The sequence below is a fragment of the Scytonema sp. PRP1 genome, assembly GCF_036697665.2.
Taxonomy (GTDB): Bacteria; Cyanobacteriota; Cyanobacteriia; order Cyanobacteriales; family Nostocaceae; genus Kalymmatonema; species Kalymmatonema gypsitolerans.
Genome location: NZ_JBAHYJ020000123.1, coordinates 57,672 through 115,342 on the forward strand (window position 1 = coordinate 57,672; position 57,671 = coordinate 115,342).

Sequence of the window (57,671 nt, forward strand, 5' to 3'; positions counted from 1 at the left end):
CCGTAAGGGTGGATTTATTAAGAACATAGATCAGTTTGATCCTCTATTTTTTGGCATCTCTCCTAGAGAAGCGGCTTTTATGGACCCTCAACAACGACTGTTGCTAGAGACAGCTTGGGAGGCATTAGAGGATGCAGGACAGTTACCAGAACATCTTGCTGGTAAAAATGTTGGTGTGTTTGTTGGTCAATATTTTCATGATTATCAAAAGATTCAATTAAACCCTGATTCTTACAGTCGTAATTCAATAGAAAGTGGTACTGGTATAGGTTCCGCTATGAGCATCTCAGCGAACCGAATATCGTACTTTTTCAACTTCACTGGACCAAGTTTGGCTCTTGATACTGCATGTTCTTCGGCACTAGTTGCAGTTCACCTTGCTTGTCGTAGTATTTGGAATGGAGAAAGTACGTTAGCTTTGGCAGCAGGTGTCAATATCATACTTGTGCCAGAAGTAACTATAACTATGTGTAAGGCATCTATGCTCTCGCCCGATGGTTATTGTAAGAGTTTCGATGCACGAGCTGACGGTTTTGCTAGAGCAGAGGGAGCCGGTATAGTCGTTTTGAAACCCTTATCTCAGGCAATAGCTGATAAAGATTCAATTTATGCTGTGATTCGAGGTAGTGCAGTCAATCAAGATGGCCGCACTAATGGTATTACAGTTCCTAACGGGTTAGCTCAAGAAGCAGTGATTTTAGATGCTTGTAGAGTTGGGGGAGTATCTCCAGAACAGATACAGTATGTGGAAGCTCATGGGACAGGTACACCTGTGGGGGATCCGATTGAAGCCAAAGCTTTAGGAAATGTATTAGGTAAAGGTCGTCCTGCTGGCAACTACTGCTTTGTTGGGTCAGTCAAAACCAATATGGGGCATTTGGAATCAGCAGCAGGAATTGTAAGTTTGATTAAAGTGGCTTTGGCTTTGAAGCATCAGCAAATTCCTCCAAACCTGCACTTTGAAACACCAAATCCTAATATTCCGTTTGAAGAATTGCAGTTGCGAGTACCACAAAACCTAGAGCCTTGGTCTAAGAGCAGTCAAGGAGGACGTTTTGCTGCTGTAAATTCTTTTGGTATTGGTGGTACTAATGCCCATGTCATTTTGGAAGGTGCAGAAACTTATGTTGTGGATGAGCAACCACAAAACCAAGCGCCATCGAATAGTCGGGCAATGTTATTGCCCCTATCGGCACGAACATCAGAAGCACTTAAATCAGTAGCAAAAGTTACTTATGATTTCTTGACTACAGAAAGTTCTCACTCAAATGCCTCACTATCAGACATTTGCTATAGTGCCAGTCTGCGTCGCTCTCATCATGACCATCGGTTGACATTGGTAGGTCACTCTCAAGCAGAAATGGCAGAGAACCTTCAAGCCTTTTTAGCGGGAGAAAAACGTTTGGGGATGTCTTATGGGCGTCAAGACATAAATAACTCCAAACTAGTTTTTGTCTTTGCTGGCATTGGACCACAATGGTGGGCAATGGGGCGACAGTTATTAGAAAAGGAAGCCGTATTTCGCCAGGTCATCGAACAGTGTGATGAGTTACTGCAACAGTATGCAGATTGGTCATTAATGGCTGAATTGACGGCATCGGCAGAAAATTCGCGGGTTAATACTATTGAAGTTGGTCAACCGTTAATTTTTGCTGTGCAAGTTGCTCTCGCTGCTTTGTGGCGTTCTTGGGGCGTTTTACCTGATGCGATTGTTGGTCACAGCCTTGGTGAAGTAGCCGCTGCCTATGTAGCAGGAGTTTTGAGTCTTCCTGATGCTATTCAGTTAATCTTTTATCGTAGTCGATTACTTGATCGTGCTACTGGTAAAGGGAAGATGTTAGCAGTTGGGCTATCCGCAGAACAAGTACAAGAATTTTTAGTGGGAAATGAACACCTTGTAGGGATTGCCGCAATCAACAGCCCCAAATCTGTCACTTTATCAGGTGTAACTACAGCCTTAGAAGAAATTGCCAAACTTCTGGAGCAAAAAGAGATTTTCCACCGCTTTGTACGTGTGGATGCACCTGGTCATAGTAAGTTGTTGGAATTTTTAAAATCAGATTTGATTGATTCCTTACAAGGAATTAACCCTCAAGTAGCTACTGTTCCTTTATATTCAACAGTAACAGGTCAAAGAGTCCAAGGAACAGAATTAGATCCAACATATTGGTTTCAAAATGTCAGACAAACAGTTTTGTTTGCAGATGCAATCAATGAAATTTCTAACGCTGGTTATCATCTTTTCCTTGAAATCAGTGCCCATCCAGTTCTAGCCCCTTCAATCTCCGAGTGTTTTGCTATACATGGCAAACAAGCAACAATACTTCCTTCCTTGCGGCGTCAAGAACTCGAACAAGTCGTCATGCTGGGGTCTTTTGGTCAGCTTCACACCTTGGGGTATTTAGTTGATTGGAACCGAATTTATCCGGAAGGCGGCAAATTTGTAAAATTGCCGTTTTATCCTTGGGAGAAAGAGCGTTATTGGCATGAGTCATTAGAATCACAGCAATCAAGGCTGGGACAAACTTCCTCACGTTCTCTTCTGGGACAACAAATCCATCCTCTTTTGGGATGCCAGCTAGAATCAGCCCAACCAGTGTGGGATGGATCAATTGACAAGCAACAGCTCAGTTATCTCAACGACCATCGCGTTCAAGGAACTGTGCTATTTCCTGCTTCAGGCTATATAGAAATGGGGCTGGCAGCAGCTAAAGAAACTTTCTCTGGGGAATCTTATGGTGTAGGAGAAGTTCAGTTTCAAAAGGCACTATTTCTACTGGATGACCAATCACCAACAGTGCAGTTGGTTATTAATCCCACTCAAGCTTCTTTTGAAATTTATAGCAAAGCCAAAGATACTGAAAAATCATGGGTATGCCATGCTATTGGCAAGCTAATTCGTAATCAAAATAGCCAGATTCCTCAACCATTGGCTTTGGATGAAATTCAACAGCGTTCCACAAAGACGATTTCTCAGAAAGATTGCTATCAGCTATTCCAGGCAATAGGACTAGAATATGGACCATGTTTTCAGGGAATTGAACAACTTTTCTGTGGTCAAGAAGAAGCGCTAGGTCAACTGCAAGTCAATCCTGTTTTAGAGAAAGATATTGAGGATTATCAACTGCATCCAGCTATCCTTGATGCTTGTTTTCAAGTTCTCTTAGGAACTGTATCTGCAAACAAAGTAGCAACTACCTACTTGCCTACTCAGATAGACCGAATTCAGTTCTACAATCGTCCTGGACTTCAACTTTGGAGCTATGCGCGTCTGGTAGAACACAGTGCAACCAGCATTAAAGGAGATATTCACATACTTGATGAGACAGGCAATGTATTAGTAAAAATTCAGGGATTATACTGCCGCGCTGTAGAAGAATCACGGGAAAGAGATTCTGAGACTTTGGAGGATGATTTTTATCAATACCAATGGCGCTTAAAAGCACGTCCAGATCAAGAGTTAGTTCACTCTAGTGCTAATCTGCCTTCTATGCAAAAAATTTGTTCACTCTTGCAACCCGAAGCTATTCGGTTGAGCGAACAGTTCAGAAGAAAGCATTACTATGAGGTAGTAGAGCCGCAGTTCGATCTTTTGTGTTTGGCTTATATCCTGCAAGCTTTAGATAAACTTGGTTGGCAGCCGCGATCGCATGAACGTGTTTCAGTAGCCTTTTTGGAAAATCTGTTAAATATAGAATCCCAACATCAACGTCTTTTGGTTCGGATGCTAGAAATTTTGCAGGACAATGGTGTGCTTGAAACAGCTGAAAACGGTTGGTGGCAAGTTAGCCAGATTCCAGAATTGAAAGAGGCAAAACAAATATGGAAAGAGTTGATAACCCAATACCCCAGTTACCAAGCAGAATTGACTCTTGTGGGGAGATGTGGAGATAATTTGGCAGATGTCCTGCGAGGTGAGGTTAATCCTTTAGAACTAATTTTTTCTGAAGGTACTTTGGCAACATCTGAGCATTTTTATCATGATGCACCTAATACTGGGATCTATAACTTCCTCGTACAAAAGGCAATTATGACATTGCTGGAACACATACCAAAAGAAAGAACAATACGCATTTTGGAAATTGGTGCAGGTACAGGTTCACTCACTTCTTATGTGTTACCAAAGCTGCCAGTTAATTGCACTGAGTATGTGTTTACTGATATTTCCCAAGTATTTCTGACTGAAGCCGCACAAAAGTTTGTTGATTATCCCTTCATTGAATACCAAGTTTTGGATATCGAGGCAGACCCCAGAGCACAAGGGTTTATTCCTCACTCTTTTGATGTGATTCTCGCTTCAAATGTCATACACGCAACCAGTAACCTCCGCCAGTCTTTGGAGAATGTCAAACAGCTTTTGGCATCAGAGGGATTGTTTATTTTCATAGAGTTGACTAAAGTCCAACCTATTAATGATCTGATATTTGGATTGCTCAAAGGGTGGTGGTTATATTCTGATCTGGACTTGCGACCAAAACACCCACTTCTAGTTTGGTCAAAGTGGCGGGATTTGTTGGCAGAAGTTGGGTTTGCAGAAGTAACTGGGATTGCAGATATTGATACAAATAAATCTTCGCAAACTGTAATCTTGGCTAAAGGTATTGAGCTTCAACAGAATGCTCTATCTGAAACAATTCCTGCACAACTTGAAACACAGGGAAGCTGGTTGATTTTTGCTGACAGTAGCGGCGTTGGCTTGCAATTGGCAGGGAAACTCCAAGAACGTTCTGAAACTGCTATTCTGATTTCCCCAGGGACAAGCTTCCAGAAACTGGATCCCAAGCACTATCAGATCCGTGTAGGTGATCTGGATGATATGCAGCAACTATTAGAAGCAGTAAGTGGGGAGCAGCCTCATCGTGGTATAGTCCATCTTTGGAGTCTAAATGCACCCCCCTCAGAGCAGACGACCATTGCTTCTTTAGAATCAATTCAACAGATAGCTTGTATCAGTGTACTAAATCTTGTTCAAGCATTAGCTAAGGCGAACCTAAAAGATTATCCTCACCTATTTCTAGTAACTGGTGGAAGCCAAACAGTAGGATCTGTAACATCCCCATCTATGACTCAATCGCTTTTGTGGGGCTTAGGTCGAACCATCAGCAATGAACAGGCTCATTTGAACTGTAAAAGGATCGATATTAGTCCTACTACCTCCCCAGAGGAAATTCAGTCTCTCTTTGAAGAGTTATGGTTAGACGAACCTGAAGATGAAATTGCCTTACGGGGACAAGTTCGTTATGTAAATAGGCTAAGACGGATACGACCAACAGAGGTGACAACAGCAGTTCAAAAAGAAGTGGCGATCGCCAATCAGTCCTTCCATTTGGAAAAACCAAAATCTGGAGTATTAGATGATCTAACTCTGCAACCCGCAACACGCCGCCAACCTAATTCTGGAGAAGTTGAAATTCAAGTCCATACCACAGGTCTTAACTTCAAAGATGTGCTCAGGGCAACAAGTTTATTCACAAAAGATAATTTAGATGGTGTTTATGGACAATCTTTGGGTTTGGAGTGTGCCGGAACAATTGTGAGTGTTGGCTCTGATGTAGAAGGATTTGAGATTGGAGATGAAGTTATTGCCTTCAGTTTTGCTAGTTTGAGTGCTTATACAACTACAAATGCCAAGTTGGTAGTGCATAAACCCAAACATCTTAGTTTAGAACAAGCTGCTACAGTTCCCCTTGCTTTTGTCACGGCTTATTATGCCTTGCACTATTTAGGCAAGATATCTAAAGGTGAGCGGGTACTCATTCATGCAGCATCTGGAGGTGTCGGTCTAGCTGCTATCCAAATTGCTCAGCTTGCTGGTGCAGAGGTGTTTGCTACGGCAAGTACTCCAGAAAAACGAGAGTTTTTAAGGAGTTTGGGGGTGAACTATGTGATGGATTCTCGCTCCTTAGACTTTGCTGATGAAATAGCAGCACTAACTCATGGTGAAGGTATAGATATTGTCCTTAACACTTTGCCAGAAGAGACCATTGCTAAGAGTTTGTCCACCTTAAGAATGTTCGGACGTTTCATAGACATTGCTAATGTCAACAACAATAGTAAGTTGCCGATACAAGCTTTTCAAAAATCACTGTCGTTCTTTGCTTTCGATTTAGAGCAGATTTTGCGAGAACGTCTTGATTTTGCCAAAACTCTATTTTGTGAAGTTATACAATACTTTGACGCACAAACCCTCCATCCACTTCCTCATAGAGTTTTCCCGTTGTCGAGGCTTGCCAGTGCCTTTAAGTACATAGCTCAGGCAAAGCATATCGGTAAGTTTTTGGTGTCTTGGAAAGAACCAGATGTAGTAGTACCTCGCTTGGTAGAGCAAATTAAATTCCGTGCCGATGGAACCTATATGATAACAGGAGGACTCAGCGGATTTGGTTTAGCAGTTGCTCAATGGTTAGTTGAACATGGTGCGCGACACTTGGTACTAATGGGACGTAGTGGTGCAACTTCTTTGATTGCCAACTCTGCTATAGAAGCGATGAGACACAAAGGTGCAGAAGTTGTTGTTGTTAAAGCAGACGTAACAGTAAAAGAGCAAGTGAAGAAAGTTTTGGATGACATTTGTCAGTCCATGCCACCCTTGCGAGGGATTTTCCATTCTGCAATGGTTCTAGAAGATGCTATTCTACTGCAACTGAATCAGGAACAATGGTATAAGGTAACTGCACCTAAAATAGTTGGAGCTTGGAACTTACATACTCTAACTTTAGATATACCGTTGGATTTATTTGTCCTCTTCTCATCTGCTTCTTCCGTTGTTGGTCAAACAGGTCAAGGAAATTACGTAGCTGCAAATATCTTCCTCGACACACTCGCTCACTATCGCCGTGCCCAGAATTTACCAGCACTGACTGTAAACTGGGGTAGTATATCTGATGTTGGTTATGTATCTCAGAATAAAGATTCAGCTCAACAATTAGAGCGTTTGGGGGCTAAACCATTGCCATTACAATTAGCTCTCAAGGCATTAGGAGAACTCATACAACAAGAAGCAATTCAGACGATGGTGACACCCATCAATTGGCAGAAGTGGTTTTTATTTAACCCATCAAGTGCATCACTACGATTAGCTCACTTAGGAAATAAAACACCACTTCCAGAAAATGCTGCTGACCTCAATAGTGAAGACTCCCATTACAAGATACCTTTAGAGCTTGAACCTGCTGAACTAAAAGATTGGTTCGTTTCTTACTTATGTGAACAAGTCGCTAAAGTATTGGGAACTTCTGCCTCCAAGCTAGATAGTAAGCAAGCATTAGTCAATATGGGAATTGATTCTTTAATGGCTCTTGAACTGAGGAACTTACTTAATAAGCATTTAGGTGTGGACGTGCCTACGATGAAGTTGATGCAAGGTCTAAACATTGACCAGCTAGCAATAGATTTAATTCCTCAAGTCCAGCCTTCTACAGAGAAAGTGATAACTTCCCCAATACCGTCTGATGCTAAAGTTATCGCACCAGCAAATGATTGGATCGTTTGTTTTAACCCCAAACCACAAGCCCGCTTACGTCTGTTCTGTTTCCCATATATGGGGGGAAGTGTATCCTTATTCCGTTCCTGGTCAAATCACTTACCATCAGATATTGAAGTTTATGCTGTTATGCTTCCTGGAAGTATAGACCTTTTAGACGAACAGCCCTTTGACGAATTAAGTTCGTTAGTAGAAAAGATGGCAGGCATTATACTTCCTTATCTGGATAAACCATTTGTATTTTATGGCCACAGCATAGGGTCACTCATTAGCTTTGAACTTACCCGTCAATTGCGCCGAGAACATGGTTTTCATCCGATTCACTTGTTGGTTGCCGCTTTTCTACCTCCTCATCTCGGGCATTTATTTCCTAATGTTGGTCAAGGCTCTGAAGCTGAGATTAATCAAGCATTATCTTTTCTTGATATCCCCAAAACCACTCAGGAAAATACTGCTCTGATGCAGTCTTTGTTACCAACCTTCAAAGCAGGATTTTTGACCTTAGACAGATATACTTACTCTGACGAAAAGCCATTTGATTGCCCCATTTCCATATTTGGAGGAACGCAGGATAGAATTGTTCCTCCTAGCGTTTTAGAGGATTGGAAGAAACATACTAGCAGCGATTTTAAACAGTATGTTTTTCCTGGAAATCATCTATTTTTACACAGTGATCAGGAACTGCTTTTGCCAATCATCGCAGATACTCTTACAGAGCATCTTAAGAAATTGCAAAAGTAGAGATTTTAGCAGAGCAACCTATAGGTGACTCAATTTTTGAAGTGTTCATACGACAAGGGTTTTAGCTATTTAGTATTTATGCTAATGAACTGGTGAAACCCTGTCCCTGAACCTCTCCATCTTTCCACTAAATTGTCATGTCCCAGAGGAATGAAAGCTAACCTCTATCTTTTGTAAGAAGTTTGTAGGTAAACACACTTTGTAATTAACCGTGTTTTAGGAGCAAAAAATCAATATGAATCCTAGAAATAGCCATTCAAATACTACAACTACAATCTCATCAAACTTGTCTAAGAATACTGACGAAATTGTAGTTGTAGGTGGCTACAAGCTGACAGTAGACGAAGTAGTTAATGTAGCACTCCATAAATCAAAGGTATGCATAACTAAAGATCCTCATGTTTTATCAACTATCCAAGCATCATGTGACTACATCCATCATTGTGTTGAATCAGGTGAGCCAATTTATGGTGTTACAAGTGGCTTTGGCGGCATGGCAAATGTCGTGATTTCCTCGGAAGATGCAGCAGAACTGCAAAACAACATGATGTGGTTTCTCAAGTCTGGCTCAGGGCAGAGATTACCGCTCGCTGATGTGCGCGCCGCCATGCTGTTGCGTATCAACTCACACTTGTATGGAGCCTCTGGCATCCGCCTCGAACTTATCCAGCGCATAGAAACCTTTTTGAATGCTGGTGTGACACCGTATGTTTATGAATTTGGCTCGATTGGTGCGAGTGGGGATTTGGTGCCGTTATCCTACATTACTGGAGCTCTAACTGGTCTTGAGTCTTGTTATAAGGTTGACTTCAACGGCACAGAAATGGACGCGCCAACAGCGCTCAGTAAGCTGGGTTTAGAGCCATTGCAACTCCTTCCCAAAGAAGGGTTAGCGATGATGAATGGCACTTCAGTCATGACAGGGATTGCTGCTAACTGCGTGTACAACACCAAAATTTTATTAGCACTTTCGGTGGGTGCGCACGCTTTAGCTATCCAAGGTTTGAATGGTACCAATCAATCATTCCACCCATTTATCCATCAGCTTAAACCTCATAGAGGGCAAAAATGGGCAGCAGCGCAAATGCTTAACCTGCTCGCAGGCTCACACTTAGTACGCGATGAGTTAGATGGTTCTCACGACTATCGCGACAATTTGATTCAAGACCGTTATTCCTTGCGTTGTCTGCCACAATACATGGGTCCCATTGTCGATGGCATTGAAGAAATTAAAAGACAAATTGAGGTGGAAATTAACTCTGCCACAGACAACCCACTAATTGATGTAGAAAATCAAGCGAGTTATCATGGCGGCAATTTCTTGGGACAGTATGTCGGTGTGGCAATGGATCGGCTGCGCTATTACATTGGGTTGTTGGCTAAACACTTGGATGTACAAATAGCCTCTCTGGTAGCGCCAGAATTTAACAACGGATTGTCACCCTCTTTAGTTGGAAACCGAGAGCGTACTGTCAACATGGGGTTGAAGGGTTTACAAATAGCTGGAAACTCCATCATGCCGCTATTGACCTTTTATGGAAATTCCATAGCCGACAGATTTCCTACCCACGCGGAACAGTTTAACCAAAATATTAATAGCCAAGGTTTTGCTTCTGCCAATTTAGCGCGGCATTCAGTTGAAATTTTTCAACAATATATGGCTATGACTTTAATGTTTGGAGTCCAAGCTGTTGATTTACGCACTTACTTAGTTGCTGGGCATTATGATGCTCGTGCCACCCTTTCACCAGGAACTAAAGAATTATATATGGCTGTACACGATGTAGTTGGAGTGCCATGTTCTGCTAAGCGTTCTTACATTTGGAATGATCATGAACAATCACTAGACTTACACATTGCCCAAATTACACAAGATATTGCATCTGGAGGGCAAATTGTCGCCGCAGTCAACCATGTTTTGTCTAGCTTAAATAAGGGTGTATGAGCTATGAATATTGCACATCATATAGAACGAGGTCATCTTCTATTTCCTGACAAAATCGCTTTGATATTTGAAGAGAAAACTTATACCTACAAACAGCTTAATCAGTTAGTCAACCGTGTAGCAAATGTTTTACGGGGGTTAGGAATTAAGAAAGGCGATCGCGTAGCCTTATTTTTACCTAACATTCCAGAATACATCATTTCTTATCTCAGTATTCTCAAAATTGGCGCAATTGCTGTCTCAGTGAACATAATGTTCAAAAGTAATGAAGTCAGCTACATTCTTAAAGATTGTGCTGTTAAGGTAGTCATTACAACAGAGCTTCACAGCGAATATGTGGAGGATGACTTACCTGATTTACAACACATTTTGATTGCAGAAGGTGCTGCAACGAAGGGAAGTAGCTTAACAGAAATGATGGCACAAGCTTCTCAAACAGCACATATTTTGGAGATGGATTGCAATGATCCCAGTAGCATCCTTTACACATCAGGCACAACAGGCTTTCCCAAAGGGGCTACGCTTTCTCATGGTAATGTAATCTCTAATAGTTACTCTGCCAATAATTGTTATTCCATTCAATCAACCGATCGCTTACTTCTTTATCTGCCATTATTTCATTGCTTTGGCCAGAACGCAATTCTCAACAGTGCTCTAAATGCGTGTGCTACTATTATTTTGCAACGCCGATTTGACATAGAGCAAACACTAAAATTAATTAGTGTTCATAAGGTAACAATGTTCTTTGGGGTACCGACAGTATTCATTAAACTGCTGAACTTGGATCTTCCTGTCTGTAACTTTAAAAGTATACGTTACTTTTTTTCTGCTGCGGCACCTATGCCAGTTAAAGTAGTGCAGAATTGGCTAGATAAATATGGATCGCTAATTTATGAAGGGTATGGTTTAACAGAAACATCCCCATTTGCAAGTTATAACCACAAGTTAAAATACAAAATGGGTTCAATTGGTTCTCCAATTGAGAATGTGGAAATGAAGGTTATTGATGATAACGGTCATCAGGTACAACCGGGTGAATTAGGAGAAATAGTTATTCGGGGACCAAACATCATGCTTGGTTATTGGAATCGCCCTGCCGAAACTGCTCAAGTCATTAAAAATGGATGGTTCCATACTGGCGATATTGGCCGGATAGAAGAAGATGGCTTTTTTTACATTGTTGATCGTTTGAAAGACATGATTAATGTATCTGGATTTAAGGTATATCCAACAGAGGTAGAAAACACCATATATCAGCATCAAGCAGTTGCTGAGGTAGCTGTTTATGGTATACCCGATCCAATTAAAGGAGAAATAGTTCAAGCAAGCATTATACTAAAGGCTAATCAAACAATAACACAAGAAGAAATCAGTCTCTTTTGTCATCAAAATTTAGCAAATTTCAAGGTTCCACAAGCTTTTAACTTTGTCGATTCAATTCCGAAAAGTCAAACAGGAAAAGTACTCAAGCGATTACTGCGTGAAGATAGCTTTTCACATTCTTCTCGAATTTAGCGATAAAGGTGGCATTGAGCCTTTGATGCGCAACGTGAAAGTTATCGGAGCAACGCGAAAAAAAAGTTAGATAGTCGTCAAGTGAAGTGGGGGTTGTAAATGGGCTATCGTGCGAGCGCCCTTTGGGCAGCTCCCTTTGGAGCATCGCCTAAGGCACTTCCAAATAAAAAAATATCCCAAATTTTCTTGTGGGATGGCTGTCCCCACCCGTCCTTTGTATTCAGGGCGGGCTTTCCTGCCCACCCCACAATTGAGGATAATTTATTTGTTGGAAATCCCTAAGGTGGGCAGGGAGTGTCATCGCTTGCGATCGCCCAAGGGCACTGGCACCTGTGCAATCGCACTCATTATTTCCAAAAAAATCGGTTCAAACTCTTATTCTTGCGTTCGCGGACAAAAGTTTTCGGTCTACTGACGTTATCTAAGTTTGGTTTGGATTGATTTTAGGCAGTTAATTCATAAGCTAATTTTATGATTCATGCCAAGCAAATAGATTTTGCAACTGCCATACAAGCTTAACTTGTTACCAATGGGCAAGAGTTGATGACATTAAGTCGGTTTAATTCGTGATCATAAAAATCTCTTGTCCCTCCTTGTTCTTTATTGAGATACTTGAGCGGGTTTCAAATTTTTAGCTTTGTAGAAAGTTTCTAAGCTATCGCGATCGCCCACAAAACGCCAGTGCCAAGGTTCATAACTCACCCCTTGAACATTGTCTTTGGGAAACGACATCTCAAACCCGAAACGGGCTGCGTTTGCCTCTAACCATTGATAAGCCTTAGTTTTCTCAAAGTTTGGATTCAGATCGGTTGCTCGTGCTGCTGCATCCCCAATATCCACAGCATAACCTGTATGATGTTCACTGTGACCGGGGGGAGCGCTAACAGCAGCCCGTTGCGCTGGTGTCTGATTCCGCTGGGCACCAACGGTAAAAAATAACTGTTCTTGGTCTTTTATAGAGCGAAAACCGGAAATAGGCACCAAAACGACTCCGGCACTCCGCGCTGCTGCTGCCATTTCTAGAAACTTCTGCGCTGCGGCTTTTCGCATTTTGATGCGCTTATCATTAGAAATTGGCTGTAGTTCTGACTCAGAGGCTTCTGTGTAGGAAAAATGCCCCAAAACTATATTTTCCTTTGATGTGGCTGAATTACCCGCTTTTGATGGAGTTACAGGAGTTGAACTAAGAGGCGAAGGCTGAGAATCTTTTGCTTTTTTGGGTGCGACTACGAAAAACAAAAAACCACTGACGACGGCTATCAAGACAACTCCCACCACTCCCCCAATCATCAAAAGCAACGGGCGAATGCTTACTTTGGGGGCTGTATCAGGAGTATCGCGTAAAGCTTCTGGAATATCTTCACCAGAAGTAGATGGTGTATCTTGCGGTTTTTCAGAAAACCCAGCATTATCCAAGAGTCAGCTCCTGCGTTTGTTCAATATCCATAACAGATTTTGACACTCCCCAGCCTAAAGGCGTGGGGATTCTTCGTTCATAGATCCAACTTGCTCTGACAAGATTGCTCCAGCCAAAGTAGAGGTCGAATCTCCCGAAGCGTTCGGATCATAGACCCAAGTTCCCACATGCCCTGTGGTACTCAAGGCTAACTTCAGAATAATAATGGCAGCATTCCAGTCTCTATCCAGCACAAACCCACACTGACAAGCATGAGTTCTCATAGACAGAGACTTTTTCACATGAGTGCCGCACTTAGAGCATTCTTGGGAGGTATAGGCAGGGTTTACTGCAACCGTTATCTTGCCAAACTTAATGCCAAAATACTCTAACCATTTTCTAAATTGATACCAACCAGCATCATTAATAGATTTGGCAAGACAATGATTTTTAACTAAGTTCTTAATCCTCAAGTCTTCGTAAGCAACCAAATCGTTAGATTGGATTACGCAACGCGCCAGTGTCTTGGCATGTTCTTGACGTTGCCTACTTATTTTGAGGTGTACTCGCGCTAAATTGTTAATGGCTTTTTTGCGGTTGGCAGAACCTTTGTTTTTGCGAGAAACCCGTCGTTGATGAAATTTCAACCGCTTCTCACCTGTGCGATAAAACTTCGGGTTAGGTTCGGTATGTCCATTACTATCGGTGTAAAATCATATGAAGTCCTACATCCAATCCAATGTTTTACCAGTTGGTTGATGTTCTATCTTGTTGTCAGTTCTAATTAGAAATTGAACATAGTACCCATCAGCTTTGTTGACTAACCTAACTCGTTTTATCTGGTCTAGTTGGTAGAAGTTTAAGTCCCACGTTCCTTTGAGTTTGAGCTTGCCAATACCTTTTTTGTCAGTGAATGTGATTTGTTTGCTAGTTTCAGAAAGAGACCATCCAGATGTTTTGTATTCTACTGAGCGACAATTTTTTTGAAAGGTTGGATAGCCCTTCTTTCCCGGAATGGATTTTTTACAATTGTTGTAGAACCGAGCAATCGAACTATAAGCTCTTTCGACTGCTGCTTGGCAAGCGCTAGAGTTTAGGGCTTTGACAAAGGGAAATTCTTCTCTCAACACTTTACTCTGACGATATAGATCTTTCTGTCCTACACCTTGGTTATCCATCCAAGGCAAACGGCTTTGTTGCGGACAAATTGAGTCGTCCTAATTGCCGAATCAATGGCAGTGTATTGAGTTGTTTTTCCCTTAGCCTTGAACTCCAGGACAATCATTTGCGTGGAAAAACCCTACGTAAATATTTTAGCATACAAGAGCCGCTCCTTTAGGACGGGGCTTTAAACTCAAATTTTCGGTAAAGTGGAGAAAAAGAAACGCTGCGGGGTAAAATTTTGCATCTACATACTTAGGTTTCATTTTGACAAACCTCCTAGAACTCTACGTCAAGTTAGTCTTCCTAGTCCTAGTAGGATACACTTTGGGACGCAAACTACCTGCTAGTGTTCCTACGCGTTTAGGGCAGTTCTTATTCTGGGTAGGAGTACCGATAAGCATTGTAGCTTTTTTACGGAAAGCCGACTTGTCAGGACAAATTTGGATGGCAGCAGCGATCGCCCACTTAGCCATTTTACTAGGCGCAGTTTTCGCTTGGGTAGGAATAAAAGCACAGGCTCATCTGACAAACACTGTACCCCACAAATCGACTCAAGGGAGTTTTATCTTAGCGGCAATGGTGGGCAACACAGGTTATATTGGTTATCCCGTTACCTTGTCAATAGTTGGTACACAATACTTTGCCTGGGCGCTGTTTTATGATTTACTCGGGACAACACTCGGGGCGTACGGACTAGGTGCTGCTCTAGCGGCTCGTTATGGCGGTGGGATTCATACTCAATTACAGGTTGTTAAGGCAATTATCATCAATCCTACTCTATGGAGTTTCGGGTTTGGGTTACTATTTCGACAGGTAAAAATCCCTGCACCCGTTGAATTTTGGCTAGAGCAAATTGCTTGGAGTGGCGTAGCCTTATCTCTGGTGTTGATTGGGATGCGACTAAGTAAACTTACTTCATGGCATAGCTTACCAAGGGCAAGCGTTAGCATAGGCATCAAAATGCTACTCGTCCCCGTGATTCTAGGCAGCATTCTACCACTTTTTGGTTTAACTGGGACAACAGCACGGGCGATCGTACTGCAAATGGCGATGCCTCCAGCATTTGCCACACTGGTTCTTGCGGAAACATTCAATCTTGATCGCGACCTTGCAGTGACTGCATTGGCTGTGGGATCGATGGTGTTGCTGGTGACTCTGCCGATTTGGTTGTGGCTGTTTTGAATTTTAGGGAATTCCTGCTTGTTGAAAAATTGACGCAGGTGTGAGTTGAAGCCCTTCAAAAAGCGGATCCGCTAGACTCGCCTCTCCTCTTTTTGTCTGCGGTGGAGCATCAGGATAAAAAATAGTGATAGTTTTGGCTTTACTATCAATTACCCAGACCCTCATTACACCTGCATTCAGGTAATCTGTAGCTTTTTCGCTCATTTCTCCAAAAGTTTGCTCTGGAGAAATTATTTCGATGGCTAATTCTGGAGGAATTGGGCAAGCTTCATCGAAGAGGCGATCGCTCGGCAGGCGAGAATAGGAAATATAGAGTAAATCTGGTACTGGCACCCAATCTCGACCATTGCGCTTAAGAGTCACCGCCCACTCAATGCCTACTTCACCGCGATTTTGGCACCACTGAGTCAACAGGATATAAAGTGCGCCTGTGAGTCTAGAATGGAATCTTTTAGGAGACATCTTTGGTTGAGCTTCTCCATCCACTAATTCATAGGTAACATCCTCTTGTGGCAGTGCAAGGAATTCTTGTAGCGTGAGTTGAGTTTTGACTGGAACCATTTGCCTTATTTTCCCATTGCTATTTAGTTTCCCTACCTCCTCATCTTGCCACTTCCCTTTAGCACAACTGACTCACCTTTGCCACAAGATCCTCGGGACTCATTAATTCGTAAGGTTCAAAAGGCTGATGTATCCAGGGATTGTCAAGCAAATAATCAACGTAGTAATCAGGTGCTATAACCGAACAAGCTTTGTACCAGATAACAGCAGTACGAATTTCCTCAATTGGAGAATCACTGTATTGTTTTAGCCAAGGGAGAGTTTCCTTGAGTGTAACCCCAGAGTCTACTAAGTCATCTACCAAAAGAATGTGCGAACCTAAATTTTCAGTGGTCATTGTCGGGTGACAAGAAAATGTTAAATTGCCTCGTTCTTGCTTACCAGAGCCACTGTATGATGATGTTGCCAAAATCGCCAAAGGCTGCTTATAAATACGTGAGAGGATATCTCCCACTCGCAGCCCCCCTCTAGCAAGGCAAACAATTTGGTTGAATTTCCAGCCGGATTCATAAATCTGAGCAGCCAGTTGTTCAATTTTTTGGTGATAATCTGACCAAGAAACGTAAAGGTCTGGCATAGGGAACTTAATTTATTGCTAAGAATGTATGACAAATTCCTTTGATTTTAATATGAGCGCAAGATATTATGAGCGATTCTGCTTCTGATGGCTCTTCCCAACAGACTCCTGAAAGTGAAAAACTGGATTTGAGTACCAAACTTGCTTTCGGTGCTGGGGATTTGGGTACGGCGATCACTGCTATGATTGGGATTTCTTATTTGTCGCCCTTCCTTACAGATGTAGCTGGTTTAAATCCGCAATTAGCAGGACAAACCCAACTCGTCGGAAAAGTTTGGGATGCGGTGAACGATCCGATGGTGGGGGTGTTGAGCGATCGCACCCAAAGTCAGCAGGGAAGGCGTTATCCCTGGATGATCTGGGGAGCAATTCCCTTTGGAATTTTCTTTTTTTTGCAGTGGATTGTGCCCCACTTCAGTAATAACGATCAGGCGAATCAGTGGGGCTTGTTTTGGTATTACACTGCTATTTCGATTTTGTTTAATGCCTTTTATACAGTCGTCAATTTACCATACACTGCTCTGACAGCAGAACTCACCCAAGACTACGACGAACGCACCAGTCTCAACAGTTTTCGCTTTACCTTTTCTATTGGCGGTAGCATTCTTGCTCTAGTTATCGGTTTAGTCATCTCTCTAATCATTCCTAGTAACCGCAGCCAACAGTATTTATTACTAGGAGCCATCTGTGCCATTATCTCTGTTTTGCCCGTGTATTGGTGTGTTTGGGGAACCAAAAAACGCGCCCAAGCTGTAGCAAAGTTACACCCCCAAACCGAGCAAATCTCTATTCCATTATTGCAGCAACTCAAAATTGCTTTTACCAATCGCCCTTTCTTATTTGTCGTGGGGATTTATCTGTGTTCTTGGTTAGCTGTGCAGCTAACTGCTGGTATTATTCCGTACTTTGTCACCAGTTGGATGCGTCTTCCGCAATGGCACATTAGCTTAGTGCTTTTGGCGGTGCAAGGAACTGCTATGTCTATGCTCTTTGTTTGGAGTGCCATCAGTCGGCGCTACGGCAAACAAGCCGTCTACTTTATGGGAATGAGTGTGTGGATGATCGCCCAGAGTGGACTCTTTTTCGTACAGCCAGGTCAAGTTGTGTTGATGTACGTTTTAGCAGTCTTAGCAGGTTTTGGAGTATCTACGGCTTATCTAGTTCCCTGGTCGATGTTACCTGATGTGATTGAACTCGATGAATTAAACACCGGTCAGCGACGAGAAGGCATTTTTTATAGTTTTATAGTGTTTGTCCAAAAAATCTGCTTGGGGATTGCAGTTAACGTTGTTTTACAAAGGTTAGGTATAGCTGGTTATATTAAACCCACAAACGAAATCCCGCTACCAATCCAACCAGATTCGGTATTACAAGTGATTCGCTTCTCTATTGGTCCCATACCAGCGATCGCTTTGATTTGTGGCTTAGTTTTAACGTATTTTTACCCACTGACCCGTGAGATGCATGCACAAATTTTACTAAAGCTTAAGGAACGTCAGAAGTAAATGTATTGCCCTCAATGTCCTTACACCAGTTTTCAGTTAGATGAATTACCAACATCAGATTTAACCCTCAGCCTCAACCCTTGCAAAAGTTGGGGCTGGAGGTTAAAAGCCTCTCTCTTTACAGAAAAGAGATTTGGAGAGAGGTTTATGTGTAATCTATTGATTTGAAAATTGCTGTAAGGAGATACTACAGTTTCACATCAGCAGGAAGAAGCACTTTATTAATCACATGAATCACGCCATTAGTAGCTTTGATATCTGCTTTAGTGACTTTTGCCTTATCCACCATTACACTACCGTTATTAACCTTAACGTTAACTGCGGTACCTTCAACTGTCTTGACTTGACCAGACTTGATAGTTTTAGAATCAACTGCGCCAGGCACAACATGGTAGGTCAAAATCTTTTGCAAGGTTGCCTTGTTTTCTGGCTTGAGCAGTTTTTGCAAGGTTCCCTTTGGTAGAGCTGCAAATGCAGCATCTGTGGGTGCAAATACAGTAAATGGACCACTACCAGACAGAGTGTCTACAAGATCTGCTGCCTTCAAAGCTGCTACCAAGGTTTTGAAAGAAGGATTGGCGCTGGCAACATCGACAATTGTACCTGTAGCAGTTGCTTGAGAAACCGATGTAGCAGGCTTGGTCGATGAAGCTGGGTGAGAACCAGCGAACGTTGGAACGCTGACCAAAAGACTAGCTGCAGCGATCGCAATACCAACTGCTTTATTAAATAAGTGTTGAGATTGTTGGGCTTTCATGGGTGTTAGCTTGACACGATGTTAATATATGACTCTTCTTATTACGATTTGTTTCCGTATCGGCAAAAATTTTAACAAAATTTCCGTAAGCCTAGAACTAGGAGGTTATCAGGCAGTTGTCTTTTGCAAACACTCAGAAGTTAACTTTTATCTACCAAACAGGGTTGAAATTTGCAAAGCTTCGTTAGCATCGCTGGTGTAGGCTTGACGGCAGGTTGTATAGTTGTATCTTTGGACAAACTTGGTACGGATATGCGCACCGATCTATATTAGCTAAGTTGTCTGAGAATTTATAATAATACTTAATATAAACATGAATGGAAAAAAGGCTTTAGACTAAATGGCAGCCCCAAGCTTACAAGAAATTTCCACTCGGTTAGAAAGTTTAAATTCGGGCGATCGCATGGTAGCCCTTGCTTCGTTGAGGAATATTCCCGCAGAGGATGCAGTGCCTTTAATTAAAAAGGTATTGGATGACGAATCACTGCAAATCAGATCAATGGCAATTTTTGCCTTGGGAATCAAGCAAACAGAAGAATGTTACCCAATTTTGGTGCGAATTCTGGAAACCGACCCAGATTATGGTATCCGTGCTGACGCTGCAGGTGCTTTAGGATACTTACAAGATGTTCGAGCTGTTGAACCGCTGATGCGGATATTTTATGAGGATACAGACTGGCTAGTACGCTTTAGTGCAGCCGTAGCTCTTGGTAATCTTAAAGACCTCCGCGCCCGTGATATCCTCATTAAGGCATTGGATAGCGAGGAAGTTGTCTTACACCAAGCAGCGATCGCCGCACTAGGAGAAATCAAAGACATCGAGTCAGTAGATAAAATTCTGCGCTTTGCCCAATCAGAAGATTGGTTAGTGCGCCAGCGTCTTGCAGAAGCCTTAGGTCATCTTCCTAGTCCCAAGAGTGTTTCAGCTTTAAAATACCTGGAAAAAGATAACCATAAACACGTTGCTGAGGCGGCGAGGATTTCCCTTAAACGGTTGGAAGAAGCAGGAAATCAAGCTTAAAGGTGTGTACAGAAAAAAGCGCGGGGAGTACGGTCAAAATCACTCCCTAATTCCTCATCCCTGGGACCTCGCTCCTGCTACCTTGGAATAAGTAAGAGAAAAGGATTTTGAAGCAAGGTAATTTCATTGATGAATATAGAAGAGTTTTTTCAACTGAGCGTTGGTAAATGGTTTTCCCATCGTACCAGTCACCATCTGGCTTTTAAGCAATCAGAAGACGGCAAATCAGACATTATGATAGAGACGCTGCCGGCTTCACATCCAGAAGTGGTCAAACTATGTCAACAGTACGATATTGACCCGAAAGGCGCTTCCTGTGGTGCTAGAGTCACTTGGAATGGCACGATGGAATGGGATGAAGAAAAGCACACAGGTTCTACAGTGTTGGTTGCCGTTCCAGACGAAGATAATCCCAATGAAGGCAAGTTGCTGCGGGAAATGGGCTATGCCGAGAAAGCCCCAGTCGCCGGACGCTACAAGATGGGCAATGATGAGGCGTTGACTCTAACAACAGAGTATGAAACTATGTGGTCTGAGGAACGCTTGTGGTTTGCCAGTCCCAATTTACGGATGCGCGTGAGTGTGCTGAAACGTTTTGGTGGCTTTAGTATGGCTTCGTTCACTTCTGAGATTCGTATGGGTGGAAGTCAGCCTACAGCAAAAGCTTCTGAGGCAACGAACTCAGCATTAAGTTAGTTTTGCTTATTGATATTCCCCACAGCTATGAAACGATCGCGATCGCGTAAGTTAACAAAAAGCTGGGGGATTCTTTAACGTTGTTTAACTTTGTCTAGATTTGTCCAAGTGCTCTAGAGCGGCTGTGGTACTATTAATTAAATACCGTGGGGCACACGGAAATTAACGCTTGAGGAAGCATCTGCAACGGTGTGACATGAGAAAGTAAGACGCAACTAGGCGCAAGCTAAAAGCGCGCTCTCAGCCCAAGAATCCCATCGCTTTTTAGCCGTGGGAATGTCAAGATAGTTAAAGTTTTAAATCAAATAGCCCCCGTTACCGGGGGCTATTTGATTGGTAAAGTTTTTCTTAAAACTTTTCACTATACTTTTTGAGTAAAAAATATATCAATATTACAGTAAAAGCATCCCAGCTTGTGTAAAGTTTTGCAAAATAAGATGTGCTTTTAGGGTACAATTTCCTTAAAATCACACTTAAATTAATATTGTGCTGATTTTTCATTCCCGACAAAGTAAAATAAAGTGCAAGCAGGAGTGCTTACCAAAAAATAACCAGGGTTGTTTGAATCTCCCATAGACGGGCTAGGGGAGTCAGTAACACAACAACACAGAAAACTACCGAAAGCACTCTATTCAATATTGGTGCAAACATCTGCCATAACTAAACCAAATTAACTTTGACGTTCCACTGAGATGGGAGAGTGGTTTGTATTGCAGTGCCTGAAGAAATTTATCTTTGCACGATTGGAGCAACCAATGTGCTAGCGACTCAAGAGAGAAACTGTTTGAAATATGGCTCAAAAAGCAGGGATAAACAATTAACTTCTGTTGTGACCTTATCAGCCCATATCCCCTTGTTAATCTAGGTGCACAGATGGGGAACTTCAAGTTCCCATGAAAGAGCCAGCGATCGAGCAGCACTCTTGGTAAGTCCCAACAACCGGGAACTGGCATAAACCCCTCACCGTGGGCACGCAAGAGCGGCGTTAGCACAGCTAGCTGCTCCCGAATCAAGCATGGGCACAGTGAACGCGTTAGCGTAAGCTCCTGGCTTTGCAAGGCACGCGTAGGGTCTCCGGAGGAGATACCCGTTCGCCTTTGGCGTGCCCCAGGCATAGGGCGAAAGGGATTAAAAGTAGTGGCATGAAAGTCAAAAGTCTGAGACTTTTGGCTAATGACTCATGACTAAGGACAAATAGCTAATCCAAAACCGCATGACTTATACCGCTTCTATACAAGAGTTCATCTCTGAATTATTCCCCTTCAATCAACTGCCAACATCAGAGCTGGCAAAATTAATTCCTAAGTTTGAGATGTTGCGTTACCGCATGGGTCAGAACGTTTTGGTGCGGGATCAAATGCCTACTCAAATATCAATCATTTATGAAGGACAGGCTCGCTTGCTGAGTTATGACCCTAATACTCAGATGCCTGAAACACTACAATTAGTTAAAACCGGAGAAATTCTGGGTTGGACTAGTTTGCTAAGGGGGATTCCATCCGAAACAGTCATAGCTTCTACAGAAACCGTTTGTCTGACTCTGAGCGCCACAGAGTTTTTAGCGTTGCTCAGAAATTCTCCTGCCGTAGGTATTTACTTTGAGAATCGCTGTAGTGCTCTTGAAGTTTTTGAGCTACTGAGTGCTGAATTAGGACCGCGAGCGGATAGTGAAGCTGTGCTAGTTTCATATGGTGTGACAGATATCAAAGAATTAACTTTAGAAGTTTTAGACGAAGCAGTTGTCTGCACGTTCCTAGAGGAAAGAATACCTTTGGAGCAGCTAGACCCTGAACTGGTGTGGTTTGTCAGTGGCGGGATGCTAAAAGATTTTCCTGTGGGAAGTCGTTTAGACCTAGAAAATGTCGTAACCTATCTAGAGGTCGAGAGTTTTGGTTATGTTCGCTTGGTAGGTTTGCCTCGGGCAACCCTTTCTGCGTCTGCGTCTGCAATCAGAGATTCCTCAAGGATAAACCCCTTGCTGGCTCAAATACCTTATGCACCTGACCATCCTCGCCAGCCAGAAAAACCATCGAGCAGTCAATCACAGCCAAAATATCCTCATGTTCATGGCAGAGGTCCTCTAAACGCGACTTTGGCTTGCTTCCAAATGCTGAGCCAGCATTTAAATATGCCCTTTCGCCGGGATGTGATTCATCAAGTCTTGACCAACCAGGTTGAGCGTACTCAAACCCTTTCACTACAGCTTTGCGGTGCGGTTGCTGAACTCATCGGGTTAAATACTCAATTTATAACTGTGTCAGCCAGAGCAATCACAAAACTGCAAGCTCCTGCGATGATTCGCTGGCAAGATACTTTCGCAATTATTTATGAAATTAGCGAAAAGAAGCTGGTGCTAGGTGTACCAGAAGTTGGCATTATCCAGCAAGAGCCTGACTATTTTGTTGAGAATTGGGGCGAAGAAGGTCAGGTATTGCTGCTCAAGGTTGCCAAACATACCCCTAAACAGCGGTTTAGCTTACGTTGGTTTATCCCTTCGCTGCTGCAATACCGCAAAGTTTTACTCGAAGTTCTAATTGCTTCCTTTTTTGTCCAAGTCTTTGGTCTGGCGAATCCCTTAGTCATCCAGATAATTATCGACAAAGTGATTATTCAAAACGGCTTTGAAACGCTGAATGTGTTGGGTGTTTTGCTATTCATTATGGCTGTTTTTGAAGGACTTTTAACTAGTGTCCGCACTTATTTATTTGTCGATACGACTAACCGGATTGACCTGACTTTAGGCTCAGAAATTATTGACCGTCTGTTCCGTTTACCCTTGCGCTATTTTGAACGGCGTCCTGTAGGGGAACTAGCGACTCGTGCTAATGAGTTGGAAAATATCCGCTCTTTTATGACAGGAACTGCTTTAACAGTCGTGTTGGACGCAGTTTTTGGTGCAATCTACATCGTGGTGATGGTGTTCTACAGTTGGATACTGACTCTTGTTGCTTTGGCAACTGTACCCGTGTTTGCTGTGATGACGATGTTTTTTTCCTCCATAGTGCGCCGACAACTGCGTACCAAAGCTGAGCGTTATTCCCAAACACAATCTTATTTAGTAGAAGCGCTGTCAGGAATTCAAACAGTGAAAGCGCAAAATATTGAGTTGCGATCGCGCTGGCAATGGCAACAATACTACAGTAACTATGTGACTGCTGGTTTTCAAACTGTTGTCACTTCCACTGCTGCTAGTGTCACTAGCAATTTTCTTAACCAAGTTTCTTCCTTATTTGTGTTATGGGTGGGAGCCTACCTAGTACTGAAAGGACAACTTACCTTAGGACAACTCATTGCCTTCCGCATTATCGCTGGCTACGTCACGGCTCCTTTACTACGATTAACGCAATTGTGGCAAAACTTTCAAGAAACGGCTCTCTCTTTGGAACGCCTCGCTGACATCTTGGATACTCCGTCAGAAACTGACGAAGAAGACCGCAAAAATATTCCAATACCCCCGATTAAAGGCGCTGTTAAGTATGAAAACGTCTCGTTTCGTTTTACGCCCAATGGTCCACTTCAGTTGAATAATATTAACCTTGATTTTCCAGCAGGAAAATTTGTCGGCATTGTAGGACAAAGTGGTTCTGGGAAAAGTACTTTGACCAAGCTTTTACCGCGACTATATGACTTGGAGTCTGGGAGAATTCTGGTAGATGGCTACGACATCGCTAAAATAGAACTCTATTCGCTGCGCCGTCAGATTGGTATGGTGCTTCAAGACTCACTTTTGTTTGACGGTACTATACAGGAAAATATTGCGCTGACAAATCCCGATGCTACCACTGAAGAAATTATCGCAGCAGCCAAAGTTGCTGTAGCTCATGACTTTATTATGTCTCTGCCCAATGGCTACAACACTAGAGTCGGGGAGAGAGGTTCAGCGTTATCTGGAGGACAGCGCCAGCGTATAGCGATCGCTCGTACAGTTTTGCAAAACCCCCGCTTGCTGATTCTGGATGAAGCAACCAGTGCTTTAGATTACCAGTCTGAACGCCAAGCTTGTCAGAATTTGGCAGTTGCCTTTCGGGGTAGAACAGTGTTTTTTATTACCCATCGTCTAACTACAGTGAAGAATGCTGATATCATTCTGCTATTAGATCAAGGCTTAGTTGTAGAACAGGGAACCCACGATGAACTAATGGCGCAACAAGGACGTTACTACTGCCTTTATCAACAACAGGAATCACAACTTTAAACAGACCAGAAGCAGGAAAACAGGGTAGCAGGAAACCAGGGTAGCAGACAAGAAGAATAATTTTTGACTCTTAATTCTTGACTAATGTACAGACGCCTTGAATAAAAGCGTTTCTAATGTACAGACGCGCTAGAGATGAAAGCGCCTTTACAACTCTTGACTCTTAACTGGTGACTATGGCTATGAGTGAACTAAACGGAACCAAATTTGAGCAAAAACCTTTACTCTCTCAAAGAATATTAGAGAGTGAAATCAAAGTACTCGTAAAATCTTCTCGTGAGAATAGCGAATCTACACCATCTGTTGTTTTAAGACAGTCGCCTTTTTGGTCACGAACTATTCTTTGGGGACTGATAGGAATGACAACTTTGGTGGTAATTTGGGCGAATGTAGCCAAAATTGAGGAAGCAATTCCAGCTCAAGGAAAGCTAGAACCGCAAGATACCGTCAAAGAATTACAGACTCCTGTAAACGGGGTTGTTAAAGCTGTTTATGTCAAGGACGGACAAAAAGTACGTCGTGGCGATTTACTGTTGAGGCTAGATCCAACAGCAGCAAAATCTCAACTACTGTCTCTACAGAAAGTTCGCAATACATTGAGGCAAGAAATTCAATTCTACCGCTCTCAACTTGTTGCGAAAAATGCTTTATCAAACCCACAGCTATCCATCTCACAAAACAATTTACCACCAGGGGTAGCTTCTCTGACAAAAAACCGAATGGCACTGATAGCAGAAAATCGGTTGTATCGCGCTCAGTTGAGTGGAGTTCAAAATACGCAGTTAGCGCCAGAAGAAGAAGCACGTCTAGAATTTAGCAAAGCGGAATTAAATTCTCGACTTGCAGATGCTGCATTGGAAACAGAAAAATTACAAAGACAACTGAGTCAGACTCAAATTCAGCTATCCTCTGCTCAAGAAACTAAGGCAGTGAGTCAGACAATTCTCAACAACATAGAGACGCTTGCTAAACAAGGAGGAATTTCTCGTCTGCAATACCTCAATCAAAAACAGCAAGTTAGCCAGCAGCAAGCTGAGGTGGAACAGTTAGTTCAGGAGCAAGCACGTTTAAAATTTGCGATCGCCCAATCAAAAGAAAAGATCAGAAATACGATTGCTGGTGCAAAAAAGGAAATATCCACGAAAATTGCTGACAATGAAAAACAAATTGCTAACCTCGATAGCGAGTTGAACAAGGCAATCATAGAAGATGAGAAGCGGATTGCTGAAATTGACAGTCAAATCAGCCAAACTCAGGTAACTTTACAATATCAAGAATTGCGTTCTCCCGCCGATGGCATTGTTTTCGATTTGCAAGCTAAGGCTCCAGGATTTGTTGCGAATTCTAGTCAACCAGTTGTCAAAATTGTACCGGATGAAGCTCTCACAGCTAAAGTTTTTATCACTAATAAAGACATCGGTTTTGTAAAAAAGGGAATGAAAGTTAATGTGAGAATTGACTCTTATCCCTTTACTGAGTTTGGTGAGCTTAAAGGTGAGTTAGTTTGGATTGGTTCTGATGCTCTACCACCTGAACAAATTCGTCCTTACGACAGTTTCCCTGCCAAAATTCGCTTGGATCGACAATCTCTGGTTGTGAATAATCAGCAATTACCTCTGCAATCGGGAATGTCAGTCACTGTCAATATTAAAGTACGCGATCGCACTGTCATGAGCATTTTCAGTGATTTGTTTACAAAGCAAATTGATAGCTTGAAGACTGCAAGATAATCATAATATCTGTATTCGGCAAAAATGTGTAGCTACCGAGTATCTTGCAAAAGTCCCAGAACTGTATTTAGAACCACAGATGCACACAAATTAATTATCTGTGTGCATCTTGTGTTACAGCAATTTTCGCTTTGATTAGACTACAAATCGTAAGGTTTTCCTTGTCCATTGAAGTTAAATCCGTAACAAGCCAGCAAGTGCTTGCGGTAGTGGCAGCACAATCATGACTAACAAAGCTATTGCTAGCAATCCCCCGATGTCACGTTTATTATCAAGTTCGGTGACATCATTCAAAGCAGGTTCATCTACCAATGGCAGGAATAATAAGATAATCGCCCAGGGGAAAAATTCTGGTTGTATCAAAGAAAGTAGGAGCAGCAACAAGCGAGAAATTTGACCAATCACAACTGCTGTTCTTTGCCCGAATATCGCATGGATGATGTGACCTCCATCCAGTTGTCCTACCGGCATTAAATTCAGTGCCGTTACAATCAGCCCTAAAAACCCAGCAACTGCGACTGGATGCATATCAATAGCTGATGTTCCGGTTAGTTGACTTCCTAAAGCTAGCTTTGAAAGCAGCGCTAGCAGGATTGAATATTTGGGATTGAGTGCATCTGGGTTTAGAATTCCTGTTTTTTCAGTTTGGGGAACGACCTCAGAATGAGCCAAACCCCATAACAGAAGTGGCAAAGTCGCTATAAAGCCAGCTATTGGTCCGGCGATACTTACGTCAAATAAAGCTTTGCGGTTGGGAATTGGGCTACGCATTTGAATAAATGCACCGAAGGTTCCCAAAAAGAAAGGCATCGGGATAAAGTAAGGCAACGTCGAGCGAATTTTGTAGTACCGCGCGGTTAAATAGTGACCAATTTCGTGGATGCCCAAAATCGTTAACAGCGCCAAAGCATAGGGCAATCCCTTCAGAAGTTCCGCAGGGTTGGATGTGAGTATCGTAGGATTTAAACCAGCAACTTTCACACCCACGAAGGTACTTGTTACCAATGTTACAGCTAGCAGCATGAGCGCTAATCCTGGTCGCGTTATCTTCTGCTGATCGCGAGTATTAGTTTTTGCCGCTTGGGTATTGGGAACAAGCACAAAGAAAGGTTTATCACTCAAACCTTCTTGAAAGATAATTAAAAAGCGATCGCCAAATTGCGCTTCAATATTTGCCTTAATCCGCTCATAAGCGTTTGTTGCTGTACTTCTCAACTGACCTCGGCAGATTATTGCCTGGGGTCGATACTCAATGTTTTGAAGGTAGTATACAGACCAAGGAAAACAATTTCGTAGCTGGGTTTCTTCCTGGGGTTCTATGGGACGCACTGGTACTGGTTCTGCAGTATTATGTATATCCAGATTATGTCTATCCAGTTGTGATAAGAGTGCTTTTTGCGGTTCACTATGAGTCTGCTTGAGTGAGCGGCGACCCCACTGAAACAACACCCAGTATAACAAAGGACAAATGATTAATGGCCAAATCATCAACGCTCTTGGCGGAGGTTGTTTTGCCCCGTATATCATTGTCCAAGTCGTCCATAGCAGTGCTGGTATCATGAGTACCAGCCACAGTAGCCACACAGGTGTTTTGGTGATTTGAGCAACACTGCGCTGCACCATTAAATAAGTTAGGAGTCCCAGTAGAAGAAGAAACCAGAAATTCATGTTATCTTGAGTTGTTTTGAGATGTTAAATCTTGCTTGTAGTCCAGAGCTTTGCAGCACTTCCTACAAGCATATGTCCCCAAAAGTTAATTTTTATTACAACGGTCAACGGTACTGGTCTTTGAAGTTGCCACTGTAAAAGTGCAAAACTGTGACCCGATTTTTACAACTCCTCATAAGAACGCGGTTTTTCTCATGTGTCCCTTGCCTCAAGAGTCTAGTTATACAGCCAAGCTACCACGGGCAGTTTTCTGTGACGAAGTCCCGAGCGAAGGAAACCTCCAATCAGACTGGGGGGGAAATCCAATTTTTGCATTTCCACCAAATAGGGACACATTAGGGGGGACTGCTTATTTTATTGTAGGAAACAAAGGCAATATCCTGATAGATTGTCCTGCTTGGGATCAAATCAATCAAGATTTTTTGCGATCGCATGGAGGCGTGCGTTACCTATTTCTCACTCATCGCGGCGCTATTGGGAAAACAGCAGAAATTCAGCAAGCCTTAAGTTGTGAGGTTCTGATTCAAGAGCAAGAAGCTTACTTATTACCCGGACTAGCCCTAACGACCTTTGGTATAGATTTTACCTTAAATTCAACAGCACAATTGATTTGGACACCTGGTCATTCTCCTGGCTCGTCTTGCCTGTACTACCATGACCAAGGAGGTGTACTGTTTTCTGGGCGTCATCTTCTCCCCAACCAACAAGGTGAACCTGTACCCCTACGAACAACCAAAACCTTTCACTGGTTGCGACAAATCAACAGTGTCAAGTTATTACTAGAACGCTTTACACCAAAAACACTCCAATACATTTGCCCCGGTGGAAATACAGGCTTTCTCCGGGGCAAGCGAGTCATAGATAATGCTTATGAACGCCTCGCCTCTTTTAAAGAGTGAAGAAAGAAGAAACAAGAGTCAAGAAAGAAAAATTTTATGCTTCGTTCTTCCTTGTTTCTTCTTCATTCTTCATTCTTTTCTCACGCTGCTCCCGCCACTACAGAGTTTTTCGCCAAAAGTTCCAAGGCTGCTTGATATTGAACATCTGCTTCGGTACCAATTTGTTCACGCGTGATTGGTTCAGAGGAAATGACTTTATCTGGCTTTATACCTTGTTTGTTGATATCGCGGTGGTTGGGGGTTTCATACTTAGCAATGGTGACAGCTAAGCCTGAACCATCCGACAATTCAAATAAAGATTGAATCAAGCCCTTACCAAAGGTGGTTTCTCCTACCAAAACGGCACGACCGTTATCCTGCAATGCACCAGCAAGAATCTCGCTAGCGCTAGCGGTTCCTTGATTGACCAAAACAACCAACGGGTCACGAGTTATGGCTGAACCAAAAGCTTCAAAGCTCCCCTGAATGCCTTGGCGATTTACAGTGTAAACAATAGTACCAGACTCTAACCACAAGCGGGCAATTTCAATTCCTGCTTGTAACAATCCGCCTGGATTATTTCGCAAATCGAGAATGTAGGCATCAGCCCCTTTTTTTCTAGACTGGAAATAGCGTGTGCTAATTCCATTGGAGCGTTGGCATTAAATTGTGTGAGGCGAATGTAGCCGATAGATGTTTTTTCCGGGGAAGAGCGTAATTCAGCAACAACTGGGTTAAGCGCAATGCGATCGCGCACCAGTTTAATTTCCAATTCCTCTTCTCCCTCTCGTTGAATGAACAGGGTGACAGCACTACCAATCGGTCCGCGCATCTTGGTTGCGGCTTCGTCTAGGGTAAGTTTTTCTGTAGAGATGCCCTCAATTTTCAAGATGCGATCGCGCGGTCTAATTCCAGCTTTTTCTGCTGGTGAACCCGCTATGGGAGCCACAACCTCCAATTTACCAGTTTCGGGATTGAGGGCAATTTGTAATCCCACTCCCGTTAGTTCCCCAGAAGTATTGACCTGTAGACTGCGGTACTGTTCTCGGTTTAAAAAGCGGGTAAAAGGATCGTCAAGGCTCTTGAGCATATTTTGAATGGCAGAATAAGCCGCTTCGTGGTCTTGGAATGGCTTTTCCAGAGCTTGTCGCCGCACCGATGCCCAGTTTTGATGATTAAATGTTTCATCCAGATAAGTCCGATTAACAATTCTCCACACTTCTGCTACGAGCTTTTGTTCGTCGCTCAAAGCCAAGGCAGGTTGGCAAAAGCTGCCAAAAAACACCCAAAATGCTAATAACAGTGACAGTCCCGCCCGAAAAACCTTTTTGTGCATGAACCCCATTTTCACTTCCACGTTCAACCCAAATTGCCATTTGCCCAGCTAGCTAGCTTTTTGATGAAATCTATCTCTCGACTATGTTACTTTTTTTATAGAAGTGGTGCATTGCTCTCATCAAGTTGTTCAGTCAACAGATCAAAGCGCATTCCACTTCTAAAGAGATAAAATCTACTTTGTATCCACATCTCGTGTGTTTGGATGCGAGGAGAGCGCAATAAATACCCTCTTTTCAGAGTGTAAAGTTTTATTTAAACTATGAACACTCTGATTGCTCAAAAGCTGCGCGAGCAAATTCTTTTTTGCTAAAATCCCAAAACTGCTGATTGGGAAGTTTATCAACCGCGAATCGATTTCTAGGAACTTGAGATTGTATGGCTAACGTTTACGACTGGTTTGAGGAGCGCTTGGAGATTCAAGCGCTAGCTGAAGATGTCACCAGCAAGTACGTCCCCCCCACGTCAACATCTTCTACTGTTTGGGTGGAATTACTTTAACGTGCTTTCTCATCCAGTTTGCCACTGGATTTGCCATGACATTCTACTACAGACCAACGGTCGCCGAAGCGTATACGTCGGTGCAGCACATCATGAATGAAGTGAACTTCGGCTGGCTGATTCGCTCCATTCACCGCTGGTCTGCCAGCATGATGGTGCTAATGATGATTTTGCACACCTTCCGGGTTTACCTGACGGGTGGTTTCAAAAAGCCCCGCGAACTGACTTGGGTCACTGGTGTCATCTTAGCGGTGATTACCGTTTCCTTTGGCGTGACTGGCTACTCGCTGCCTTGGGATCAAGTTGGCTACTGGGCTGTAAAAATCGTCAGCGGTGTACCAGAAGCTATTCCCGTGGTCGGTACGCTGATAGCTGATTTGTTGCGCGGCGGTTCGAGTGTCGGTCAAGCAACGCTGACTCGCTACTACAGCGCACACACCTTTGTGCTGCCTTGGCTGATTGCCGTCTTCATGCTGTTGCACTTCTTGATGATTCGCAAGCAAGGCATTTCTGGTCCATTGTAATTACAAGTCGTGAGCCGGGCATGAGCTGATAGTTTCAATCCGGGAGTCGTTTGTTTTAAACTTATGAACAATCAAACAGAAACATAAGAAACAAAAAAACAAACCCCCGCATCTTAAGCTAAAAGCTAATGCTCGCGCTTCTGATGGCTTTAGCAAAAGCTTTAAATCAACTTAAGCAGGAGAGCACATTAAAAAATGGCAACACTGAAAAAACCTGATCTGAGCGATCCAAATTTAAGAGCCAAACTGGCGAAAGGCATGGGTCACAACTATTACGGCGAACCAGCTTGGCCGAATGACCTGCTGTACGTGTTCCCTGTTGTGATTATGGGGTCTTTCGCTTGTATCGTGGCTCTATCTGTGTTAGACCCCGCTTTAACCGGGGAACCAGCGAATCCCTTCGCTACACCGCTGGAAATTTTACCGGAGTGGTACCTCTATCCGGTATTTCAGATTTTGCGTTCAGTTCCTAACAAACTCTTAGGAGTGGTATTGATGGGTTCCGTACCCCTAGGACTGATTCTTGTTCCGTTTATTGAGAACGTCAATAAGTTCCAAAATCCCTTCCGCCGCCCAGTAGCGACTACAATGTTCTTACTTGGCACCTTGATTACTCTGTGGCTGGGAATTGGTGCTACTTTCCCAATAGATAAGTCCTTCACCTTTGGGCTTTTCTAAATTAGTCGCCACAAAGCGCTTTGACGCCTGTGAGTTTCTCGGCAAGTGCAGATGTGCTTTTCTGGAGAAATCAACAGGCGTCAATTTTAATCATCCAGGTTGCATCTTGGATTTTAATTTTGTATACAGATGTCATTTCAGAATCTTAAGTCTGTAATATACAAAAGGTACAAACTTTCACTTACTTACATTCAAGTCAAGGTCAATGCTAAGCATAGTGCAGCAAGACCATCTGACGGTGAAGAGCGAACTAAAGCTTCTAAACCAGGTGCAACAATGGTTTGAACAATTTTGTCTGCAACACTTGCCTCAACTTGGTTGGTCAGAAAGCCAACTCTATCGCCTCAATTTAGCATTAGCAGAAGGCTTTACCAATGCTGTGCGTCATGCTCATCATGCCTTACCACCGGAAACAACCATAGAAATTGATGTTTCTTTGTGGATTGATCGCTTAGAGGTTAGAATCTGGGATTATGGAAAACCCTTTAATCCCGATGCGATCACAGAGCCAGAACCAGGTACTCTCCAAGTTGGGGGCTATGGATGGTTTCTCCTGCGGCGCTTGGCAGACCATGTTGTCTACGAACGTGGTGCGGATGGAAGAAATTGTCTGCTCATCGTCAAGTATGGTTTACAGGGGTAGCAGTCAGGGCAAACAAAAATAAGCAAGGACAAATGCAGGGTGTTTAAGGCTTTGGGAAAGCGGGGAGTGTTGGAGGAAAATACTCCCTGACTTTGCCTGTAAAGTCATTTATTAACCAAATAAATTATTGACTAAATAAATATAAAGAGGGGTATTTCTCTGTAAACGTGAATATAGGTCAACACCCCTGCCGTCCATGCTAGGGGCTTAAGCGCCTCAAGTCAAACGGATTAGTTGACCCGACTCAGTACCGCCGTGTACTACGTTATTGGCAAGTGTTTAAGTTTCTACCTACGGATGCGCAGCCAGTCCTGCGCTTGAGAATCAAGGATTAAACAGGTTTAGAGGGTTAAGCCAGTGTCTTTGATATATAGCGATTCTCAGTTGATTCAAATACAAGACCTAACCCCCAAGCCCCCTTCCCTACAAGGGAAGGGGGAACAAGCCCCTCTCCTTGCAGGAGAGGGGTTGGGGAGAGGTCAGAATGTACTGCACCCAAGCGAGAACCGCTATAGTACCGACCAATAACTTTGTCCAGTGCAGCTACGCGCGAAAGCGAGGCTCTTGGGAGCAAAACCGTTATGCGTACAGGTGAGTCCAGTCAGTCATCGGCGGGTTTCCCACGCCCAGGGAACTGGCTCTCCCGTTGGGGTGAACGAGTTGAAATGGTGAGCCAGTACTGAAGGAGGGTCTCCCTCGTTGGAGGTACATGGCGAACCCGTAAGGGTAATTGTCAAGCTTGAAAGTACAACACACTCATTACACCGATTCAAGTAACCCCAAGGCGGTAATGGTTCACAAAGAATGTGTATTGCCGTCCTAGAAGGACGAGGTTTCAGACCCAGGAGTTTTCGATGAAAATACCAATCATTCAAGTGGGAAAAGACAAAGATTTTAGTCAACATTTAAAAACAAAAGTTCATCATGTTTTCGTGTTCATACAAGTTTTTGAACGAGAAGGCGGAATTCAATCATATGTAAAGGATATTTTTCGAGCTTATTTAGCATTGGACGAACCTTTCGATGCACAAGTATTTTTACTCAGGGATAGTGCTAGCTGCTTTAATCCTTTTGAGTCAGAAAGTTTAAAATTTCATTACTTCAAATCCAAATCTCCCCTACTGGAACGAGTAAGAATGGCTATGGCGTTACTCTTTCATTTGTTGCGCCAGCGACCACAGCACGTCTTTTGCGGTCATGTGAACCTTGCGCCATTGGTTGGTCTGTTGTGTCAACCTTTGGGAATTCCTTACACAGTCATGACTCATGGTAAAGAGGTTTGGCAACCGTTACCAACTTCCATAAAATCCAGCCTGCAAAAAGCCGCGCAAATTTGGACAGTTAGCCGTTACACTCGTCAAGTTGCCTGTGCAGTTAATCAGCTAGACCTTAATCAAGTAAAATTATTACCTTGTGCTGTAAATGGTAATGACTTTACTCCAGGAACAAAATCAACAGCGTTATTAGAGCGGTATGGTTTGACAAAAGCAAAGGTACTGATGACCGTAGCGCGACTGTGGTCAGGTGATATTTATAAAGGTGTAGATGTCACAATTCAGGCGTTACCACAAATAGCTGATGTTTTCCCTGAGGTAAAATACTTGGTCATTGGTCGTGGAGATGACCAACCTCGATTAGCAAAGCTAGCTGAAGATTTGGGCGTAGGCGATCGCGTAATCTTTGCTGGCTTTGTTCCTACAGAAGAATTGGTAGAACATTACCGTCTTGCTGATGCCTACGTGATGCCTTCCCAAGAAGGCTTTGGTATTGTGTACCTAGAGGCAATGGCTTGTGGTGTGCCTGTGCTGTCTGGTGATGCAGATGGATCAGCCGATCCGTTACAGGATGGTAAACTGGGATGGCGAGTCCCACACCGTGATCCAAATGCTGTGGCGGCGGCTTGTATAGAAATACTCAAAGGAGATGACCGACGTTGTGATGGACAATGGCTGCGAGAACAGGCGATCGCCCTATTTGGTATCGATGCTTTCCAGAACCGGTTGAAAGAGCAGCTTTTGTCCTTAGTCAACAATCCATAGTCAAAATTCGATTGACCATTAACGATTGACTATTGACTTCCTAGTAAAATCGCTATCCTAGAGGGAGAGCAGGACGACATTTAAAAAATGAGCCTTAAAACGTTTCAGTTTAATTTGTCTAATTTACGCCCTTGGCTCACCTTGCTAGCAATTACATGGTTGCTTGGGTCATTAGGCTTGGGCTGGTTGGTTAACTCCTTAGTGATTATTGTTGGGCTATTGTTGTTGACACCCATTCTCGTGTATTTTGGGTTTCGCTGGTGGCTGCAATACAACTTGGCGAGTGACCAGTGTCCCGTTTGTCGATATGAATTTACAGGTTTAAATAACACTCAATTGCAATGTCCTAACTGTGGGGAGCAGTTATTGGTGCAACAGGGACATTTTCAGCGCTTCGCACCTGAAGGCACAATAGATGTGACAGCAGTCGAAGTGTCTAGCAAAGTACTTGATGATTAGTCATCACTCATGAGTCAAAAACTTGACTTTGTAAACTGAATTCTCAAGCTTTAGGGTGCGTTAACGCTCCCTGATCATTTTTATGAGTCATTAAGCTTCTTGCAAAAGTCAAGAGTTATGAAAATGAAACTACAGATGCATACAAATAAATTATCTGTCCCTACCCTCCGGGAAGCCCTTCGGGTAAGACCTTCGGTCACGCTGCGCGTTGGCGGAGCCTGCGCTTTGCGCTTACGCAGTCGCCTGCTGTCGGGAAACCCTCCTGCAGCGCTGTCTCACCGCCCTCCGGGCGTCTACGCTTCGCTCGAGGGCAAGGTTAATCTGTGTGCATCTGTGGTTGTAATTCTTTTACTCAAATTTACTGCTATTGAGTTGTATATAACTTAACAACCAGTTCGCAGCTGTTGCCCTCCGCGTTTGCCGAGGTCCAAACTCACCAATTTTGTAACCTTTGAAACCCAGTTTTTCTTTCAAGAGCTGTTTGTTCTCTGAAGGAATCGAACGAGTCAACTTAACTGTTGCAGGGCGAGAGTCGATAAAATCCGGTGGTTCTGAGTACTCATCCCGCCATTCTGGTGCGACTTCCTGAGTATCCCACTGTTGAGTTGAGGAGTTGTAGCGATACCCCAAGCAGTGCCATACCAATTGGTTGACTGTAGCATCATCAATTTCCTCATTGAGAATTGCCCAAATAGTTTCTGTTTTGAGTGGTGGCAAGTTTGACATAAACAAATTAGTTGGAATTAAGAATTCTCTGGTGCATAATAAACAGGGTAGGCTGGAAATAGTAAAGACTTGACCAGTTAATGCAGAATACCACACCGCACTCCAAGCAAGTCCGCGCTCATGTCATCATTTCTGGGAGAGTTCAAGGGGTAGGCTATCGCTACGCCACTGTGGATACAGCGACCCAGCTGGGATTAACAGGTTGGGTGCGCAACCTCCCTGATGATCGAGTGGAAGCAGTATTTGAAGGTAAGCAAGGGGTTGTAGAACAGATGATTCGCTGGTGTTACCAAGGACCTCCCGCCGCAATGGTTAAAGATGTATTCGTAGAATATGAGGAACCCGAAGGATTGCAGGGATTTCAAGTCAGGCGTTTTGAGTAGGTAAGCATTTATGCTAACTTGGTTTACCCGTCCAAAGGTAAAGACCCATCTTGCAGTACTCCTGAAATCCCATCCGATTATACACGTTCACTCCCATTTGCGAAGCTTGCAGTGTCCCCACATAGTATTTTAGGGCACGAGCTTTGTGTAGGGCGGCTAGCACCATTGCTGTTGCAAACCCCTGTAGTCGTGCTTCTGGTAGTGTAGCGACATAGTAGATACCAGCCACCCCTGCATCTAAATATAAAGCTGACGTTGCCACTGGCAAACCTTTCCACCAGCCAAGAAAACGTATATACTGCTGCTTGGAATCAATTCCCAGGCTGAGTTCCAACTCAAATAGATCGTCGAATATTTCATCGGGAATCTCAAAACCGACCATTGCTATCCGTACCCAATGCTTGAGGCTTTCGATATCGTTAACCAAGGTGATCTCCAGATTTGCTGGCAAAGACTCCTCTTGTGGTACAGCCGATAAATCAATCGCCATAACAGGCAATTCACCCTTAGAAATCAATCCCTGGGCTTCCAAGTGAATTCCCAGGTCGGGCGGTTGGGTAGCAGGTCCAGTCCACCAAAACATCGGTATCTGGTGTGCAGTATAGTAGTTGAGAGTTTCCGTAATGATTGTATCGATAGACTCAGAGTTGAGTTGGGCACGCAAAACTCCGTTGAAAAACGGAAAGGAAATGCCACTGGTAAACCGGATTAGGTTAGATCCTTCATAGAGTTCTCGATGTGGCGCACGACCAAACTTCATCAAGAATCCGAACATATTGGTTTCGAGTGCTGTCACTAAGTTGGGTGTCGATACGTGCAAAACCTGATTCATCTCATTTAGCCCTGCATTGAGAAATTGAACATCCAAAATATAAATATTTAGTCAATTACCAACAGCGACAGCAATCGCAAGTATGACCTAACCAGGGAACACTAACGCGATCGCCCACCTGAAATTTCTCCACGCCTTCCCCAATTGCCTCCACTGTACCAACAATTTGATGTCCAGGTATAGCCGTGGTCAGACAGCTTAGGACATTGGCAAATTTAACAGAGCCGCTGGTTACACCTATCCCTAGCGGTCTTTGTCCTAACCAACATGGCAGCGGCTATATCAGAGGTAATTTTGGGTACGTTAATTGCCCATCCACAATGTGCAAATCTGTCCGACATACAGCACAAGCATGAATGTGAATTAATACTTGTTCGGGATTAGGTTTTGGCACTGGCAAATCGGCAAACCGCAAAGGTTTTCGCAGCGTCTCCAAAATCATCGCAGGCATAAGCCATTTAGTCATTCATTTCTTTCAATGTAGCCAATGCTGAAGGAGACAACCGACTGAGATAGCGGAATATCCAGTATTTAGAAATCGTATCTAAAATCACAGGGAAAGTGGCAATAAAAAGAGAAATCACACTTTGATTTGCTGGAAGCCCCACATGTTCTGCGAATCCTTCAAGAATCACCTCCCAACCATGTGGTGAGTGGAATCCAACAAATATATCTGTGAATAGAATAATTATGAAAGCCTTGGCACTGTCGCTTAGACCATGGATAACATCATCTATAAAAGATTTTACAATCGCAATTTCTCTTTTGCTTGTAACAATGACTAATGCAAAAGCTATAAGGGACATCACATCAGCAAAAACATTGCTAATAGCCTCATTACTTTTCCCTCGAAATTCCTCAGCAATTTCACGAACTTTATTTTTCACTTGTTCTTCTATTACTTCAGCAGAAATTGGCGGGGCTTGGCGAATTAAGCTCTCAAATTTTAGTTTTTTTTCAAAAGTTTTTAATTCGCTAAGAGCTTCTTCCTCCATTTCATTATTAAGGAAAAGTTGAGTTAAATTTTCACCTCTAATCCGCTCTACTATTGGATTAATTAAAAAATCCTTAGATAAATGCTGAGTTAAAAGAGGTACAATAACTAGCATTGCCAAAAATCTTATAGCAGTTCTTGTTCTCTTTCTAGAAATTTGAAAATTTCTTACAAAATTTTCTTCTGCTTGTGGAGAAAAATCTCCCTTAATTTTATTAAGTGTTCTGCCAATGGATCTCGGAAATGCACCTGTTTTTTGAAAAACAGGGTCAACTTTCATATTGTTGCTCTGAGAAGAATCTAAGTGGTTATTAACTGCATTATCATTTATTTGTAATGCTTGAGAAACTGGTATTCTATCGTTGTCACTATTTTCCAGTTGTGTAATATCTTGTGTAATATACTTAGAACTTACCTCATCGATAAACTTTAATTTTTCCAAAAAAACGGGATTTGATATATTTAGAAGAGAATAGCTGAATCGAAATTCTGCCAATTTTACTTTGATGATCGTTAATTTTTTTTGAAGGGATACCTGCCAATAAGCCATTACACTTTCACTATAATTGGCTGACTCAGGAGATATTGTTTTACCACCAAACTGTTCTATTTCAATATTTTTAATTATATGAGCCGCCTGGTAAGCTTCTGATAGCGCTCTTTCTGGCGTCTTGAATAACCATTGCTGACTACGTTGTAAGAATTCTTTAATTTTTTGGCGGATAAACCCTGTATTTTTATTGAAGAATGAAGCTTTCATGGTAAATATTGATCAACTATGTGTTTTGCTGTTGTTTTGGTATTGAAAAATTGATAATGGCTAATAAGTAATAATATTTATTTATTACTCATTAGCCATTCTTAATTAATAACTTAGTAAATAGATAGCTTATTCTGAGTGTACACCTATAAGAGGATTTGGTACAGGCAATGGACGATTTTGTAAAAGTTTAAATTGTCTGGTGCTAGCATCATATGTGAAGACTTCTCCACTCTCAATTTCGTAAATCCAGGCATGAAGAGTGAGTTGACCGCTGTGAAGTCTAGAGCGAATCACTGGGTAAGTTTCCAGGTTTTCTATCTGTGTCAGGACGTTCTGTTCAATTGCAATCTTTAATAGTTTATCACTAGGATAATCCTTGTAGTTGTCTAGGACAAGACGACGGGTAGGTTCACCATAGTGCCTTAACCAATCGTATACTAAGGGCATCTGGTGAGCAAGATTACCTATTTGCAAGAGTCCTTTCATGGCTCCGCAGTGGGAATGACCGCAGACAACCACATCCTTAATATCCAAAGCTTGAACAGCATATTCTATACCAGCACCTTCACCACCATTGGGTGCTCCATAGGGTGGGATAATATTACCAATGTTACGAATAACAAATAACTCTCCTGGCTGGGTTTGAGTTATTAAATTAGGGTCAATGCGAGAGTCAGAGCAAGTGATGAGTAAAACATCAGGAGTTTGACCGTGAGATAAATGCTCAAAGAACTCTCGATGTGTAATGAAATAGTTGTCATGAAACTCATGAAGACCTGCAATTAGGCGTTTGATTGGCACAATTTGATTCCTCTCTCAAAAATAAATCTTTCTTTTTAAACTTCATATTATTTAGCGACTTTTCCGTAAAAAAATTATTTTTTTAGTAAATACTAGAGACTTTCTTTTTCAAATAACCCTCTTTTTAGCTCATTGAATGAGCAATCCACTTAGCATCATAAACAATAGATATGCATCCATTTTTTTTTGAAAGTAAGTATAATTATTTCCACTAATTGATGTTTTTGTTGTTGTTACAAACACTCATTAAATAAGCATTTATAGTGCAGGTTTTTCTCAATCATCAATGACTTTGCCTCTATCACTTTTACCTGTAACATCTTTGATTATGGTATAGCTAGATAAACCGACCTTTTCTAAAATTTCTAAAATTTGTTGTAGTTCTATAAAATTAGAAATGATTTCTAAGTTATTGACTGTTTCCACTCTGCTAAACCTCCATAATTTTAATAATGTTCATATATAATGGAATTCCTATAATAATGTTGAAGGGAAATGTGAGTGCCAGAGCCATAGAAACATACAAACTCGGATTTGCTTCCGGAACTGTCATCCTCATTGCTGCAGGAACTGCTATGTAAGAGGCACTCGCACAAAGAACGGCAAACAAAAGAGCATTACCTTGTGGTATACCGATGAGTTTGGCAATAATTATTCCCAAAATTGCATTGGCAACAGGCATAAATACAGAAAAAGCAATTAAAAAAGAACCTGTTTTCCTTAAATCTTTGATTTTTCTAGCGGCTACCATTCCCATATCTAGTAGAAAAAATGCTAAAACTCCGTAGAATATCTCTTGAGTGAATGGTTGTAGCTTTTCCCATCCTTTATGCCCTGTTAATATGCCGATAATCACACTACCAACTAAGAGAAAGACAGAACCATTGAGGAAAGCTTCTCGTAAAACTTCATTCCAAGAAAATTCACCATTCTCTTTCTTTTGACCGAATACTCTTACTAAAACAATCCCCACAATTATTGCTGGAGATTCCATCAGCGCCAAAGCTGCTACCATGTATCCATCAGAGGTAACGTTAAGTATTTTGAGAAAAGACTGAGCAGTAATAAAAGTGACAGCGCTGATAGATCCATAAGTTGCAGCAATAGCCGCAGCATTATATGCATCAAGTTTTATTTTTAGAACAAAAAATGAGTACACAGGGACGACACAAGCCATAAATATAGCTGCTATCAGTGTCAACGCTACTTGTGGATTAATTCCACTCTCCTCAAGTTCATATCCTCCCTTAAACCCGATAGCAAGCAGCAAGTAAAGAGAAAACAGTTTTGGCAAAGGCTGGGGAATTTCCAAATCCAATTTCAGAAAAATTGCCAGCATTCCCAAAAAGAAAAACAACACTGCCGGATTTAATATCTTTGATAAGATAAGGCTTGAATTCATGTCTACTAACCCTGATATTTGCAAATCAGACCGACAATGATAATCGCTATCAGAGGATTTACGGAAATAATTGTTACTAATTGTTAACTCTTTCAGTAAATATATTTGAAGGTTATGGAGATAGTATGAAAATTGTGTGTCGATGTTGTGACATGACTTTGATCAAGGCAACGTACTCATGTACCATGCGTGATAGAGCAAGCTCAAATCAATTTTATAAATTGTTAAATATTGTCAAAATATTATGACAATTTAAAGTCCATACGCAGAAATTACCCCTTATGGACAAACTTGGTGAGCCTGGGAAGCTAAAACCGCAATCTGTAAATAAATAAAACGGTTGAACAATTTTAGCCTGTAAAAACCTTTCTCTTCCCCTCACGCCGCCCAATTTTTATACAGTGTCTCTGCTTGTTCCAGTACCATCACCGTCGCCTTTTCCTGCTTGTCTGGTGGATAGCCGTATTTCCGCAACAAGCGCTTGACTAACCGTCGCAGGTTCGCTTTGACACTTTCTTTTTGCGTCCAGTCGATGGTAACGTTGCGGCGAACTGTCTCTACTAATTCGCGGGCGATCGCTTGCATTAACCCATGTCCTCGCATTGGCTTATCTATATATATAGTGTGCAGACATGGAGCATCAAAACCCGTTAGCCACATATCCCGCACAATTACCAATTTCATCTCGTCGGCTGGGTTTTTAAAGCGTTTCGCAAGTTCTTTGCGTTACCTGGCTTTGCTGCGGATGTGGGGTTGTAATGGTTGTTCGTCCGCTGCTGAACCTGTCATGACGACTTTAATCGTGCCTTTGTCGTCGTCGGGATGATGCCAGTCAGGACGAAGTTTGATAATTTCGTTATATAAGTCCACACAAATTTTCCGAGTCATGCTGTTTTTCAAAGACGCCTTTAATGACAACTTCTAATTCGGAACCTAACCCCCTAACCCCCTTCCCTGCAAGGGAAGGGGGAAGTCAAAGCCTCTCTCCTTGCAGGAGAGAGGTTTGGAGAGAGGTTTTCACGCCAAGGCATGAAGCGTTCCCAGTCGGCGGTTAGGGTTCCGACTTTTGGCTTCTGTACCGTCGGAAACTACAAGAATTTTGTTGTAGGGAAATAAGCTGGGGATGCCGTTTTTGTAAGTTTGTAATTGGTTGAATGCGCTTTTGATTGTGGCGTTTTCGGCGGTTGGGTTTTTGAGTTCAATGACTGCTAAGGGTAAGCCGTTGATAAAGACGACGACATCAGGACGGCGTTCTTTTTTATCTTCAATAAGAGTAAACTGATTAACGACTAGCCAGTCGTTGTTTGTGTAGTTGGTAAAGTCAATTAATTTAACTTGGTCATATACAATTCTTTCTGATGTCTGATACTCCACATCTACGCCATCGGTGAGGAGTTTGTGGAAGCGGCGGTTATTCTCAAATAAACTCGGTGTTTCGCTGTGGGTAAGTTTGCGGATAGCTTCTTCGATGGCGTCGGCGGGAATTTTAGGGTTAATTTTTTCTAGGGATGAACGCAGACGGTGAAACAGAACGACATCGGCGTAGGTTTCGCGTTCAGGGTTGGGAGTGTCGGGGCAATTTCTGAGGCTTGGAGGGTGGTGTAGCCTAGTTGTTCAAACCATTCTAGGGTTGCTTCTTCAACAATAAATTCATTCATTCATTGATATTTCTCTCTAAATTGTTGACAGTGCTTTCTAACCTCTTGAATCCAAGCTTCATACCAATACCAAGTAGTAGCAACTTTAACTCCAAATCCCTTGCCTGAATCTTTAGCTTCTTTGTCTTGCCATAATTTTGTATGCTCAGACATATTGAAACGTAAAAATCCTTCTTGTTGCATAATTTTTACAACATCTTTAGGTAAATATTTTGGGCGTTCTGTTTCTTTAATGACCGTATAAGTCTTATTGATATTTTCAGCTAATGGAGAATCTGCCTTAATAAATTCAATAACTTGGTCAGCCTGCCCCTTTCGATTTGCAGTTTTAGCTATAAATAGGACTCTATATGCAAATTGGGGACTGTTAAACTCATTTTCAGATAATTGACCATCAAAACCCTCAATAAACCTTTGAATGTGTTTCGGCATTCCTTCTGTTGCAGTGAGGGTTTCTGATTGATATTCAGTAATTGTGGAAAACTGAAGGCTAAGAGCTAGATATTTCTCAATCCCCTGATTTTCGCCAAAGAGTTTTTTGATATAGTGGTTAAAGTTTAAACAACAAGCTTGAAACCTAGCACTAAGATAGTCATCTATTCTGCTAGTCATTTGATGTTCAATTTCATGACGCAAACCTATTAAAAATCTCAAATTATTTGCAGTATCTCTGTCTATAGGGCTACAGGATTCATTAAGGCAGCGTTCTAATTCCCAGTATTTATAAGCTCCAGTTTTTGTTTTATCATAGCTCTTTCGCTTTCCTTGCTGTTTGCAATATCGATATTCAAGACGAATTTTTCGATAGTAGGCGTGTAAAAGATATGTCCAAGCAATACAAATAATTACTATAAATATTTCAGATTTAAAATAAATTTGTGGATTGTTAAAAATTTGAACAGCAGCTAATGCTGCTTCCCGTGACTTATAAACAAGTTCATCTGTAACCGACTTAATTCTTCTTACTCGTCGCTGTTTAGCCATCAAATTTTAGTCTCCAAAATTTTTCCAGCATTTTTCACTCGAATTTCACCTGATAGGAGTTTTGGAAGTATGGTGTCGCGGATCGTGGCGAGGGTGCGGGATTGTTCTAAATGGTCAGCGTAGGGTTGATTGGCGAGAATGTTGTAAACTTCACTAAAGGCATCGGAAATATATTTAAGAAAAATCAGCCCCAGGACGACCTGTTTAGACTCCGCCGCGTCCATGTGACCCCGCTGCTTATCCGCGGCTTGCCATAGGCTTTCTTCAAAGCCTAACTTAGCACCATTATTGTTTTTCTGATTGTTCTTGGTACGCGCCACTAACACTACTCCTCAAAGGTCGATAAAAGGGCGGACATCTTGCCCGCCCCTTGATAAAGATTTGTCTGTTGTCATCTGCCAACTAAATTTTTTTTAGCTGAAATTATATTATTCCACCGTTACAGACTTCGCCAAATTCCTTGGCTGATCCACGTCCAAACCGCGACGCGCCGCAATATGATAAGCCAGCAATTGCAGGGGAATTACTGTGAGAATAGGGGAAAGCAATTCATCTACTTTTGATACCGGGATAAGATCATTAAAGATTTCCGCTGCTTCCCCACTGTTAACTGGCGTGACACCAATTAACCGAGAATCGCGGGCTTTTGCCTCTTGGGCGTTAGAAATCACTTTTTCGTAGACACTTCCAGGCATGGCGATCGCCACCACTGGTACTTTTGCATCTAACAAAGCAATTGGTCCGTGCTTCATTTCTCCAGCGGGATATCCCTCTGCATGAATATAACTGATTTCCTTTAATTTCAACGCTCCTTCTAAGGCTATGGGGTAATTAATTCCCCTTCCCAAAAAGATGAAATCTTTGGTTTCTGCAAACTCATGAGCCAATTGCTCTATATAATGCTCTTGTCTTTCCAAAGTTGCTTCAATTTCACCAGGAATTTGCCGCAACCCGTTAATAATTTCCTGCAATCTTGTTGGCGGAATAGTCTGACGAAGATACGCTAAATCCAAAGCCAAGGCGTAAAATGCCATCAGTTGGGCAACAAAAGTTTTCGTCGCCGCCACCCCAATTTCAATTCCCGCCAGAGTATTGATAATATGAAATATCATTTGACCTAGGGTGCTTTCTGGGCGATTAGTAATTCCCAGTAGCCGCGCCTGATACTTAGGTTCTTTACCTTGGCGACGTTCTTTTTCCATCGCCAAAGCTGCTAGCGTATCGGCGGTTTCACCAGATTGAGTGACGCCAATCGTTAGCGTATTCGGTGTCAGGGGTGTTGGTGCATAACGAAATTCTGAAGCGTAATGCACTTGGGTAGGAATTCCCGCCAATTGTTCTAGTAAATATTTACCCACTATTGCTGCGTGCCAACTGGTACCACAGGCAATGATTTGAATTTGTTCTAAGTCATCGTAAATATCCGCCGATAAACCAAGCTTCACCGGAGAATTAGTAGAATCACTGTCATTCCAATCAGCATTGAAGTATGCATCTAAACAAGCTCGTACAACTCCCGGTTGCTCGTAGATTTCCTTGAGCATGAAGTGCTTGAATCCCTGCTTTTCCACCATTATGGGATTCAAGTTGAGCAAGCGGGGTTGTTTTTTTAACCTTTCACCAGCAAAGTTGTAAACCTCAACGCCCAAAGGTGTCAGGCGTGCAATTTCTCCATTGTCTAAGGGTAACACCGCACGGGTGTAAGAAATAATAGCTGGCGTGTCGGAAGCGCAGAAAAATTCCCCTTGCCCAAAACCAATGACTATCGGTGCTTGCTGTCGAACGACGATGAGTTCGTCGGGGTAGTCAGCACTGATCAGTGCGATCGCAAACGCTCCCCTAAGTTTCTTAACAGTATCACGAACAGCCTCAAGGAAGAGAGAGGGGGAAAAAGGAACAACAGAAGCGGGGGAGTGCTTGAAAAACTCAGCTATCAGGTGGGGAATAACTTCAACATCTGTATCTGAGCGAAACTGGTATCCTTTGTGTTTCAGTTCCTCGCGCAACTCACTGTAGTTTTCAATAATCCCATTTACAACCACTGCTATTCGCATAGCTGCATCCATATGTGGATGAGCATTGTACTCTTCTGGCTTACCATGAGTTGCCCAGCGAGTGTGACCAATACCAATTTGAGCGTGGGTTTCTACTTGTTCTAGCTTAGAACGCAGGTTGTGAAGTTTGCCTTTTGCCCGGACACAATTCACTTCTCCTTCCCATATCGTGGCGATTCCCGCTGAATCGTAGCCGCGATACTCCAGTTTTTCCAGCCCGGATAGCAAAATTTCTGTTGCCACTTGAGTGCCAATATAGCCAACAATCCCGCACATGGATCACACCACTCCGTTTATAGAATTAATAAACCCAGTATAGTTGCTAACACAAAGGTAGTATTTTGGCACAGAAGAACAACTTTGCCCTAACAACGAAAGTCCCCACTACACGAAGAAAGCCCGCACTAGCGGGCTAGGAGATGCAATATTGGAGAAGACTGCATGTCTGTTTTCTGACTCTTGAGTTCAGAGTTCTTTCTTGCTCAATGTTGCAATTTATTTCAAACTTTTACATTAAGGTAATAATTGTGCAGGCTGGACCTTACCCACCATTGTGATAAATGGTAGAAAATGCCCAGCCTGCAATCCTAAAAGCGCTTGCTATCGAGATAATTAACTGCGATCCGAAGGAAAAATTAGTAAGCCAGACCCATACTGCGAGTCGTTTCAGATCCCAAGTAAACCCGGATGCTTAAAAAGTCGGTAGGACAAGCCGTTTCACATCGCTTGCAGCCCACGCAGTCTTCTGTACGGGGTGAAGAGGCAATTTGTTGGGCTTTGCAGCCATCCCAAGGAACCATCTCCAGTACGTCAGTGGGGCATGCGCGGACACATTGTGTGCAGCCGATGCAGGTATCGTAGATTTTTACGGTATGAGACATTGAAAAAAATCTCCTTTCAGAGTATTCTTCTGGTGCGAAAGAATTATAATCAAGGCTTAGTTTACCGCAGTGGCTTATCGTCCGTAATTAAAAGGCTACATAACTTCAAACAATGTAATAAGCACCTTCAAATAACAGTAAAGCTTTTGAGGGCTTGCAAATACACTAGTTTGCATCTTTAGGGACTTTGTTTCTTAAAAAATATCCAATTTTGTGGGATGGGCATCTTGCCCGTCCTATAAACAGCAGAGAGAGAGAGCAGCCCTCCCAATGGTATTCCAAGCCAGAGACTGGCAACAAGGCAAACAGTGAGGAGGCGAAGCCTCCAAACCCTCGTTACCAGGTTCAACCTGGTAACGAGATATTAGAGCCTCTGGCTCTTGTTGGGTGCAAGATCTGAGCCTCCGACTTGCGGCGTACCGCAAGTGAAATATATATGAAAGAAACACATTTTCCTTAAATCTCTGAAAGCTTTACTACATATGGGTTTGAAAATGTGTTTCTTAGGAGCGCCCCACGGGTAGCGATTGCAACCCGTTATGAATGAAAGAAACAGTTCCTCGAAGAGATGGATGCAGGTACATTTATAAGTGTCCTGACAGTTAAAACCGAGCGTTGACTGGTGTGAAAAATGCCCGATTAGGAGCGTGGTTCTGGGTTTAATGGTTATGACATTGGTGAAGGAAAATTTTCCTATCCCGTTTGAGAGATTATTTGCACGTTACCGACCCAGGCAGGACATCTTTGATTAATTATAAGGGTTGCAGCTATGAAATTGCCACCAAATCAAAGCAACAATCAGTCTGTACTGTGTGAAAAAGCAGCATCACATTGGGAGCAAATTAACCACAATGCTGCAGGCATTGACCTAGGTGGTGGAGAACATTGGGTCTGTGTTCCCCCAGATAGAACAGAAAAAAATGTCCGTCGATTTGGATGTTTCACCCCTGATTTAATTGCCATGACTGATTGGTTAATTGAATGTCAAGTGACAACCGTAGCAATGGAAGCTACGGGTGTCTACTGGATTCCGGTTTTTCAAATTCTAGAAGCAAAGGGTTTAGAAGTCAGATTGGTAAATGCTCACCATGTCAAAACAGTGCCTGGGCGCAAAACCGATGTCAATGACTGTCAATGGTTACAGCAGTTACACACATACGGTTTACTGTCTGGTTCTTTTCGCCCAGAAGACGAAGTTTGTGTCCTACGCAGTTATATCCGCCAACGAGACAGCCTAATTAAAAGTGCTAGTACCCATGTGCAGCGGATGCAAAAAGCGCTGATCCAGATGAATTTACATTTGCATAAAGTCATTAGTGATATTACTGGTTTAACGGGAATGGCTATTATTAGGGCGATTGTAGGCGGTGAGCAAGACCCACAAGTTTTAGCTACTCTTAAAGACCCCCGTATTAAAAGCAGTACAACAGAGATTGCCAAAGCTTTAACGGGGGATTATCGTCCAGAACATCTGTTTGTTTTGAAACAAGAATTGACCCTTTATGAAGTTTACCAACAAGAAATTGCTGCCCTTGACTCGGAAATTGAGAAATGCTTAGGTAATTTTCAGCCCAAGACTTCAGATCAACTTCCAACAACTAAAAAAAAACGCAGAAAAAAATCAACTGCTAATCACCCTGATTTCGATTTACGTAAATATCTTTACCGTATGGCTGGTGTAGATTTTACTCTAATTGATGGTGTTGATGCTTTAACTGTGCAGACAATTTTGTCGGAAGTTGGATTAGATCCAAAACGATTTCCGACAGCCAAGCATTTTACTTCTTGGTTGGGTTTATGTCCTGGTCAAAAAATCACTGGTGGTAAGGTCAAAAGTTCTCAAACTCGTCCGGTGGTAAATCGCGCCGCCAATGCTTTTCGGATGGCTGCTTTCTCCTTAACTCATAGCAATTCTGCTTTAGGGGGTTTTTATCGGCGATTACGTGCGCGTTTGGGTGCCCCTAAAGCTATTACTGCTACCGCACACAAACTCGCACGCTTATTCTACTTGATGTGGACGACTAGTGGACAGTATGCTGATCCTGGTATTGAGGTCTACGAGCAACAGCATCGCCAGCGCATGGTGAAAAATCTCGAGAAAAAAGCGCTGTCGTTAGGCTTTGAACTTGTTGCTCAATCTCCAGCCACCGAATGTGTTTCTTGAACACATCGATTGCTAGCAAGCCCGGAGCCTTACACATCTAAGCTCCACATTTTTTTGTCATTTTTAATACATCAGATTGACACGGCGGTGTTTCTTGATTTTGCTCCACCGACGGCGATCGCACCTGGGGAATCAGGGTGGGATGTCTGACGGTGTGCGATCGCCTCCTTTGCCTTTTGTGATCGGCACGAAGTGCCCGTCAAGGCTGATTGCAACCAGGGAAAACATCCCACCCACACCATCTCTTACAACCCTTGCTATATAAGACTTTGATAATGTGTTTCTTGAGAGCAGGCGCACTGGCGGCACAAGCCACCCGCTACGAATGGAACAAACAAGTCAAATCCTCTTCCCTTCTGCCCTCTGCCCTCTGCCCTCTGCCTTGTTTCTTGAAAGTAACCGGACTTGATATAACCTTTGCTTTCACTGGGACAGTGTAGCAAGCTGCCGCAATACCAGTTGCCCATTTTTGAAAAATGCGTCCGTCCCGAATCTCAAAAAAAATTTTCCCATCACAACTGTCAGCGACTGCATAAACCCAGCAACTCCATCGGTATGAACGTTCAGAAGCGGTTGAAACACACAAACACCGCCACGCAAACTTTCAAATTTACCCTTATCACACTTTTACGAGGTATCGAAAAATGGACACCAAATTCATGCTGGATATGTGCAAACTGTCAAACTCCCAACAAAGCAAGCACATCACCATCTTAGGCGCAGGAGTTGCCGGTTTAGTCGCAGCTTACGAATTAGAACGCATGGGTCACACCGTAGATATCATGGAAGGCAGCCCCCGCGTTGGCGGTCGAGTTTGGACACACCGCTTCGGTAACGAACAAGATGCACCGTACGCAGAACTCGGCGCAATGCGTATCCCCAGTGACCACCAACATACACTGCATTATGTAAAAGAATTAGGACTAGCTGACAAACTCTGCAAATTTGTCACAGTCTTTGAAGAACAAAACGCTTTCATGAACATCGAAGGAAACGTCTTCCGCATGAAAGATGCACCCCGCCTTCTGCAAGAACGCAAAGGAATCTTTACTGACACACGTTACAGTGAAAGAACTCGGTTATTTGCTGCTTGGTTCAAGACAATTGTCAATACTATCTCTCCTGGAAATTTGCGCGAAAGTTTGGATGCTGACTTGAAATCTCACTTGATGGATGAGTTGGAACGGTTAGATTTAGAACCTTACTTCAGTGAAGATGGCGAAACGATTGATTTAAACTCATTTATCAAAGACCATCCAAGTTTCCGCGCTCGTTGCAGCAAAGGTCTGGATATGTTCCTGGGCGACATCATAGTAGAAACCAGCCACGATTTGTTGCAAATCAAAGGTGGAATGGATCAACTCATCCAACGTTTAGTAGCATCAATCAAAGCATCTATTAAGTGTAACCAACAAGTCGTCGCCCTGCGGGTGCGAGATGGTTATACAGAAATTGATTACTTATCGAATGGAGAAAAGCACACCCGTCGTTGCGAGTATGTATTATGTACCATTCCCTTCAGTGTATTACGCAAAATGGAGTTGAGAAGGATTTGATGAAAGAAAACTTGATTCTATCCACAACACTGTATATTGTCCAGCAACGAAGGTGGCATTTCACACTCAATCCGCTTTCTGGGAAAAACAAGGAATTAAGGGTGGTGCATCCTTCAGCGGTGAAGGCGTTCGCCAAAGCTACTATCCTTCTGTGAAGTTCAATCCCAACAGTGGTAGTGTAATGCTGGCTAGCTACACCATCGGTGATGATGCTGACAAAATGGGGAATATGCCTTCTGCTGAGCGTCACGACTACGTTAAGAACATTGTTAGCAAGGTTCACCCAGAACTTCAAACCAATGGTATGGTTGCTGATGTCGCTTCAATTGCTTGGGGTAACTACAAGTGGAGTGCTGGTGGCTGTACAGTTCATTGGAGTGATGATATGTCGGATGAATCCAACCACACCATTAGTTATTTGGAAGCTGCTAGACCTCAAAATACTTTGTTCTTCGCTGGCGAACATTGTTCTAAATATCCAGCATGGCTGCAAGGTTCAATTGAATCCACGCTTGAGGCAATATACGATATCGTATCTCACAAACACAGCACTGTTGCAGCGACAAAGTTCTCCTCTATCGGTACAGTCCATGCTAAGACTACACAAACAAATCAAAATCGTGAGTTGGTTCAAGTTGCTTAAAATTTTCTACTCGCCCCTCAGTATCATATATATATACAGAATATACAGACTTGAGGGGCATATTTAAAAACTTAATTTAAGAGTCAAAACACAAAAAATGCCAATTGGCAACTTTGTTGATAAATTTAAAAGATGGTTACAATATTTATTTCCTAATTTCTAGTTTTGAAATCTCCTAAAACAAACAAGTGCAATTTACACTTTTCGTACAAGTTTTTTTATTTTTTATAGGAGGTATCCGAGGTGTTCTGGATACCTTTTTTTGGTAACAGCATACCTGACTTTTCACGGTATCTGGAAAACCTGTCTCCAAACCTCTCTCCTTGTAGGAGAGAGGCTTTTACCTTATACCAATTCCCCATGAAGATACACTTAATATTAGAAAACGAACCGCCAAGAAGCCAAGAACGCCAAGGAGCAGAGAAATATTTATTAAGTGCAAGTTTATAGAAAATTGGTATTACCAGTAGTTTTGATAAGTTTTTCAAGGTTTGAGAAAGGCGATCGCCCCTTGGAATGCTGTACTTTGCGCAATAGCAAACAGAATAGTTTCACTTCGTCATCGGCTTTTGCGACACAAGTTTTCAAAGCTTTATCTAAGTCTTGTTGTTTTAGCTGAGTGTTGACTCCGCCAAGCACCGCCTCGGCTATTTTGACTGTCATCCACTCTCCCAACCAGGGTGCGATCGCTACCACCAATTCCAAGCTCATGTTTTTGCATACCTCGTTTTGAAATGTATTATGGCTTACTTGTAGGTAGTGCAGGGAAAGGCATCAGGGCTATTTTAAAAGTGTAAACTTATATTAAGAAGTACATAATCTTCTTGACTTTTGACTTCCCCGAAGGAGCTGACCCCACCCCTAACACTTCCACCACGGAAGGAAAGAAAAATACTCCCCCTCTCTGCTTGGCGGAGAGGGGGTTGGGGGGTGAGGTTCCAAGCGACTCCTAGAAAACCAGAGAAAACAATGGAGACTATATATAAATGTATACTTACGAAAAGCTCTTTTTTACAAAATATTAGCAAATCACTCACTCTAACATAAATTACGTGAGTTCGCACAAGCAGGTGCGCTACCATCCTATTAATGTAAATCACATTACAAAAGTTTATGGAACCAAATTCTTTACCAACCGAGGTAATTCTGACGAACTCGCGTCAGTCCCTCGGCAGTGTTCAACTTGATTGGACACCACAACCAGGAAATTACCTTGACCTTGAAGGGAAAACCTACGCAGTTTTAGAGCGCCGCCACCGCTATCAACTGAAGGCAGGGCGCTACCGTTTGCAAAACATTGCTTTATATGTACAATCTGCTACACGACCAAGTGAAAAAAGTCTTGTAGGAGGGCGCTGGGTGATCGGCGATGCCAGTTGCCGCTACAATGCTTGTTCAGAAATGATTCGTTGCGCGGTTAACCCAGATGGACCATGTCAGACTTGCCGCTACTACGAAAAAAGAAAGTCTGAACAATGAAGAATGAAGTCATTGGGTGTCATGAATTTTTTTCCTTTATCCTTCATACTTCATCCTTACTCAAACGCCTCTCCCACTGCTAAACGCGAACCATTAACAAAATCCCATCCCGACTGGGGACGTTTGCCAGCACTTTGAACTTCTCGCAATAGCAATAAACCTTCTCCAGTTTGGACAATTGCTCCCATCCCCTTAATGATGCTTACAACTTGCCCTGGGCTACCTGATAAGGTTGACAAATTAGGTATTTTATGAATGATTTCTTTGATTTCAGATAGTAGCTCATCACCGTAAGCATCATCAAGGGGAGCAGTGGCAGTGATTTTCAGCGGTTGGTTGCGAAAGCTGGCATTACAGTCTGGATAAAAGCCTCTGATTTGATTGTGTAATTGTATGGCACTCTTTGACCAATCCAATTGATAATCCTCTTTCTTAATCAAAGGCGCATAAGTCGCTTGAGAATTATCTTGAGGAATTGGCTTAATTTCTTGATGTTCTAGCTTCAACAAAGTTTCTACCAACAAATCTCCACCCACAACTGCTAGTTTCTCTGCCAAATGATGGGCATTATCTAGTAATTCTATCGGTGTAGTAGCCGTCAGGAGCATTGCACCAGTATCCATTCCTGCATCCATTAACATTGTCGTGATCCCAGTTTCAGCCTCGCCGTTATACAAACACCACTGAATGGGAGCGGCACCTCGATACTTTGGTAAAATTGAGCCATGCACATTAATGCAACCTAATTTAGGCATATCTAAAATTTCTTGAGAAAGAATTTGCCCGTAAGCAATGACGACAAACACATCTGCGTCTGATTCTTTGAGTTTCGTTAAAGTTTCAGCGTCTTTTTTCACTCGGTGAGGTTGCCATACAGGCAGATTAGCAGAGGTAGCGACGACTTTTACTGGTGAGGGTATCAGTTGATTTCCGCGTCCCCGACGTTTATCGGGCTGTGTAACAACTGCCAAGACATCAAATTCTGGATGATTCAGTAGTTTTTCCAGAGTCGGTACAGCAAAACTAGGAGTGCCAAAGAATACGATTTTCATCTTTTTCAATTTAATACAATACAGGAAGATTGTAAGGGTACAGCAATGCTATGCCCGTATCCGTGGTACACACTTGGAGGAACCAGAGCAATCCAGTGCTTGGGGAACCGCCCATACAAGTGTTCTCCTGGGCATCCTCTACAGTTCTTTTCTCACAAATTAAATAGGATAGCTAGAGTGACAAATTTGTTGCATTTTGGTGAAATAAAACGCTAGGTGGAGTTATAATGAACTCGCTGGAATTTTAGCCAGCATTAAGCGCATCTGCTTCAGCCAAGCTTAAGTGTTTGACGATGTCGGATGAACAGCCTCCGCTACTCTCTGTTGAAGCCGCACTTCCGGATTTATGCGTCTACGCATTTGATCTAGTTTCTGTATATTTCCCGGAACGGGTGCATTTGTAGCTGAGTTTCCAAACCAGTGGTGTGTTCCTGTATTTGTTGCAACTTGTTATGCAGTTGGTGCAGTTCAGCTTAGAATATTTTCCATTGACTAAATGTCACTGGTAATATTTGACTCGGCTCAGTTGCAAAGTTAGTTTGCAAATTTTTCTCGTAACGCCATAGTTGTACCGTTATCGGTATCTGTGCTGTGGTAGAAGCATTGCTTGCGTCTTATAGCAGTCATTGCAGTGATACAAGGAATATCCTTGTAACTATGCCTGCATTTTGGTGTGGTTGGGTATTAGTAGCGGCATTTTCTGTCACGTAGTTATTTCTATGTGAGGCTCAAATACCATACTCGTATCTTTTCCTAAAAGCCTGTAGCGACAATGCGTACTAAAGGATACCAATTTTTGTAAAAGTATGCGAAATTTAAGTAAATTGTTTCGTTAAAACTGGAGTTCCTTGTTATACATATAAAATAGCCTGCCCCATTGCTGTATAGGCACAGCTCCTCGCACAGCAACCGCCCTCTAGAGAGTCAACAAATGCTTAAACACCTTATGTTGTCTGGATGGTTCCGCGTGCAACCATTCCTTAAGTACTTTCTTTTTGTGATGTTGATTGCGCCCTTAGTGGCAGCATCAGCTCACACTAGTTCAGCAAAACAAACACAAGCAGCTAGAATGCCTTCTGTAGCAACAGAATCTGAGTCTGTGTCAAAGCAAACGGCTGGTGTTGACCAAACAAATTTGATTTCAGTATCAAAAGCAACGCAAATCAATTCCTCTACAAAAAAATCTGACTTTGTACCACTGTCCGTAGCTGCGGTTCCCCAATCTCAAATACAAACAGGTAAAATTAACGTCTGGGCTGTAGAAGAGGATGATTATGCCTCAGTCGAAATGCCTCATAATGATCCATTGGTAGCAGTTGAACTAGCGCCACCAATAAAAGAATCTAACTCAGCGTCAAACGAGGTGGCAGCTAGCCAACATGATTTAGTGCAGCGATTAAAAGCCTCTAAAGTTCAAGCGTTGGCAGTAAATAATGGCTCCGCATCAAGGGAAGTGCTTGCTGGTGCAACATTGGAAGCAGCTAAAATTGACTATCATAAAGAATCGCAACGAAAGCCAACAGCAGTAACGGTTGTAGAACAAGCACCCCAAGAAGCTGAAGCAGTACAGCAAGACCCAATCGGCAGCCCTCATGCTATTCCGTGGGTATGGATACAGGCGACTCAAGAGGCGATCGCTTCCAAAGCAGGTTCTGGAGTGCGTTATTACCGCAGCGTGCCTGTCATTTCTCCGGATGGTAGATACGCAATGTACAGCCGCGTGAAACTAGAAGTCAAACCACAAATGTACAACAGCCAGGTCACCAGCGTTCTGTTTGTAGAAGATAGGCAAACTAAGCGGTTACATGTGGTCACCTCAACTGCTCCGATGAATGATCCTTTGTTAAAAGTTCAGGTATCTTCGGCAAACAATGATGCACAAGGAACTATTGCGGTTTTAGTTCCGGTAAGCTGGTCACAAAAGGGCGATCGCTTTTTAGCACGCAAATTTGAAGGGGCAATGAATACTTCCGATGCCACAGATCATGCAGTAATTTGGGATCGCGAACAAAACCGTTCCCAGAGTGTGACTCCTTCACAAGAAGCAAACAAGCATGAAATTGCTGTATTGTTAGGCTGGAGTAAAACTCAGCCTGATCAAGTATTGTTCCGTGCTGGCGAATTAGGTGAAGAACAATGGCCCTTGCTAACAGTTGCCTATGATGGCAAGACTGTAGCTGCCACAAATGCAGATCAGGCTGTGACCTATGGTCAGATTAAGGAGGTTTGGGCTGGTCCACAAGTCGCTTACAGATAATTTCCATCCCTGATAGGGATTTATATATATCAGATCCTGCCAACATCAATAGAGTACTAGATTTAGTAACTCGAAGTCTGTTCAATAACGGAATGGACAGTTGCTTCAAGGTTAAGAACCTCCCCACAGCACTGTCCTCCACTTTGCAAAGGCGCAGGGAAACGCGGCACCAAGTGTCCTGGCGAATCAAAACCCAATACAGTTGGTGATAAGACCAAAGCCATTATCAGGATGGCAATGTAGAGACGTTGCATGCAACGTCTCTACACGTCTGGAATCTTCATCAACAATCCTTAACTGAACCCTATTGGCTGATAGCTAGAGCGGGAATTTTTTATGATAAACGGTTATTCATAAAACTATTTAGATTTGTCGCTACTGCCTACTTCAGGTGTATCTTCTTGAGTTTCTTTGACTCGACGGATGGGCAAATTAGCAATTAAAGCTGTCGTCCGTTGATTGCTTTCTAAGGTAAATTCTAAGCCATCTGTCTCAACTTCCACATAACGACACACAATTTCCAAGATTTCTTGGCGCATCTTTTCCACCATCTGAGGGCTTAAGTCAGCGCGATCATGGGCAATCACTAATTGCAGACGACGTTTGACTTGAGTGCGACTGTTGTCAGCACCGCGAAAAAAAATTCGTTCTAAAAGTTCAAGAATCATTGCAGATTGGTGGGAGGAGACGCGATGAAGTTAAATGATTTTTGTCCACAACAACCTTCTAAGACGGGTGAAGATGTTGTCACTAGATGAATCCAGCTCAAGAAAATCGACCGTTTCCCCTTCCAATCTACGGGCAATGTTCTCAAAAGCTGTAGCAGCTAAAGAAGGATTTTCTGCTAACACTAAAGGTTCGCCGCGATTGGTAGAGACAATAACCCGCTCATCGTCAGGGACGACCCCAATCAAAGGAATTGCAAGAAGTTCCTGAACATCTTGAACTGACATCATATCATTTGCCCGTACCATTGCAGGTCTGATACGGTTAATAATGAGATGAATACGCTTGATGCCTTGTGCTTCGAGTAAGCCAACGACGCGATCGGCATCACGGACTGAGGCAATTTCAGGAGTAGTAACAATCAGGGCTTCTTTTGCTGGGGCGATCGCGTTTTTAAACCCCATTTCAATTCCCGCTGGGCTATCAACCAAAACATATTGATACTTCTGCGCCAGTGCATTCACCAATAACTTCATTTGGTCAGGAGTGACGGCATCTTTGGTGCGATTTTGCGCCGCAGGTAGCAAGACGAGATTGGGTTGGCGCTTATCCTTCACCAAAGCTTGTTCTAAGCGACACTCCCTAGCCAGGACTTCAACCGCCGTATAGACAATGCGGTTCTCTAGCCCTAGCAGTAAATCCAAATTTCTCAGACCAAAATCCGCATCAATCAAAGCCACTTGATGCCCCATTTTGGCTAATGCCATCCCTAAATTTGCCGTAACCGTGGTTTTCCCCACCCCTCCTTTGCCGGAGGTCGTAACAATAATGCGAGTCATGAGAGAAACGAGCTCGATTAGTGATTAGAAAATATACAATAAAATCAAGGCTAAAGTATCAAGTATGAAATGAAAGCTCAAGTATAAAGTATGAAGTGAAAATTATGGTATTTCATTGTTCATTCTTTATCCTTTGTTTTATCCTTCATCCTTGCTTGGATTCATCCTGCTTAATTGGATTTTAGAAAAATCAGTCACCCGAGCGATGCGAATTCCTTGGGTTGCAATGTATGCTACCTCAGGATGAAACTGCATCGGGGAGTTTTCTGGTGCCCTAGCTACAGCATCAGCAATTCGCAATTGGGTTGGTTCCATTTGCAAAGCCATAATCAAACAATCGCGAT

Annotated in this window: 43 protein-coding genes and 5 pseudogenes (2 of these 48 cut by a window edge); 20 read left to right on the top strand and 28 right to left on the bottom strand. The window is 42.7% G+C overall.

The genetic code is table 11. The features are described 5' to 3' along the window. The 3 genes from V5G28_RS32550 to V5G28_RS32560 all read left to right on the top strand — a co-directional run. On the top strand, nucleotides 1-8,224 hold the 3' portion of the coding sequence (locus V5G28_RS32550) for an SDR family NAD(P)-dependent oxidoreductase (RefSeq protein WP_332991500.1). Its footprint begins 218 nt before the window's first position; only the last 8,224 of its 8,442 coding nucleotides appear in the window; its start codon lies beyond the left edge, outside the window; its stop codon occupies nucleotides 8,222-8,224. 286 nt (nucleotides 8,225-8,510) lie between these two features. Next, entirely contained in the window at nucleotides 8,511-10,169 is a 1,659-nt protein-coding gene (locus V5G28_RS32555) for an HAL/PAL/TAL family ammonia-lyase (protein ID WP_332991502.1), read from the top strand. Nucleotides 10,170-10,172: 3 nt separating this feature from the next. Next, nucleotides 10,173-11,684, top strand: coding sequence for a long-chain-fatty-acid--CoA ligase (locus tag V5G28_RS32560; protein ID WP_332991504.1), 1,512 nt, complete (start codon nucleotides 10,173-10,175; stop codon nucleotides 11,682-11,684). 600 nt (nucleotides 11,685-12,284) lie between these two features. Here the strand turns inward: V5G28_RS32560 and V5G28_RS32565 are convergent. Continuing rightward, nucleotides 12,285-13,100, bottom strand: coding sequence for a M15 family metallopeptidase (locus tag V5G28_RS32565; protein WP_332991506.1), 816 nt, complete (start codon nucleotides 13,098-13,100; stop codon nucleotides 12,285-12,287). A 54-nt stretch (nucleotides 13,101-13,154) separates the two neighbouring features. Then, nucleotides 13,155-14,365, bottom strand: a pseudogene (locus V5G28_RS32570) (RNA-guided endonuclease InsQ/TnpB family protein). A 143-nt stretch (nucleotides 14,366-14,508) separates the two neighbouring features. On the opposite strand from V5G28_RS32570, the gene V5G28_RS32575 reads away from it, so the two are divergent. Then, nucleotides 14,509-15,426: an AEC family transporter gene (locus V5G28_RS32575; RefSeq protein ID WP_332991508.1), complete on the top strand. Its 918-nt coding sequence runs from the start codon at nucleotides 14,509-14,511 to the stop codon at nucleotides 15,424-15,426. A 3-nt stretch (nucleotides 15,427-15,429) separates the two neighbouring features. On the opposite strand, the gene V5G28_RS32580 is transcribed toward V5G28_RS32575, so the two are convergent. Together V5G28_RS32580 and V5G28_RS32585 are read right to left on the bottom strand one after the other, a co-directional pair. Further along, entirely contained in the window at nucleotides 15,430-15,987 is a 558-nt protein-coding gene (locus tag V5G28_RS32580) for a Uma2 family endonuclease (RefSeq protein ID WP_332991510.1), read from the bottom strand. 58 nt (nucleotides 15,988-16,045) lie between these two features. Next, complete coding sequence (locus V5G28_RS32585; RefSeq protein WP_096565075.1) at nucleotides 16,046-16,564, bottom strand: phosphoribosyltransferase; 519 nt, start codon at nucleotides 16,562-16,564, stop codon at nucleotides 16,046-16,048. Nucleotides 16,565-16,632: 68 nt separating this feature from the next. Between V5G28_RS32585 and V5G28_RS32590 the strand changes: the two genes are divergently transcribed. Further along, nucleotides 16,633-18,069 carry an MFS transporter gene (locus V5G28_RS32590; protein WP_332991513.1) on the top strand — a complete coding sequence of 479 codons (1,437 nt, stop codon included), beginning with the start codon at nucleotides 16,633-16,635 and terminating at the stop codon, nucleotides 18,067-18,069. Between the two features lie 187 nt (nucleotides 18,070-18,256). On the opposite strand, the gene V5G28_RS32595 is transcribed toward V5G28_RS32590, so the two are convergent. Beyond that, the gene (locus V5G28_RS32595; protein WP_332991515.1) at nucleotides 18,257-18,826 is read right to left on the bottom strand and encodes a fasciclin domain-containing protein; all 570 of its coding nucleotides are present in this window, start codon (nucleotides 18,824-18,826) and stop codon (nucleotides 18,257-18,259) included. Nucleotides 18,827-19,166: 340 nt separating this feature from the next. Here V5G28_RS32595 and V5G28_RS32600 point away from each other — a divergent pair, with 340 nt between their 5' ends. The 4 genes from V5G28_RS32600 to V5G28_RS32615 all read left to right on the top strand — a co-directional run bounded on the left by V5G28_RS32600 (nucleotide 19,167) and on the right by V5G28_RS32615 (nucleotide 26,468). Further along, complete coding sequence (locus V5G28_RS32600; RefSeq protein ID WP_332991517.1) at nucleotides 19,167-19,847, top strand: HEAT repeat domain-containing protein; 681 nt, start codon at nucleotides 19,167-19,169, stop codon at nucleotides 19,845-19,847. Between the two features lie 129 nt (nucleotides 19,848-19,976). Further along, on the top strand, nucleotides 19,977-20,543 hold the full coding sequence (locus V5G28_RS32605) for a phycobiliprotein lyase (protein WP_332991519.1): 567 nt from the start codon (nucleotides 19,977-19,979) through the stop codon (nucleotides 20,541-20,543). Nucleotides 20,544-21,756: 1,213 nt separating this feature from the next. Further along, nucleotides 21,757-24,738, top strand: a complete 2,982-nt coding sequence (locus tag V5G28_RS32610; RefSeq protein ID WP_332991521.1) for a type I secretion system permease/ATPase — start codon at nucleotides 21,757-21,759, stop codon at nucleotides 24,736-24,738. A gap of 182 nt (nucleotides 24,739-24,920) precedes the next feature. Next, complete coding sequence (locus tag V5G28_RS32615; protein WP_332991522.1) at nucleotides 24,921-26,468, top strand: HlyD family efflux transporter periplasmic adaptor subunit; 1,548 nt, start codon at nucleotides 24,921-24,923, stop codon at nucleotides 26,466-26,468. 174 nt (nucleotides 26,469-26,642) lie between these two features. On the opposite strand, the gene V5G28_RS32620 is transcribed toward V5G28_RS32615, so the two are convergent. Further along, complete coding sequence (locus tag V5G28_RS32620; protein WP_332991524.1) at nucleotides 26,643-28,136, bottom strand: site-2 protease family protein; 1,494 nt, start codon at nucleotides 28,134-28,136, stop codon at nucleotides 26,643-26,645. A gap of 194 nt (nucleotides 28,137-28,330) precedes the next feature. On the opposite strand from V5G28_RS32620, the gene V5G28_RS32625 reads away from it, so the two are divergent. After that, complete coding sequence (locus V5G28_RS32625) at nucleotides 28,331-29,035, top strand: MBL fold metallo-hydrolase (protein ID WP_332991526.1); 705 nt, start codon at nucleotides 28,331-28,333, stop codon at nucleotides 29,033-29,035. A gap of 80 nt (nucleotides 29,036-29,115) precedes the next feature. Here V5G28_RS32625 and ctpA read toward each other — a convergent pair. Beyond that, nucleotides 29,116-30,359 (bottom strand): annotated as a pseudogene (gene ctpA / locus V5G28_RS32630) (carboxyl-terminal processing protease CtpA). Between the two features lie 368 nt (nucleotides 30,360-30,727). Between ctpA and petB the strand changes: the two are divergent. The 5 genes and pseudogenes from petB to V5G28_RS32655 all read left to right on the top strand — a co-directional run bounded on the left by petB (nucleotide 30,728) and on the right by V5G28_RS32655 (nucleotide 35,193). Next, nucleotides 30,728-31,374 (top strand): annotated as a pseudogene (gene petB, locus V5G28_RS32635) (cytochrome b6). A 195-nt stretch (nucleotides 31,375-31,569) separates the two neighbouring features. Next, complete coding sequence (gene petD, locus V5G28_RS32640; RefSeq protein ID WP_096565093.1) at nucleotides 31,570-32,052, top strand: cytochrome b6-f complex subunit IV; 483 nt, start codon at nucleotides 31,570-31,572, stop codon at nucleotides 32,050-32,052. Nucleotides 32,053-32,257: 205 nt separating this feature from the next. After that, nucleotides 32,258-32,695: an ATP-binding protein gene (locus V5G28_RS32645; RefSeq protein WP_096565094.1), complete on the top strand. Its 438-nt coding sequence runs from the start codon at nucleotides 32,258-32,260 to the stop codon at nucleotides 32,693-32,695. An 854-nt stretch (nucleotides 32,696-33,549) separates the two neighbouring features. Continuing rightward, entirely contained in the window at nucleotides 33,550-34,734 is a 1,185-nt protein-coding gene (locus tag V5G28_RS32650; RefSeq protein ID WP_332991533.1) for a glycosyltransferase, read from the top strand. 87 nt (nucleotides 34,735-34,821) lie between these two features. Next, the gene (locus tag V5G28_RS32655) at nucleotides 34,822-35,193 is read left to right on the top strand and encodes a hypothetical protein (RefSeq protein ID WP_096565098.1); all 372 of its coding nucleotides are present in this window, start codon (nucleotides 34,822-34,824) and stop codon (nucleotides 35,191-35,193) included. Nucleotides 35,194-35,541: 348 nt separating this feature from the next. Here V5G28_RS32655 and V5G28_RS32660 read toward each other — a convergent pair whose 3' ends face one another. Then, nucleotides 35,542-35,919: a DUF1823 family protein gene (locus V5G28_RS32660; RefSeq protein WP_332991535.1), complete on the bottom strand. Its 378-nt coding sequence runs from the start codon at nucleotides 35,917-35,919 to the stop codon at nucleotides 35,542-35,544. Between the two features lie 80 nt (nucleotides 35,920-35,999). On the opposite strand from V5G28_RS32660, the gene V5G28_RS32665 reads away from it, so the two are divergent. Beyond that, nucleotides 36,000-36,302 (top strand): acylphosphatase, encoded by a 303-nt coding sequence (locus V5G28_RS32665; RefSeq protein ID WP_332991537.1) that lies wholly within the window; start codon nucleotides 36,000-36,002, stop codon nucleotides 36,300-36,302. A 13-nt stretch (nucleotides 36,303-36,315) separates the two neighbouring features. Here V5G28_RS32665 and V5G28_RS32670 read toward each other — a convergent pair whose 3' ends face one another. The 13 genes and pseudogenes from V5G28_RS32670 to psaC all read right to left on the bottom strand — a co-directional run bounded on the left by V5G28_RS32670 (nucleotide 36,316) and on the right by psaC (nucleotide 46,671). Beyond that, nucleotides 36,316-37,170 carry a GNAT family N-acetyltransferase gene (locus tag V5G28_RS32670; RefSeq protein WP_332991539.1) on the bottom strand — a complete coding sequence of 285 codons (855 nt, stop codon included), beginning with the start codon at nucleotides 37,168-37,170 and terminating at the stop codon, nucleotides 36,316-36,318. Between the two features lie 31 nt (nucleotides 37,171-37,201). After that, nucleotides 37,202-37,585: pseudogene (locus tag V5G28_RS36955) on the bottom strand (alcohol dehydrogenase catalytic domain-containing protein); the annotation flags it as partial. Nucleotides 37,586-37,592: 7 nt separating this feature from the next. Then, nucleotides 37,593-38,888: a proton extrusion protein PcxA gene (locus V5G28_RS32685; protein WP_332991542.1), complete on the bottom strand. Its 1,296-nt coding sequence runs from the start codon at nucleotides 38,886-38,888 to the stop codon at nucleotides 37,593-37,595. A gap of 129 nt (nucleotides 38,889-39,017) precedes the next feature. Next, nucleotides 39,018-39,692 carry a carbonic anhydrase gene (locus V5G28_RS32690; protein WP_332991544.1) on the bottom strand — a complete coding sequence of 225 codons (675 nt, stop codon included), beginning with the start codon at nucleotides 39,690-39,692 and terminating at the stop codon, nucleotides 39,018-39,020. 276 nt (nucleotides 39,693-39,968) lie between these two features. Further along, complete coding sequence (locus V5G28_RS32695) at nucleotides 39,969-40,118, bottom strand: hypothetical protein (RefSeq protein ID WP_332991546.1); 150 nt, start codon at nucleotides 40,116-40,118, stop codon at nucleotides 39,969-39,971. Nucleotides 40,119-40,122: 4 nt separating this feature from the next. After that, entirely contained in the window at nucleotides 40,123-41,094 is a 972-nt protein-coding gene (locus tag V5G28_RS32700; RefSeq protein ID WP_332991548.1) for a sodium-dependent bicarbonate transport family permease, read from the bottom strand. A gap of 378 nt (nucleotides 41,095-41,472) precedes the next feature. Next, nucleotides 41,473-41,778 (bottom strand): type I restriction enzyme endonuclease domain-containing protein, encoded by a 306-nt coding sequence (locus V5G28_RS32705; protein WP_332991550.1) that lies wholly within the window; start codon nucleotides 41,776-41,778, stop codon nucleotides 41,473-41,475. 42 nt (nucleotides 41,779-41,820) lie between these two features. After that, nucleotides 41,821-41,982, bottom strand: coding sequence for a hypothetical protein (locus V5G28_RS32710; RefSeq protein WP_336231517.1), 162 nt, complete (start codon nucleotides 41,980-41,982; stop codon nucleotides 41,821-41,823). A 129-nt stretch (nucleotides 41,983-42,111) separates the two neighbouring features. Beyond that, nucleotides 42,112-42,624: a type I restriction endonuclease gene (locus V5G28_RS32715; RefSeq protein ID WP_336231523.1), complete on the bottom strand. Its 513-nt coding sequence runs from the start codon at nucleotides 42,622-42,624 to the stop codon at nucleotides 42,112-42,114. A 128-nt stretch (nucleotides 42,625-42,752) separates the two neighbouring features. Further along, nucleotides 42,753-43,736: a DUF3644 domain-containing protein gene (locus V5G28_RS32720; RefSeq protein ID WP_332991554.1), complete on the bottom strand. Its 984-nt coding sequence runs from the start codon at nucleotides 43,734-43,736 to the stop codon at nucleotides 42,753-42,755. Beyond that, nucleotides 43,736-44,056, bottom strand: a complete 321-nt coding sequence (locus tag V5G28_RS32725; RefSeq protein WP_332991556.1) for a type I restriction-modification system subunit M N-terminal domain-containing protein — start codon at nucleotides 44,054-44,056, stop codon at nucleotides 43,736-43,738. The genes V5G28_RS32720 and V5G28_RS32725 overlap by 1 nt, the downstream gene beginning before the upstream one ends. Before the next feature lie 108 nt (nucleotides 44,057-44,164). Beyond that, complete coding sequence (gene glmS / locus V5G28_RS32730; protein WP_332991558.1) at nucleotides 44,165-46,066, bottom strand: glutamine--fructose-6-phosphate transaminase (isomerizing); 1,902 nt, start codon at nucleotides 46,064-46,066, stop codon at nucleotides 44,165-44,167. A 359-nt stretch (nucleotides 46,067-46,425) separates the two neighbouring features. Then, nucleotides 46,426-46,671 (bottom strand): photosystem I iron-sulfur center protein PsaC, encoded by a 246-nt coding sequence (psaC, locus tag V5G28_RS32735; protein WP_071838288.1) that lies wholly within the window; start codon nucleotides 46,669-46,671, stop codon nucleotides 46,426-46,428. A gap of 769 nt (nucleotides 46,672-47,440) precedes the next feature. Here psaC and V5G28_RS32740 point away from each other — a divergent pair. Beyond that, nucleotides 47,441-48,835: an IS110 family transposase gene (locus V5G28_RS32740; protein ID WP_332987132.1), complete on the top strand. Its 1,395-nt coding sequence runs from the start codon at nucleotides 47,441-47,443 to the stop codon at nucleotides 48,833-48,835. A gap of 71 nt (nucleotides 48,836-48,906) precedes the next feature. On the opposite strand, the gene V5G28_RS32745 is transcribed toward V5G28_RS32740, so the two are convergent. Beyond that, nucleotides 48,907-49,038, bottom strand: coding sequence for a hypothetical protein (locus V5G28_RS32745; protein ID WP_336231310.1), 132 nt, complete (start codon nucleotides 49,036-49,038; stop codon nucleotides 48,907-48,909). A 441-nt stretch (nucleotides 49,039-49,479) separates the two neighbouring features. Between V5G28_RS32745 and V5G28_RS32750 the strand changes: the two are divergent. After that, nucleotides 49,480-51,034 (top strand): annotated as a pseudogene (locus tag V5G28_RS32750) (flavin monoamine oxidase family protein). A 444-nt stretch (nucleotides 51,035-51,478) separates the two neighbouring features. Here V5G28_RS32750 and V5G28_RS32755 read toward each other — a convergent pair. Further along, entirely contained in the window at nucleotides 51,479-51,745 is a 267-nt protein-coding gene (locus tag V5G28_RS32755; protein WP_332991560.1) for a hypothetical protein, read from the bottom strand. A 402-nt stretch (nucleotides 51,746-52,147) separates the two neighbouring features. Here V5G28_RS32755 and V5G28_RS32760 point away from each other — a divergent pair, with 402 nt between their 5' ends. Then, nucleotides 52,148-52,513, top strand: a complete 366-nt coding sequence (locus V5G28_RS32760) for a DUF6464 family protein (protein ID WP_332991562.1) — start codon at nucleotides 52,148-52,150, stop codon at nucleotides 52,511-52,513. Nucleotides 52,514-52,569: 56 nt separating this feature from the next. On the opposite strand, the gene fmt is transcribed toward V5G28_RS32760, so the two are convergent. Next, entirely contained in the window at nucleotides 52,570-53,565 is a 996-nt protein-coding gene (fmt, locus tag V5G28_RS32765) for a methionyl-tRNA formyltransferase (RefSeq protein ID WP_332991564.1), read from the bottom strand. A gap of 931 nt (nucleotides 53,566-54,496) precedes the next feature. On the opposite strand from fmt, the gene V5G28_RS32770 reads away from it, so the two are divergent. Then, nucleotides 54,497-55,822 (top strand): hypothetical protein, encoded by a 1,326-nt coding sequence (locus V5G28_RS32770; RefSeq protein ID WP_332991566.1) that lies wholly within the window; start codon nucleotides 54,497-54,499, stop codon nucleotides 55,820-55,822. A gap of 62 nt (nucleotides 55,823-55,884) precedes the next feature. Here V5G28_RS32770 and V5G28_RS32775 read toward each other — a convergent pair whose 3' ends face one another. The 4 genes from V5G28_RS32775 to minC form a co-directional block, all read right to left on the bottom strand. Then, a complete protein-coding gene (locus V5G28_RS32775) occupies nucleotides 55,885-56,076 on the bottom strand; it encodes a hypothetical protein (protein WP_332991568.1) in 192 nt (63 codons plus the stop codon). A 105-nt stretch (nucleotides 56,077-56,181) separates the two neighbouring features. Then, nucleotides 56,182-56,490, bottom strand: coding sequence for a cell division topological specificity factor MinE (gene minE / locus V5G28_RS32780; RefSeq protein WP_096565136.1), 309 nt, complete (start codon nucleotides 56,488-56,490; stop codon nucleotides 56,182-56,184). A gap of 30 nt (nucleotides 56,491-56,520) precedes the next feature. Continuing rightward, entirely contained in the window at nucleotides 56,521-57,327 is an 807-nt protein-coding gene (minD, locus tag V5G28_RS32785; protein WP_096565138.1) for a septum site-determining protein MinD, read from the bottom strand. Between the two features lie 138 nt (nucleotides 57,328-57,465). Then, nucleotides 57,466-57,671, bottom strand: the end of a protein-coding gene (gene minC, locus V5G28_RS32790; RefSeq protein ID WP_332991572.1) for a septum site-determining protein MinC. The gene runs 952 nt beyond the window's last position; only the last 206 of its 1,158 coding nucleotides appear in the window; its start codon lies off the right edge, out of view; the stop codon is at nucleotides 57,466-57,468.

Bases quoted from the DNA above. Each gene is read 5' to 3' on its own strand.
- V5G28_RS32610 (WP_332991521.1), top strand. From the start codon at position 21,757: ATGACTTATACCGCTTCTATACAAGAGTTCATCTCTGAATTATTCCCC.
- V5G28_RS32620 (WP_332991524.1), bottom strand. From the start codon at position 28,136: ATGAATTTCTGGTTTCTTCTTCTACTGGGACTCCTAACTTATTTAATG.
- minD (WP_096565138.1), bottom strand. From the start codon at position 57,327: ATGACTCGCATTATTGTTACGACCTCCGGCAAAGGAGGGGTGGGGAAA.
- V5G28_RS32585 (WP_096565075.1), bottom strand. From the start codon at position 16,564: ATGCCAGACCTTTACGTTTCTTGGTCAGATTATCACCAAAAAATTGAA.
- V5G28_RS32580 (WP_332991510.1), bottom strand. From the start codon at position 15,987: ATGGTTCCAGTCAAAACTCAACTCACGCTACAAGAATTCCTTGCACTG.
- minE (WP_096565136.1), bottom strand. From the start codon at position 56,490: ATGATTCTTGAACTTTTAGAACGAATTTTTTTTCGCGGTGCTGACAAC.
- V5G28_RS32660 (WP_332991535.1), bottom strand. From the start codon at position 35,919: ATGTCAAACTTGCCACCACTCAAAACAGAAACTATTTGGGCAATTCTC.
- V5G28_RS32770 (WP_332991566.1), top strand. From the start codon at position 54,497: ATGCTTAAACACCTTATGTTGTCTGGATGGTTCCGCGTGCAACCATTC.
- fmt (WP_332991564.1), bottom strand. From the start codon at position 53,565: ATGAAAATCGTATTCTTTGGCACTCCTAGTTTTGCTGTACCGACTCTG.
- psaC (WP_071838288.1), bottom strand. From the start codon at position 46,671: ATGTCTCATACCGTAAAAATCTACGATACCTGCATCGGCTGCACACAA.
- V5G28_RS32740 (WP_332987132.1), top strand. From the start codon at position 47,441: ATGAAATTGCCACCAAATCAAAGCAACAATCAGTCTGTACTGTGTGAA.
- V5G28_RS32600 (WP_332991517.1), top strand. From the start codon at position 19,167: ATGGCAGCCCCAAGCTTACAAGAAATTTCCACTCGGTTAGAAAGTTTA.
- V5G28_RS32685 (WP_332991542.1), bottom strand. From the start codon at position 38,888: ATGAAAGCTTCATTCTTCAATAAAAATACAGGGTTTATCCGCCAAAAA.
- V5G28_RS32665 (WP_332991537.1), top strand. From the start codon at position 36,000: ATGCAGAATACCACACCGCACTCCAAGCAAGTCCGCGCTCATGTCATC.
- V5G28_RS32760 (WP_332991562.1), top strand. From the start codon at position 52,148: ATGGAACCAAATTCTTTACCAACCGAGGTAATTCTGACGAACTCGCGT.
- V5G28_RS32775 (WP_332991568.1), bottom strand. From the start codon at position 56,076: ATGCAACGTCTCTACATTGCCATCCTGATAATGGCTTTGGTCTTATCA.
- V5G28_RS32655 (WP_096565098.1), top strand. From the start codon at position 34,822: ATGAGCCTTAAAACGTTTCAGTTTAATTTGTCTAATTTACGCCCTTGG.
- V5G28_RS32650 (WP_332991533.1), top strand. From the start codon at position 33,550: ATGAAAATACCAATCATTCAAGTGGGAAAAGACAAAGATTTTAGTCAA.
- V5G28_RS32710 (WP_336231517.1), bottom strand. From the start codon at position 41,982: ATGACTCGGAAAATTTGTGTGGACTTATATAACGAAATTATCAAACTT.
- V5G28_RS32645 (WP_096565094.1), top strand. From the start codon at position 32,258: ATGCTAAGCATAGTGCAGCAAGACCATCTGACGGTGAAGAGCGAACTA.
- V5G28_RS32700 (WP_332991548.1), bottom strand. From the start codon at position 41,094: ATGAATTCAAGCCTTATCTTATCAAAGATATTAAATCCGGCAGTGTTG.
- V5G28_RS32615 (WP_332991522.1), top strand. From the start codon at position 24,921: ATGAGTGAACTAAACGGAACCAAATTTGAGCAAAAACCTTTACTCTCT.
- V5G28_RS32605 (WP_332991519.1), top strand. From the start codon at position 19,977: ATGAATATAGAAGAGTTTTTTCAACTGAGCGTTGGTAAATGGTTTTCC.
- V5G28_RS32590 (WP_332991513.1), top strand. From the start codon at position 16,633: ATGAGCGATTCTGCTTCTGATGGCTCTTCCCAACAGACTCCTGAAAGT.
- V5G28_RS32705 (WP_332991550.1), bottom strand. From the start codon at position 41,778: ATGAAATTGGTAATTGTGCGGGATATGTGGCTAACGGGTTTTGATGCT.
- glmS (WP_332991558.1), bottom strand. From the start codon at position 46,066: ATGTGCGGGATTGTTGGCTATATTGGCACTCAAGTGGCAACAGAAATT.
- V5G28_RS32755 (WP_332991560.1), bottom strand. From the start codon at position 51,745: ATGAGCTTGGAATTGGTGGTAGCGATCGCACCCTGGTTGGGAGAGTGG.
- V5G28_RS32595 (WP_332991515.1), bottom strand. From the start codon at position 18,826: ATGAAAGCCCAACAATCTCAACACTTATTTAATAAAGCAGTTGGTATT.
- V5G28_RS32625 (WP_332991526.1), top strand. From the start codon at position 28,331: ATGTGTCCCTTGCCTCAAGAGTCTAGTTATACAGCCAAGCTACCACGG.
- petD (WP_096565093.1), top strand. From the start codon at position 31,570: ATGGCAACACTGAAAAAACCTGATCTGAGCGATCCAAATTTAAGAGCC.
- V5G28_RS32560 (WP_332991504.1), top strand. From the start codon at position 10,173: ATGAATATTGCACATCATATAGAACGAGGTCATCTTCTATTTCCTGAC.
- V5G28_RS32720 (WP_332991554.1), bottom strand. From the start codon at position 43,736: ATGGCTAAACAGCGACGAGTAAGAAGAATTAAGTCGGTTACAGATGAA.